The 57,671-nt window shown below is 40.1% G+C and carries 59 protein-coding genes, 1 other RNA gene and 2 pseudogenes (2 of these 62 running past the window's edge); 40 read left to right on the top strand and 22 right to left on the bottom strand.

What is annotated here, in order from left to right; translation table 11 throughout:
- Nucleotides 1–787, bottom strand: the 5' portion of a protein-coding gene (locus B9T24_RS03325; protein WP_086164470.1) for an NAD(P)/FAD-dependent oxidoreductase. The gene continues 413 nt to the left of window position 1, outside the view; the window shows 787 of its 1,200 coding nt (coding positions 1–787); it begins with the start codon at nt 785–787; the stop codon falls past the left edge of the window.
- A gap of 66 nt (nt 788–853) precedes the next feature.
- Complete coding sequence (locus B9T24_RS03320) at nt 854–1,723, bottom strand: 1-aminocyclopropane-1-carboxylate deaminase/D-cysteine desulfhydrase (RefSeq protein WP_086164469.1); 870 nt, start codon at nt 1,721–1,723, stop codon at nt 854–856.
- 247 nt (nt 1,724–1,970) lie between these two features.
- Between B9T24_RS03320 and B9T24_RS03315 the strand changes: the two genes are divergently transcribed.
- Entirely contained in the window at nt 1,971–2,162 is a 192-nt protein-coding gene (locus B9T24_RS03315; RefSeq protein WP_086164468.1) for an NF038215 family lipoprotein, read from the top strand.
- A 33-nt stretch (nt 2,163–2,195) separates the two neighbouring features.
- On the opposite strand, the gene B9T24_RS17015 is transcribed toward B9T24_RS03315, so the two are convergent.
- The gene (locus B9T24_RS17015; RefSeq protein ID WP_086164467.1) at nt 2,196–2,378 is read right to left on the bottom strand and encodes a hypothetical protein; all 183 of its coding nucleotides are present in this window, start codon (nt 2,376–2,378) and stop codon (nt 2,196–2,198) included.
- A gap of 28 nt (nt 2,379–2,406) precedes the next feature.
- On the opposite strand from B9T24_RS17015, the gene B9T24_RS03305 reads away from it, so the two are divergent.
- The 3 genes from B9T24_RS03305 to B9T24_RS03295 all read left to right on the top strand — a co-directional run bounded on the left by B9T24_RS03305 (nt 2,407) and on the right by B9T24_RS03295 (nt 4,848).
- Nucleotides 2,407–3,030: a LysE family translocator gene (locus B9T24_RS03305; RefSeq protein ID WP_086164466.1), complete on the top strand. Its 624-nt coding sequence runs from the start codon at nt 2,407–2,409 to the stop codon at nt 3,028–3,030.
- A gap of 394 nt (nt 3,031–3,424) precedes the next feature.
- Nucleotides 3,425–3,871, top strand: a complete 447-nt coding sequence (locus B9T24_RS03300; protein WP_086164465.1) for an ABZJ_00895 family protein — start codon at nt 3,425–3,427, stop codon at nt 3,869–3,871.
- 68 nt (nt 3,872–3,939) lie between these two features.
- Complete coding sequence (locus B9T24_RS03295; RefSeq protein ID WP_086164464.1) at nt 3,940–4,848, top strand: TIGR01777 family oxidoreductase; 909 nt, start codon at nt 3,940–3,942, stop codon at nt 4,846–4,848.
- On the opposite strand, the gene thiO is transcribed toward B9T24_RS03295, so the two are convergent.
- Nucleotides 4,834–5,955: a glycine oxidase ThiO gene (gene thiO, locus B9T24_RS03290; RefSeq protein WP_086164589.1), complete on the bottom strand. Its 1,122-nt coding sequence runs from the start codon at nt 5,953–5,955 to the stop codon at nt 4,834–4,836. The two genes, B9T24_RS03295 and thiO, sit on opposite strands and share 15 nt — an antisense overlap.
- A gap of 18 nt (nt 5,956–5,973) precedes the next feature.
- Nucleotides 5,974–6,987 (bottom strand): porphobilinogen synthase, encoded by a 1,014-nt coding sequence (gene hemB, locus B9T24_RS03285; RefSeq protein WP_086164463.1) that lies wholly within the window; start codon nt 6,985–6,987, stop codon nt 5,974–5,976.
- Nucleotides 6,988–7,093: 106 nt separating this feature from the next.
- Between hemB and B9T24_RS03280 the strand changes: the two genes are divergently transcribed.
- From B9T24_RS03280 to B9T24_RS03270, 3 genes are all read left to right on the top strand, one after another.
- A complete protein-coding gene (locus B9T24_RS03280; protein ID WP_086164588.1) occupies nt 7,094–7,591 on the top strand; it encodes a thioesterase family protein in 498 nt (165 codons plus the stop codon).
- A 283-nt stretch (nt 7,592–7,874) separates the two neighbouring features.
- Nucleotides 7,875–9,026: an HlyD family efflux transporter periplasmic adaptor subunit gene (locus B9T24_RS03275; protein WP_086164462.1), complete on the top strand. Its 1,152-nt coding sequence runs from the start codon at nt 7,875–7,877 to the stop codon at nt 9,024–9,026.
- Between the two features lie 6 nt (nt 9,027–9,032).
- Nucleotides 9,033–10,562 carry a DHA2 family efflux MFS transporter permease subunit gene (locus B9T24_RS03270; protein WP_086164461.1) on the top strand — a complete coding sequence of 510 codons (1,530 nt, stop codon included), beginning with the start codon at nt 9,033–9,035 and terminating at the stop codon, nt 10,560–10,562.
- A 53-nt stretch (nt 10,563–10,615) separates the two neighbouring features.
- Here B9T24_RS03270 and glpK read toward each other — a convergent pair whose 3' ends face one another.
- A complete protein-coding gene (gene glpK, locus B9T24_RS03265; RefSeq protein WP_086164460.1) occupies nt 10,616–12,100 on the bottom strand; it encodes a glycerol kinase GlpK in 1,485 nt (494 codons plus the stop codon).
- A gap of 131 nt (nt 12,101–12,231) precedes the next feature.
- Between glpK and ssrA the strand changes: the two genes are divergently transcribed.
- The 9 genes from ssrA to B9T24_RS03220 all read left to right on the top strand — a co-directional run bounded on the left by ssrA (nt 12,232) and on the right by B9T24_RS03220 (nt 19,646).
- Nucleotides 12,232–12,590: a transfer-messenger RNA gene (gene ssrA, locus B9T24_RS03260) on the top strand.
- Nucleotides 12,591–12,770: 180 nt separating this feature from the next.
- The gene (locus tag B9T24_RS03255) at nt 12,771–14,000 is read left to right on the top strand and encodes a tyrosine-type recombinase/integrase (protein WP_086164459.1); all 1,230 of its coding nucleotides are present in this window, start codon (nt 12,771–12,773) and stop codon (nt 13,998–14,000) included.
- Between the two features lie 148 nt (nt 14,001–14,148).
- Nucleotides 14,149–15,114: a hypothetical protein gene (locus tag B9T24_RS03250; protein WP_086164458.1), complete on the top strand. Its 966-nt coding sequence runs from the start codon at nt 14,149–14,151 to the stop codon at nt 15,112–15,114.
- 107 nt (nt 15,115–15,221) lie between these two features.
- Entirely contained in the window at nt 15,222–15,437 is a 216-nt protein-coding gene (locus B9T24_RS03245; RefSeq protein ID WP_086164457.1) for a transcriptional regulator, read from the top strand.
- A gap of 2 nt (nt 15,438–15,439) precedes the next feature.
- The gene (locus tag B9T24_RS03240; RefSeq protein ID WP_086164456.1) at nt 15,440–16,141 is read left to right on the top strand and encodes a phage antirepressor KilAC domain-containing protein; all 702 of its coding nucleotides are present in this window, start codon (nt 15,440–15,442) and stop codon (nt 16,139–16,141) included.
- A 3-nt stretch (nt 16,142–16,144) separates the two neighbouring features.
- On the top strand, nt 16,145–16,492 hold the full coding sequence (locus B9T24_RS16860; protein WP_171264826.1) for a hypothetical protein: 348 nt from the start codon (nt 16,145–16,147) through the stop codon (nt 16,490–16,492).
- 108 nt (nt 16,493–16,600) lie between these two features.
- Nucleotides 16,601–16,879, top strand: a complete 279-nt coding sequence (locus B9T24_RS03230) for a hypothetical protein (protein WP_086164455.1) — start codon at nt 16,601–16,603, stop codon at nt 16,877–16,879.
- 2 nt (nt 16,880–16,881) lie between these two features.
- Nucleotides 16,882–17,190, top strand: a complete 309-nt coding sequence (locus tag B9T24_RS03225; RefSeq protein ID WP_004651079.1) for a hypothetical protein — start codon at nt 16,882–16,884, stop codon at nt 17,188–17,190.
- Nucleotides 17,187–19,646, top strand: coding sequence for a DUF927 domain-containing protein (locus B9T24_RS03220; RefSeq protein WP_086164454.1), 2,460 nt, complete (start codon nt 17,187–17,189; stop codon nt 19,644–19,646). Before B9T24_RS03225 ends, B9T24_RS03220 begins: the two co-directional genes overlap by 4 nt.
- Before the next feature lie 695 nt (nt 19,647–20,341).
- Here the strand turns inward: B9T24_RS03220 and B9T24_RS03215 are convergent.
- Complete coding sequence (locus B9T24_RS03215; protein WP_086164453.1) at nt 20,342–21,721, bottom strand: hypothetical protein; 1,380 nt, start codon at nt 21,719–21,721, stop codon at nt 20,342–20,344.
- A gap of 613 nt (nt 21,722–22,334) precedes the next feature.
- Between B9T24_RS03215 and B9T24_RS03205 the strand changes: the two genes are divergently transcribed.
- Nucleotides 22,335–22,559, top strand: a complete 225-nt coding sequence (locus B9T24_RS03205; protein WP_086164452.1) for a hypothetical protein — start codon at nt 22,335–22,337, stop codon at nt 22,557–22,559.
- 239 nt (nt 22,560–22,798) lie between these two features.
- Here B9T24_RS03205 and B9T24_RS03200 read toward each other — a convergent pair whose 3' ends face one another.
- The 6 genes from B9T24_RS03200 to B9T24_RS03175 form a co-directional block, all read right to left on the bottom strand.
- A complete protein-coding gene (locus B9T24_RS03200) occupies nt 22,799–23,269 on the bottom strand; it encodes a hypothetical protein (RefSeq protein ID WP_086164451.1) in 471 nt (156 codons plus the stop codon).
- A gap of 8 nt (nt 23,270–23,277) precedes the next feature.
- Nucleotides 23,278–23,460 carry a hypothetical protein gene (locus tag B9T24_RS03195; protein ID WP_086164450.1) on the bottom strand — a complete coding sequence of 61 codons (183 nt, stop codon included), beginning with the start codon at nt 23,458–23,460 and terminating at the stop codon, nt 23,278–23,280.
- 233 nt (nt 23,461–23,693) lie between these two features.
- Nucleotides 23,694–23,957, bottom strand: coding sequence for a hypothetical protein (locus tag B9T24_RS03190; protein ID WP_086164449.1), 264 nt, complete (start codon nt 23,955–23,957; stop codon nt 23,694–23,696).
- 78 nt (nt 23,958–24,035) lie between these two features.
- Nucleotides 24,036–24,593: a hypothetical protein gene (locus B9T24_RS03185; protein WP_086164448.1), complete on the bottom strand. Its 558-nt coding sequence runs from the start codon at nt 24,591–24,593 to the stop codon at nt 24,036–24,038.
- Nucleotides 24,594–24,625: 32 nt separating this feature from the next.
- Nucleotides 24,626–24,961: a hypothetical protein gene (locus B9T24_RS03180; RefSeq protein ID WP_086164447.1), complete on the bottom strand. Its 336-nt coding sequence runs from the start codon at nt 24,959–24,961 to the stop codon at nt 24,626–24,628.
- A gap of 186 nt (nt 24,962–25,147) precedes the next feature.
- On the bottom strand, nt 25,148–25,837 hold the full coding sequence (locus tag B9T24_RS03175; RefSeq protein ID WP_086164446.1) for a hypothetical protein: 690 nt from the start codon (nt 25,835–25,837) through the stop codon (nt 25,148–25,150).
- A 540-nt stretch (nt 25,838–26,377) separates the two neighbouring features.
- On the opposite strand from B9T24_RS03175, the pseudogene B9T24_RS03170 reads away from it, so the two are divergent.
- Both B9T24_RS03170 and B9T24_RS03165 read left to right on the top strand, forming a co-directional pair.
- Nucleotides 26,378–27,058: pseudogene (locus B9T24_RS03170) on the top strand (tyrosine-type recombinase/integrase); the annotation flags it as partial.
- A gap of 66 nt (nt 27,059–27,124) precedes the next feature.
- Nucleotides 27,125–28,290, top strand: a protein-coding gene (locus B9T24_RS03165; RefSeq protein WP_143223728.1) for an IS3 family transposase whose coding sequence is annotated in 2 segments (ribosomal slippage) — nt 27,125–27,392 and nt 27,392–28,290 — 1,167 coding nt in all. Because the reading frame shifts where the segments join, the coding sequence is not laid out codon by codon here.
- Between the two features lie 85 nt (nt 28,291–28,375).
- On the opposite strand, the gene B9T24_RS03160 is transcribed toward B9T24_RS03165, so the two are convergent.
- A complete protein-coding gene (locus B9T24_RS03160) occupies nt 28,376–28,969 on the bottom strand; it encodes a DUF805 domain-containing protein (protein ID WP_086164445.1) in 594 nt (197 codons plus the stop codon).
- A gap of 48 nt (nt 28,970–29,017) precedes the next feature.
- On the bottom strand, nt 29,018–29,521 hold the full coding sequence (locus B9T24_RS03155) for a hypothetical protein (protein ID WP_086164444.1): 504 nt from the start codon (nt 29,519–29,521) through the stop codon (nt 29,018–29,020).
- A gap of 707 nt (nt 29,522–30,228) precedes the next feature.
- Here B9T24_RS03155 and B9T24_RS03150 point away from each other — a divergent pair.
- From B9T24_RS03150 to B9T24_RS03125, 6 genes are all read left to right on the top strand, one after another.
- Nucleotides 30,229–30,519: a helix-turn-helix transcriptional regulator gene (locus B9T24_RS03150; RefSeq protein ID WP_086164443.1), complete on the top strand. Its 291-nt coding sequence runs from the start codon at nt 30,229–30,231 to the stop codon at nt 30,517–30,519.
- Between the two features lie 470 nt (nt 30,520–30,989).
- The gene (locus B9T24_RS03145; RefSeq protein ID WP_228145681.1) at nt 30,990–32,096 is read left to right on the top strand and encodes a YagK/YfjJ domain-containing protein; all 1,107 of its coding nucleotides are present in this window, start codon (nt 30,990–30,992) and stop codon (nt 32,094–32,096) included.
- Between the two features lie 122 nt (nt 32,097–32,218).
- A complete protein-coding gene (locus B9T24_RS03140; RefSeq protein WP_086164442.1) occupies nt 32,219–33,259 on the top strand; it encodes a DUF932 domain-containing protein in 1,041 nt (346 codons plus the stop codon).
- A 164-nt stretch (nt 33,260–33,423) separates the two neighbouring features.
- Nucleotides 33,424–34,476 (top strand): YqaJ viral recombinase family protein, encoded by a 1,053-nt coding sequence (locus B9T24_RS03135; protein WP_086164441.1) that lies wholly within the window; start codon nt 33,424–33,426, stop codon nt 34,474–34,476.
- Between the two features lie 136 nt (nt 34,477–34,612).
- Nucleotides 34,613–35,506, top strand: coding sequence for a hydrolase or metal-binding protein (locus B9T24_RS03130; RefSeq protein ID WP_086164440.1), 894 nt, complete (start codon nt 34,613–34,615; stop codon nt 35,504–35,506).
- Nucleotides 35,507–35,578: 72 nt separating this feature from the next.
- Complete coding sequence (locus B9T24_RS03125; RefSeq protein ID WP_086164439.1) at nt 35,579–35,806, top strand: helix-turn-helix transcriptional regulator; 228 nt, start codon at nt 35,579–35,581, stop codon at nt 35,804–35,806.
- A 29-nt stretch (nt 35,807–35,835) separates the two neighbouring features.
- Here B9T24_RS03125 and B9T24_RS03120 read toward each other — a convergent pair whose 3' ends face one another.
- Together B9T24_RS03120 and B9T24_RS03115 are read right to left on the bottom strand one after the other, a co-directional pair.
- Nucleotides 35,836–36,432, bottom strand: a complete 597-nt coding sequence (locus B9T24_RS03120) for a putative adenosine monophosphate-protein transferase Fic (RefSeq protein ID WP_086164438.1) — start codon at nt 36,430–36,432, stop codon at nt 35,836–35,838.
- A 12-nt stretch (nt 36,433–36,444) separates the two neighbouring features.
- Nucleotides 36,445–36,606: a YhfG family protein gene (locus tag B9T24_RS03115; RefSeq protein ID WP_086164437.1), complete on the bottom strand. Its 162-nt coding sequence runs from the start codon at nt 36,604–36,606 to the stop codon at nt 36,445–36,447.
- Nucleotides 36,607–36,837: 231 nt separating this feature from the next.
- Here B9T24_RS03115 and B9T24_RS03110 point away from each other — a divergent pair.
- A pseudogene (locus B9T24_RS03110) lies at nt 36,838–37,122 on the top strand (type I restriction endonuclease subunit R, EcoR124 family); the annotation flags it as partial.
- A gap of 63 nt (nt 37,123–37,185) precedes the next feature.
- Here B9T24_RS03110 and B9T24_RS03105 read toward each other — a convergent pair.
- Entirely contained in the window at nt 37,186–38,070 is an 885-nt protein-coding gene (locus B9T24_RS03105; RefSeq protein ID WP_228145686.1) for a competence protein CoiA family protein, read from the bottom strand.
- Nucleotides 38,071–38,179: 109 nt separating this feature from the next.
- Between B9T24_RS03105 and B9T24_RS03100 the strand changes: the two genes are divergently transcribed.
- Nucleotides 38,180–39,193, top strand: a complete 1,014-nt coding sequence (locus tag B9T24_RS03100; protein ID WP_086164435.1) for a hypothetical protein — start codon at nt 38,180–38,182, stop codon at nt 39,191–39,193.
- Nucleotides 39,194–39,387: 194 nt separating this feature from the next.
- Here the strand turns inward: B9T24_RS03100 and B9T24_RS03095 are convergent, their stop codons facing one another.
- The 3 genes from B9T24_RS03095 to B9T24_RS03085 form a co-directional block, all read right to left on the bottom strand.
- Nucleotides 39,388–40,035 (bottom strand): 3-oxoacid CoA-transferase subunit B, encoded by a 648-nt coding sequence (locus B9T24_RS03095; RefSeq protein WP_086164434.1) that lies wholly within the window; start codon nt 40,033–40,035, stop codon nt 39,388–39,390.
- Between the two features lie 3 nt (nt 40,036–40,038).
- Entirely contained in the window at nt 40,039–40,743 is a 705-nt protein-coding gene (locus tag B9T24_RS03090) for a CoA transferase subunit A (protein WP_086164433.1), read from the bottom strand.
- Nucleotides 40,744–40,921: 178 nt separating this feature from the next.
- Entirely contained in the window at nt 40,922–41,815 is an 894-nt protein-coding gene (locus B9T24_RS03085; RefSeq protein ID WP_086164432.1) for a LysR family transcriptional regulator, read from the bottom strand.
- A gap of 285 nt (nt 41,816–42,100) precedes the next feature.
- On the opposite strand from B9T24_RS03085, the gene B9T24_RS03080 reads away from it, so the two are divergent.
- The 7 genes from B9T24_RS03080 to B9T24_RS03050 all read left to right on the top strand — a co-directional run bounded on the left by B9T24_RS03080 (nt 42,101) and on the right by B9T24_RS03050 (nt 48,614).
- Nucleotides 42,101–43,087, top strand: coding sequence for a quinone oxidoreductase family protein (locus tag B9T24_RS03080; protein WP_086164431.1), 987 nt, complete (start codon nt 42,101–42,103; stop codon nt 43,085–43,087).
- Nucleotides 43,088–43,111: 24 nt separating this feature from the next.
- Nucleotides 43,112–43,960, top strand: coding sequence for a TauD/TfdA dioxygenase family protein (locus B9T24_RS03075; protein WP_086164430.1), 849 nt, complete (start codon nt 43,112–43,114; stop codon nt 43,958–43,960).
- Between the two features lie 60 nt (nt 43,961–44,020).
- Nucleotides 44,021–45,124, top strand: a complete 1,104-nt coding sequence (locus tag B9T24_RS03070) for a 3-keto-5-aminohexanoate cleavage protein (RefSeq protein WP_086164429.1) — start codon at nt 44,021–44,023, stop codon at nt 45,122–45,124.
- A gap of 149 nt (nt 45,125–45,273) precedes the next feature.
- A complete protein-coding gene (locus B9T24_RS03065) occupies nt 45,274–46,614 on the top strand; it encodes an MFS transporter (RefSeq protein WP_086164428.1) in 1,341 nt (446 codons plus the stop codon).
- Nucleotides 46,614–47,270 (top strand): DsbA family oxidoreductase, encoded by a 657-nt coding sequence (locus B9T24_RS03060; protein WP_086164427.1) that lies wholly within the window; start codon nt 46,614–46,616, stop codon nt 47,268–47,270. The genes B9T24_RS03065 and B9T24_RS03060 overlap by 1 nt, the downstream gene beginning before the upstream one ends.
- Nucleotides 47,267–47,593 carry a Rieske (2Fe-2S) protein gene (locus B9T24_RS03055; RefSeq protein WP_086164426.1) on the top strand — a complete coding sequence of 109 codons (327 nt, stop codon included), beginning with the start codon at nt 47,267–47,269 and terminating at the stop codon, nt 47,591–47,593. Before B9T24_RS03060 ends, B9T24_RS03055 begins: the two co-directional genes overlap by 4 nt.
- Nucleotides 47,586–48,614 carry a YeiH family protein gene (locus B9T24_RS03050; protein ID WP_086164425.1) on the top strand — a complete coding sequence of 343 codons (1,029 nt, stop codon included), beginning with the start codon at nt 47,586–47,588 and terminating at the stop codon, nt 48,612–48,614. Before B9T24_RS03055 ends, B9T24_RS03050 begins: the two co-directional genes overlap by 8 nt.
- A 152-nt stretch (nt 48,615–48,766) precedes the next feature.
- On the opposite strand, the gene B9T24_RS03045 is transcribed toward B9T24_RS03050, so the two are convergent.
- On the bottom strand, nt 48,767–49,783 hold the full coding sequence (locus B9T24_RS03045) for an AraC family transcriptional regulator (RefSeq protein WP_086164424.1): 1,017 nt from the start codon (nt 49,781–49,783) through the stop codon (nt 48,767–48,769).
- Between the two features lie 299 nt (nt 49,784–50,082).
- Between B9T24_RS03045 and B9T24_RS03040 the strand changes: the two genes are divergently transcribed.
- The 6 genes from B9T24_RS03040 to prpC form a co-directional block, all read left to right on the top strand.
- Nucleotides 50,083–50,673 (top strand): RBBP9/YdeN family alpha/beta hydrolase, encoded by a 591-nt coding sequence (locus B9T24_RS03040; protein WP_086164423.1) that lies wholly within the window; start codon nt 50,083–50,085, stop codon nt 50,671–50,673.
- A gap of 221 nt (nt 50,674–50,894) precedes the next feature.
- On the top strand, nt 50,895–52,730 hold the full coding sequence (locus B9T24_RS03035) for a DUF1302 domain-containing protein (RefSeq protein WP_086164422.1): 1,836 nt from the start codon (nt 50,895–50,897) through the stop codon (nt 52,728–52,730).
- Nucleotides 52,731–52,934: 204 nt separating this feature from the next.
- On the top strand, nt 52,935–53,960 hold the full coding sequence (locus tag B9T24_RS03030; protein WP_086164421.1) for an AraC family transcriptional regulator: 1,026 nt from the start codon (nt 52,935–52,937) through the stop codon (nt 53,958–53,960).
- Between the two features lie 472 nt (nt 53,961–54,432).
- Nucleotides 54,433–56,064 carry a long-chain-fatty-acid--CoA ligase gene (locus B9T24_RS03025; protein ID WP_086164420.1) on the top strand — a complete coding sequence of 544 codons (1,632 nt, stop codon included), beginning with the start codon at nt 54,433–54,435 and terminating at the stop codon, nt 56,062–56,064.
- 42 nt (nt 56,065–56,106) lie between these two features.
- Complete coding sequence (gene prpB, locus B9T24_RS03020) at nt 56,107–56,991, top strand: methylisocitrate lyase (RefSeq protein WP_086164419.1); 885 nt, start codon at nt 56,107–56,109, stop codon at nt 56,989–56,991.
- Between the two features lie 2 nt (nt 56,992–56,993).
- On the top strand, nt 56,994–57,671 hold the 5' portion of the coding sequence (gene prpC / locus B9T24_RS03015; protein ID WP_086164418.1) for a 2-methylcitrate synthase. It continues 459 nt past the right edge of the window; the window shows 678 of its 1,137 coding nt (coding positions 1–678); it begins with the start codon at nt 56,994–56,996; the stop codon falls past the right edge of the window.

The raw sequence follows: 57,671 nt of genomic DNA, 5'->3' as shown, positions 1-57,671 counted from the left end.
AAGGCAGGAAGTTAATTTTAAAGCTTTGACCGACATCCCAATAATTCGAAAGTTGCAAAGAACTTGGCCCACTTAACCCCCGATGGGTAAATAACAAGGCTTCGGTAAAGCTGTTTAAGTCATTAGATAAGGTTGCATCAACAGCATTACCACTTAAACGTGTGGTGACTTCTTTAAACTGATCGGAAAAGGTAAAAGGCACTAAGCCCGCACGGGTCTGGTGTATATGATGTCCAAACTGCTTGGCGATGTCATAACCAATGCCTGAACCGCCTAAAGTCGGAACAGATAAACCACCTGATGCAACCACCACTGATTCAGCTTGGAAATGACCGAGCGTGGTTGCGACTTGAAAACTTTGATCGGCAATGGAGGTCACCGCTTTGACTTCACAACTGGTTTTAATTTCGACCAAGCCTGTTTTATCGCATTCAGCTAACAGCATGGCTAAAATTTCTTTGGCACCATTGAGGGTAAAGAGCTGACCGTGTTTACGTTCTTCATATGCAATACCATGTTGGCAGACCAAAGCAATAAAGTCCCAATTGGTATAGCGCGTGAGGGCAGAAATCACAAAATGTGGATTATGTGAAATAAAATTTTCAGGTTCGACATACAGGTTGGTGAAGTTACATTTCCCCCCACCAGACATCAGAATTTTTTTACCCACTTTATTGGCTTTTTCAAGCACCAGAACTTTACGACCACGTTCGGCAGCCATATAAGCAGTCATCAAACCTGACGCACCTGCACCTAAAACAATGACATCATATTGATTTGAAGACATGAAAAACTCACGGGAGATAAAAGCAGGGCATTATAGACAATTTTGCGCTCAATTTCAGGTTTGATCTTATTTGAGCGTTTTGCCTTGTAAACCCCCACTATGAATGATCAGAATTCTTGTATTTGGGGGGAAATAGTTTTTTTGAATTAAATCAAAAATACCGTAGAGCATTTTTCCGATATAGACCTGTTCCAAAGGAATAGTAAAATCCTGTTCAAATTTTTTGATAAATTGCATAAGTTCCGTTGGTGCTTTGGCATAACCGCCAAAACAATAATCATCCATGATGTTCCAGTTTTTTTTGACCGTATATTGGGCAACATCAGAAGATAGAAAATCACCTTTTAACGCAGAAAATCCCAAAATAGTTTGATGGGCTGCACTTGCTTCAATTAGCCCTGAAATCGTACCACCTGTTCCAACCGCACAGCAAATCACATCATAATTTTGTCGATCATGTTCGCTTAATATTTCCCGACAGCCTTGGATTGCAAGCGCATTGCTTCCACCTTCAGGAATAATATAGTGCTCGGGGAACTGTTGTTTTAATGCTGACAAATATTCGGGCTGATCTTTTTGTCGATACTGCTGGCGCGAGACAAAATGCAGTTGCATGCCGAAGTGTTGCGCCGTACTTAATGTTGGATTAAGCACTTTATGACTCAGTTCTTCACCGCGAATGATCCCGACACTTTTTAGACCAAATAGATGTGCTGCATAGGCAGTGGCAGCAATATGATTGGAATAAGCACCACCAAAGGTCAGCACTTTATCAAAGCCTTGTTTTTGTGCTTCTAGAAAGTTGTATTTTAGTTTGAAAAATTTATTGCCCGAAATTTGCGGATGAATTTGATCCAGCCGTTTAATGCTCAGACTGACTGAGGCATCTAGCGGTAATTTTTGATAAGCAATCGTTTGGGCAATACTGTCGAACATGGCTGAATCTAAATCAATAAGTTCAGCAGTATTGTACCCGTAGTTTTAGCAGCTAATAAAATTAAAGCTGTAAAATTAGCAAGTTCAAAGTCTATCTTGTGCAGGTGAATACGGGGTAGATGTTTTAAATTATATTTATTTGTAAAAATATCTTAAATAATTGAATTTGAATTAGAAAAAAAAGATCACAAAATGTGCATTAGTGCTAAGCTAAACGATATAACAATGATGAAAAAGAGGATATGTAATGAAAAAGCTATCCATCGGTTTATCTATTTGCTTGTTGGTTTTATTGACGGCTTGTGATGCAAAAGATGATTATAACAAGCCAAAAACTGAGGTACGTACCATGATTATTGGTGGTATGCCTGTTTATGAGCATGATTATCGTCTTAGCCAATTGAATGCCCGCGAAATTAAACCTGTCGTTCAACAGTGAGACGATTCAGTACATACGATGTTGGTTAACCAATCAATCACGTGCATTAGAAACCTCAAGCAAAGCTTTTCCTGTGATGGTTTTTGCTTGAGCATTTGATGAGTGAATCGAGCAATTGTATTTTTTATCTGGATAAAATGTCATAGTTGAATTGATTTGAAATATAAAATTATTAGGGTAATAAGCATATAAAACACGTAGAATTGGCTTACCCATTTTCACTCATTATTTAAGGTCAAAAGCATTGGAATCATTATTGATATTAGGCTCAATTACTTTGGCGCTGGTGTTGGGTGCAATTAGCCCTGGACCAACGTTTATTTATGTAGCAAAAAATTCAATTGCGATTTCACGTAAACATGGATTATTTACCGCTTTAGGTACAGGTACGGGTGCAGCTTTATTTGGCTTTTTAGCGGTCATGGGGTTGCAAGCTGTTTTACTGGCCGTGCCATCGGCTTATTTGGCTTTGAAAATTTGTGGTGGTTTATATTTACTTTGGCTGGCGTATAAAATTATTAAACATGCCAAAGAACCGATGCAAACTACAGATGGTGATGTAAAGCCCATGACCCATGCGCAGGCCTATCGTTTAGGTTTCATTACGCAGTTAAGTAATCCTAAAATTGCCATTATTTTAGCCAGTGTTTTTACAGCACTTTTACCGAAAGAAATTCCTACTTATTTTTATCTGGTTTTACCGATTTTATGTTTTTTTATTGATGCAGGCTGGTATTCATTGGTGGCAGTGGCATTATCGGCTGAAGGTCCAAGAAAAGTTTATTTAAAGTCTAAAGCTATTTTTGACCGAATTGCAGGCGGAGTCATGACCTTACTGGGCTTAAAACTCATTTTTGGTATGAAGTAGTTTTTTGCGTCATTCGCATATCGCGTTACTTTATCATTTTTAGAGCGAAGAAATGCATTAGGTGTTGCTTTAAGTATTTGAAAATAAATGTGAAAATTAAAAAATAAGCTGTAGAAAACAAAAGACCGACGATTCGAGTGATGTGAAATCGTCGGTCAAAAAATCTGTTGCAAATTTTAGCTAGGGCTGCTGTTCCAGACTAAAACTTGAAACTTATTAAGTTTATTGCTTTAGGAAAAGTTCACCGCAAACATTGTGGATGCCGGTACAAATTAACGGGTTTATGAACTTCTTACCTTCTATAACGTAGGGGTTTACAGATTGGTTGACAATAAAATGAAAAAAAACTCATTTTTTTTTATAATGGTGATCTAAACGTTGTTTACGTAGGTACATAGTGTCACTAAATCGATATTTTTTATGGTTTTTTTTATTTTGCTTTATTTTTACCTGTATCTGCGGTGTTTTAGCCGCTTTATTGCCTACAGGCATGGGCGGTATTTTGACTGTAATACCGTATTTAACAGCAATGATTTTAGTGCTTTATAAGTTTTTAAAACAACAGCAACGTGCACCAAGTGATCAAGAGCGCAAAAAAATAACTTTAGGATTTAGCCTGATTTTCTGGGGCTATAACCTTGCCTTTTTGTTGGTTGGAATTTTAATTTTTTCTAAAGGCGATCCCGATATTTGGCAAAATTTCCTATTTTATCTAAAAAATCCACAATTTATGAGTGTGGTGATGGTGATGATTTTGCTGATTGCGATACCACTATATCTCTTAACCTATTGGTTTTATGGTAAACAAGCACAACGTATGGCGAAAAAAATGTTTGGTTGATCAATGCTTCATGCTTGAATTTTCACCGCTCTTGATCTATAGATAGAAGAAACAAGAGAGATCATGAAATGCAAAAGGCATGTGTATTGATCACAGGTGCAAGTGGTTTTATTGGTTCGCATCTCATTGCTTATTTATTGGCGCGTGATTATGCGGTGGTTGGACTCACGCGACAAAAAGATAAGCTGTTTCGTCATCCGAGTCTGATTTGGATTCAGCAGCTAGATGAACTGAAAACCGATCGTATCGACTACGTGATTAATCTTGCGGGTGAAAATATTGGCAAGGCACGTTGGACAGCCAAAAGAAAACAACAGTTAATCCAGAGTCGCGTTGAAACCACACAAAAACTCTATCGTTACTTAGAAAAAAGACAGATTTTTCCCAAGCGTATTATTTCAGGCTCTGCTGTGGGCTATTACGGCATTGATCCGACTGAGCAATGGACAGAAGTCTGTACTGAACAGTTTGCGCCACAATCTATTTTTATGTCGGAACTGTGTCAGTTATGGGAACATGCTGCATTAAGTTTTCAGTCTCAGCAGACTAAAATTGTACGTTTTGGGATTGTCTTTGCAAACAACGGTGGCATTCTTCCGCAAATGTTATTGCCAATTAAACTGAATTTAGTTGGGCGTATTGGGCAGGGGCGGCAACCTGTGGTTTGGGTACATATTCAAGATGTGCTACGCGCAATTGAATTTTTAATGACCAAAGAAACTGCGGCTCAGATTTTTAATGTGGTTTGTCCAGAAAAAATGACCCAAGCGCAATTTGCTTATATTGCTGCACAGCAACTCAAACGTAAACCTTGCCTCTCTTTACCAGCTTTTGTTTTGAAAGGAATATTGGGTGAGCAATCGCAATTGGTTTTAAATGGTCAATATGTGCAACCCAAAGCATTGCAAGATGTAGGGTTTGAGTTTAAATATCCGACCTTAAAACAGGCTTTGGAAGATATTTTAGGGGCTAGTTAAGGTGTTGGCGGTCAGCCTTGTTGGACAAAAAGCTGTTGGGTCGAGCAAGGTCGGTTGTTTCAGTATGAGCTGTCTTAATAGGCGTGCAGATGCAGGTCCCATACATAAACCATTACGGAAATGCCCAAAGTTTGCCCATACATTATCAAGCTCTGGCATTTTCCCAATATAAGGCACACCTGTCGGTGAACTCGGTCTTAAGCCGGCCCATTGTTTGACGATTGGAAACGCTGCCAGTTCAGGCACCATCTCGAAACATGCCTCTAAAATGGTCTGTTGGGTCGCAGCAGTAGGCGTGGTGTCGAAACCACAATTCGCCATGCTTGAACCGCACACCACATGCCCATCTAAACGTGGAATTAAATACATCACGTTATTCATGCACATGGTGGGCAACCAGTTTTGTGGGGTTTTAAACAGCACCATTTGTCCTTGTACAGGCTGTACAGGAATATCTAAATCGAGTTGTTCAGACCAATGTTTAGACCAAGCGCCCGTCGTGATTACAAACTGGTCTGCGAAATAGGTTTGCTGATTTTGACTACGAATGGATTGAACTTTACCATTCATAATATTGAACTGTTCAATTGGACAATGTTCAATAAATTCAACTTTAGGATGCTGCTTTAAGTAGCCAATCATAGATTGTAACAATCTTGGATTACGCACATTGGCAATCTGTGGGAAATACATGGCATGTTGAAATTGCGGATGAATGAAGGGATTCACTTGTGCCAATTGTTCTGCTTGTAAATATTCAGCGTGCTGCATCGGTTGTTGAAATTTCTGGGCGTAATTTAGCCCTGTTTCAAAATCAGCTTCATCAAAAATCAGTAGACCTGTTTCATGAATTTCAAAATCAATGCCTGAAATGGGCTTTAATTTTTCATTCCAGTTTAAATACAGTGACTTTCCGTGTTGTGCCAATTGATTCACAGCATGCGGATAGCGCCACGGATACATTGGGGAGAGAATTCCGCCACCAGCCCATGATGCGGCTTGACCTGCATGTTGCTGATCGAAAATAATGACGGAACATCCTTGTTCCACAAGCTCTAAAGCAGACATTAGACCGCTAATACCTGCTCCAATAATGGCAATTTTCATCGCTTGCGTCACTTGTCCTTAGTTCATGTCTTTGAGTTTAAGTGCAGCTTGTTCTGCAAAATAAGTCCAGATCCCGTCTGCACCTGCGCGGCGACAGCTCATCAGTGATTCAATAATCACGTCATCGGATAACCAGCCATTTTGAATTGCACCCGCCAGCATCGCGTATTCACCGCTGACTTGATAGACAAAGGTCGGAATAGCAAAATTGTCTTTCACTTCACGCACGATATCCAGATAAGGCATCCCCGGTTTCACAATCACCATGTCTGCACCTTCTTGAATATCCAGTGCAATTTCATGTAAGGCTTCAGCGCGGTTGCCGATGTCCATTTGGTAATTATATTTGTTGCCACCTTTGAGGTTACTGGATGAACCGACGGCATCTCGGAAAGGACCATAAAAGCTCGAGGCATATTTGGCTGAATAGGCCATAATATTGGTATAGATATGACCATTGGCTTCAAGCGCAGTACGAATTGCACCAATACGACCATCCATCATGTCACTGGGTGCAAGCACATCGGCACCTGCTTCAGCATGACTTAAGGCTTGTTTAATTAAACATTCAATGGTTTCATCATTCAGCACATAACCCGTGTCATCAATAATTCCGTCTTGACCATGTGTGGTGTAAGGATCAAGCGCACCGTCAGTGATGAGGACCATTTCGGGTAATTCTTTTTTCAGTAAACGAATGGTGTTTTGCACTAAACCATTTTCATGCCAAGCCGCTTCAGCGGTTAGGCTTTTATCTTCTTGTGGTGTGACTGGGAATAAAGCCAGTTTAGACACCCCGAGTTTCAGTAAGCGTTCTGATTTTTTTAACAGCAGATCAGCAGACAGACGCTGAACATTGGGCATACTTGGAATATCTTGGGTTTGGTTTTGCCCCGGAAGTACGAATACTGGATAGATGAGATGATCGGTCGTCAATTGGGTTTCACGTACCATAGAACGCAATTTATCATTTTTACGAATTCGACGCATGCGAGTGGCAGGAAATGCAGGACGATTGAACGTATAAGTCATAACAATCTCATTGATCAGTATTAAACTAGCGCTATTGTAGCCCTAGAATTGGCTTTTAGGGCATAAGTTAATGGCTATTTCTCAAATTAAGGTATTCGAGCAGACTATGACGCAAGCAGATAAAAATTGGACTGGTAACATACATTTAGGCGCGAAGGTCGATATTGATGTTGTCCTCAAACAGTTGTGTCATGCATTTAATAGCTCTCCTTACTTTAAACACAATGAGATGCTGATGCGTGTGGTGGATGGGCAAATTGAAGCTTACATTGAAATGCAGCCTTTTATGATTGGTAATGTGGCTTTTCAAATTTTGCATGGCGGGGTCGCTGCGACGATTCTCGATAGCATTGGTGGTATTGCGGCTATGGGCGAGTTATATAAAAAGGCGGAAGCCGATGAACTGCCTGATACCATTAAAAAAGTGACGCGTTTGGCGACAGTCGATATGCGCGTTGATTATTTGGCACCGGGTCGTGGCAAATATTTTATTGCGCGTGCTGAAACTTTACGTTTGGGTCGTAAGGGTTGCACCATGCGGATGACCTTGGTCAATGATGAAGATAAGCCGATTGCAACCGCGATTGCCTCTTATGCCTATTAAGCGTGTTTTTAACGTATTTGGTTAACAGATAAAATAGACTGATTTTTTGGCATTGAATGAAAATTGAATGCCAAAATCATTTTAAAGACTGATCAGTTACATTTTTATTCTCGCATCATGATTTTTTGTTATTAAAATGCGCCATCAATATTAAATAAAAAAATGACTTTCTCATCGCCACCATCTCATGACATGGATGGTCTTGCATATGTGTTCGTTTTATATTTATCAAAATGACATCTATGATGTGTGGTGACCAAGTCTGTTGGATGTAGGAATAATCATGACAGATGCTCAAAATACCTTAGCAGAAACACCATCAAATGAAGATATTTCGGATGTTGCTTTAAAAGCAAAACGAAAGAAAGCCTTAAGCATAGTCGCATTGATACTTATTGTTGCTGCTGTTGCATATGTAGTGTGGACTGTGTTTTTTAATCACTCCGTCAGTACCGAAAATGCTTATGTGGGTGCAGAAACCGCATCTATTACCTCTATGGTTAGCGGGCAGGTTTTAGATGTGATGGTCAGTGACACTCAAGCAGTCAAAAAAGGCGATGTGTTGGTGCGTGTCAATCAGCGTGATGCTGAAATTGCACTGGCTCAGGCACAGGCTGAATTGATGAAAGCACAGCGTCAATACAAACAAACACAAGCCAATAGCAGTGCTTTAAATTCTCAAGTTTTTGTCAGCGATGACGGCATTCATAGTGCAGAAGCACAGGTGGCGAAAGCACAAGCAGAGCTAAATAAAACACAAAATGACTTGGCACGCCGTAGTCAACTCAGTGCATCTGGGGCAATTTCCAAAGAAGAACTGAGTACTGCCCAAAGTGCGGTAAATAATGCACAAGCAGGTTTGGATTTGGCGAAAGCAGGCTTGGCGCAAGCGCAATCGGGTCAAAAAGCGGCACAAAGTACCTTGGCTGCCAATGAAGCATTGATTCGTGGTAGTAATGAAACTTCGGCTCCCGATGTATTGATTGCACAAGCACATTTAAAACAAGCCATCCTTGATTTGGAACGTACCGAAATTCAAGCGCCGTTTGATGGAGTGATTGCACGTCGTAATATTCAAGTTGGACAACGTGTCGCACCGGGTACAGTGTTAATGATGTTGGTACCTATTTCGAAACTGTATGTCGATGCTAACTTTAAAGAAAGCCAGTTGGCTAAAGTTAAAGCAGGGCAGAAAGCGGTACTGACCTCTGACTTATACGGTGATGAGGTTGAGTTTCATGGCACAGTGATTGGATTTTCAGGCGGAACAGGTTCAGCATTTGCTTTAATCCCTGCACAAAATGCCACAGGTAACTGGATTAAAGTGGTGCAGCGTTTACCTGTACGGATTGCGCTTGACCCGAAAGAATTAGCTGAACATCCTTTACGTGTAGGCTTATCTATGGAAGCGAAAATTAACCTCGCTTCGAAGTAGTGGCTTATGAATAATAACTACGTACCATTTGGCGACCTTAAAGGAGGGCGCCTCATCCTTGCGGCTTTTGTGTTGGCATTGGCGAACTTTATGGTCGTATTGGATATGACCATTGCCAATGTTTCTGTGCCGCATATTACCGGCAGTTTAGCCGTTTCAAGTTCACAAGGCACATGGGTGATTACCTCCTATGCCGTTGCCGAAGCGATTTGTGTTCCACTGACTGGATGGTTGGCGGGACGTTTTGGTGCAGTCAGGCTATTTATCATCAGTTTGATTGGCTTTACTGTATTTTCAATTTTATGTGGCTTATCGACCAGTTTAGAAATGCTGGTGATGTGTCGTATTGGACAAGGGCTATTTGGTGGGCCAATTATGCCGCTCAGCCAGACCTTGCTGATGCGTATTTTCCCTCCAGAAAAGCAATCCCAAGCCATGGGTATGTGGGCGATGACCACCGTCGTAGGGCCGATTCTTGGCCCTATTTTAGGCGGTTCAATCAGTGACAATTTATCTTGGCACTGGATTTTCTTTATTAATATTCCAGTCGGAATTTTTTGTGCGGTTGCCGCATTACGCTTATTAAAACCTGCTGAAACGGCTATTTCAAAAATTAAAATAGATAGTATTGGCTTATTTTTACTGATTATCTGGATTGGTGCATTGCAGTTGATGCTAGATTTAGGGCATGAAAATGATTGGTTTAATAGTACTTTTATTTGCGCTTTAGCGGTGATTACTGTCGTTGGACTGATTGTTTTTATTATTTGGGAACTCACCGAACGGCACCCTGTAGTGAATATTCAGATCTTTCGCTATCGTAGTTTTACCATTTCAGTGTTGTCACTGGCCTTTGCGTTTGGGGCATTCTTTGCCAGTATTGTACTTATACCACAGTGGGTGCAGATTAACTTGGGCTATACCGCAACATGGGCCGGTTACCTCACTGCAACCATGGGCTTTGGTAGCTTAATGATGTCACCGATTGTGGCGAAAATGGCAACCAAATATGATCAACGTGCTTTGGCCTGTTTTGGTCTGATGTTATTGGGTGTTGTGACCCTGATGCGGTCATTCTGGACCACTGATGCAGATTTTATGGCATTGGCATTGCCGCAAATTTTACAGGGTTTTGCCGTCCCATTTTTCTTTATTCCGTTGTCGAATATGGCACTGGCTTCGGTCAAGCCACATGAAATGGCATCTGCCGCAGGACTGATGAATTTTTTAAGAACTATGGCTGGGGCAATAGGTGCATCCATTGCGGTGACCATGTGGGATGATCAAGCAAAAGTTGCACGCAGTGAAATAGTGAGCAATTTACATCCTGAAAGTACGCAAAGTACTTTGATCCAAAGTGGAATGAGCTCAGATAGTGCTTTGGGTTACATTTCCAGTTTGGTCGATAAAGAGGCCTTAACTTTGTCAGCAAACCATGTGTTTTTAATCTTATCGATGGTCTTTGTTTTTGCAGGATTAATCATTTGGTTGTGCCCAAAACCTAAAGTTGGTGGTGCGAGTCAACCTATGCATTAATCTGCCGTGTTTATAAAACTGTCTCTGCGTCTCCGATACAGAGACAGTTTTGATTAGATGTCCGATTTTGACCGTTTTAACGCAGTTTTCCATTGATTCAAATGGAATTGGCGCTGATCAATACCCATATTGGGTTCAAAGGCACGATCCAGTTGCCAAGATTCTGAAATTTCAGACATATTGGAAAAAATCCCAGATTTTAAACCTGCCATAGCCGCAGCACCCCATGCGGTCGATTCCAACATTTTGGGGCGAAGTACGGGAACATTCAGAATATCGGCTTGGAATTGCATCAACATATCATTTTGACTGGCACCACCATCGACACGCAATTCTTTCAATGGGTGTGCAATATCAGATTGCATTGCAGTTAAAACATCGGAAACTTGAAAAGCAATCGATTCCAAGGCTGCTCGTGCTATATGGGCTTTATTGGTGCCACGTGACATACCACAAAGTAAGGCACGTGCATCGCTATCCCAGTGGGGTGCACCCAGTCCTGTAAAGGCGGGAACCAAGACCACACCATCGGTATCTTTGACTTGGCAAGCCAGCTTTTCGACTTCATTACTATGCTGAATAATGCCTAAACCATCGCGTAACCATTGCACAATGGCACCTGCCATAAATACACTGCCTTCAAGGGCATAGGTGGTTTGATTTTGGCATTTCCAAGCCAGTGTACTGAGTAATTTATTCTGACTAAATTGAACTTCATGCCCTGTGTTAAACAGCATGAAACAACCTGTACCATAGGTATTTTTTGCTGTACCAATTTCAAAGCAAGATTGACCAAATAAAGCAGATTGTTGATCCCCTAAAATACCCGTAATCGGAATATTGGCACCCAGTAGACCTGTTGCTGTATCTGCGACATAAGTGTCGGATGAAATAATTTTAGGTAAAACAGAGTGGGGGATATTAAAGAGTTCAAGTAATTCCTCATCCCACTGTTGGGTCTGTAGATTCATCAGCATGGTGCGTGAAGCATTACTGGCTTCAATGACGTGTTCAGCACCTTGAGTCAGATTCCACATTAACCAGCTATCAACCGTGCCAAAAGCAACATGCCCTTGTTCAGCAAGATCACGTAAACCTGCTACATTTTCCAGTAGCCAAACCAATTTCCCTGCACTGAAATAGGGGTCGATGCGTAAACCTGTTTTATGGTGAATTTTATCGTGTAAATTTTGCAGTGTGAGTTGGTTACACCACTCGGTTGCACGGCGGTCTTGCCAAATAATTGCAGGGGATAAAGGTTTACTGTTTCGTTTATCCCAAACGATGGTGGTTTCCCGCTGGTTGGTCAGTCCAATCGCTTTAATGTCTTTGGCCAGAATGCGAGCCGATGCTAGAGCTTGTTGTACCACTGCAATTTGTGTTGTCCATATTTCTTGAGCATCTTGTTCCACCCAACCCGAATGCGGTGTTTTGATGTGGGTTTCACGTTGGGCTGTTGCTTGAACTTTTCCATGTTCATTGAAAATAATCGCACGACTAGATGTCGTCCCCTGATCGAGTGCAAGTAAATAACTCATAATTTTTTCTATTATTAGACTTGAAAAGTAAAATATTAGCTCAATTATGTAATTAAACGCATCTAGTTATGTAAAAGTTTAGAAAATATATCGTAATTTTTGACATTCATGCTATGATTGCGCAGTACTTTGGGGGTGTTTCTGGCTTCGACGCTGGTGATGAAACTCATAGATGCATGCCGAGAGCGCATTTTCTCTCGTAAATCAAATTTGCATTTTTTAGTCGCAAACGACGAATCATACGCTCTAGCTGCCTAAGGGCAGCTTGTCCGCCTCTCCGAATACTTGTGGTTAGAGAGTCCGACTGAAGCGCACGCACACAAGGCCGTATAAAACCAAGCCTCGGGGTTTTGTACTAAATTAAGAGGATCGCGATTTGTACCCTGTTCGTCGGGTCACAAAGAGTTAAAACAATAGACGATATCTAAGCATGTAGTATTCTCGAGCGTAATGCTGGCGGACGCGGGTTCAACTCCCGCCACCTCCACCAAATACCTTCCCAAACATGGCAAAATATGCCAAGTTTTGGAACTGAAAGGCTTAATCCTAAAGGGGTTAAGCCTTTTTTTATGCCTAAACATACCTAGACATAAAAGCATATAGTGTTGCTTTCTATGTATCCCCACGTGTATCCTTTAATAAAAATTGAACTCAAGGGATACACGGTTAAATGAAAAGATCAGAAATAAAACGCCGTCCTTTGTCTGATACTGTGATTGCCAATCTTGAAGCAGAACTAAAAGAATATCGTGAGCTTGACGGCAATGGCCTGTATATCAGAGTAAAACCCGATGGTAATAAGTCATGGCAACTTAGGTATAAAAAGCCCGATGGTAAGTGGTCGTGGTTAGGACTAGGGGGTTATCCTGAAATCAGTGGGCAATTAGCACGTAAGAAAGCCAAAGAACTTTTAGATGATGTATCTAGGGGTGAAAACCCAATTATTTCAAAACAGGAACGCAAACGGCAAGAAGTGGAACAGAATAATGCCACTTTTGAACTACTGGCTCGTGAGTGGTTGGATACCAAATTAACTTCATGGGTAGCAGACACAATGACCCGAAATAAGGGAGCATTAGAAAAGCATGTATTTCCTGTTTTTGGCAAACGCTTGTACACCACAATCAAGCCAATTGAGTGGATGAATCATTTAAAAGGTATACAGCAGTCACAGGGTATATATGAACAGGTGAACCGTGTCCGTGCGATGTGTCGTGATATTTATGACTTTGCAAAGGTTACAGGTCGAATTGATTACAATCCATTAGAGGGTATTCAAAAATACTTACAGCAAGGTAAAAAAGAAAACATGGCTCATGTGAGTGAGGCAGAGTTACCAACATTAATCCGAGCAATTAATAATTACCCCACTATGGACGTAAGAATGGGATTACAGCTTTTAGCTATGCTGTTTTGTCGCCCTAGTGAGCTAAGAGGGGCTAAATGGGATGAGTTCGATTTAGAACAAGGCTTGTGGAATATCCCTGAAGAACGAATGAAAAAACGCCGCGAGCATGTTGTACCTTTGCCTAAGCAAGCTATTGCCATACTTACTGAATTAAAAACTTATGAAACCAATTCAGAGTATCTATTCCCCAGTAGATCGGACAAGAGCAAACCAAAATCGGATACAGTTTTTATCATGGCTTTACGGCGCATGGGCTTTGAGGGTAGACAGACACCACATGGCTTTAGACATATTGCCAGTACCTTGTTAAATAATCGTGGTTTTGATGAACGTCATATTGAGGCTGCTTTAGCTCACGTTAAGGACGGCGTAGCAGGGGTCTATAACAAAGCCCAATACTTACAGGATAGGGAAAACATGATGCAATGGTATGCAGATCATTTAGAAGAAATAGCAGATCAGAGCATTATTCAGTTTAAAAAAGTTAAGTGACAAGACTTGTCGTAGTAATACCAATACATACACAAATATAGCTTAATATCATTTATATTCAGTTTGCTAAGCCTAGCCCGACGGGGCGAAAGTCGAATACCCAATTTGATTGGCTTAGCTATTTCTTGGGGTGCTGTGGGAGGTATATATGGCTAATAAGCTTTTTTTAGATGCATCATTTGTTAGAATATTTGATGTTTATGATAATTACATAAGGAAACATACTGACTACAGTATTTCTTTTGAACAGTTTTATATGTCACTGTACCAGAAAAAAATAAAATTATATTTTCATACTTACAACATAGGAATAAAAGCAGATATAGCAATTTTCCCAATAAGCTTAGATGGTGTGGATAGATATGGTACAGGTGATATAGATTTATATTTTGATAAATATAGAGATTGGAGAGAGAAAAATAATGCTGTAATTACATCAATAAATACTACATTAGATAATAAAGTGAATAAATTCAGTGTTGATGGTGGAATTTTTTTCGAACTTAATCATAAAAACTATATGGATATTAAAGTGGGGAATTCAATATATATGGAGTTTTTACCTTTAGATTTATATTCTATGGATGGCGATGTAATCTTTAGTGAGGATGAGGTTTTTTCAGTATGTGAACAGCATTTTCAAGATGAAGAAATGCCAAGTATTCATATAGCATATACTGAGTTTTTATCTGTAATAGATAAATGTATGACTATTCCAGAATTGAATAAAAATGAAGAGATAGGTGTACACACTTTTAAGGTTAATGAAAAAGATATTTTTATAAAAAATGATGATGTTATGGCTATATTAAATAACAATTTCTATGATGATATGGAGCCCGAACCTCAAAAAATAAAAAATGAGGCAAAGCCTATCGGCATAAGTCAGGAAAAGATTGAGGCTAAGAGATATGCAAAAAATATTGCTGATTATTTATGGAAAAAGGATAAAACAAAAGAAATTAAAATTGGTCAAATGTGTGAAAATGTTTACTCTGCCTTATTTGAGACAAATCATAAAGATCAATTGCCAGATAGAGTTATTTCAATTAGATCATGGATTAAGGATGTAGCTCCAGCTTATGCCAGTGAGGCTGGGAGAAATAAAGAATAATTTATAGCAACATCCGCTTAATATAGATTAAGTAGACCTTGCTTACTATTACAATATAAAAATGATAAACATACTAAGCCTATACTCTTTCATGTATGGGCTTTTTTATGTCGATCAAACCTATCCGCGTTCAATTTAAAACAGCTTGTGAGTTATTGGACATAAGCCGTGAAGCACTGCGCCATAAAGTGCGTACCGATGCCTCTTTCCCACGCCCGATCAAAGAGGGTGATACCAAACAAGCACCAGTCTATTTCGACTATGCTGAGCTTGTAGACTGGCATAACAGCCAAAAGCAAAGTCTTGCAGTATTGGAGGCTTAAGCATGAATCCAATAGCCTCTTTCTCAGGTATCAAAATGGATCATTTAGAAATTGCTAATTTAGTCCATAAACGTCCCGATAATGTTAAGCGAACTATTGAAAGCCTTGTAGATGCTAGCATTATTTCCCACCCTCAAATTGAGGATGGGATTAAATCGGCAAATGGGGTAATACCTAAGGTTTATGTCTTCTCTGGTGAACAAGGTAAGCGCGATAGTATTATTGTGGTAGCGCAGTTATGCCCTGAATTTACGGCACGACTGGTAGACCGCTGGCAAGAATTAGAACGGCAATCAAAGCAACAGACAGTTGATTTAAATAATCCTCATGCACTACGCAAAGCTCTACTTGAATATACAGAACAGGTCATCGAGCTTGAGCATAAAAATATTGGTCTAGAGCGTTCTATCCAGACCATTACTCAAACGCCTACAGGTGTGAAATTTCAGCAAGCTTGTAAAATTCTCAATATTAAGCGTCAAGTTTTAGCAGATTGGTTGCGCTCTCATGGATGGGATAGACGACTTCAAAATGTTCGTGCATCCACTTACTACAGCCAAGAACGTGGTTACTGCGAAACTAAGTATGAAGAGCGAACAAAAATCAAGGCCAATGGCGAACTAGGAAGCTATAGCCAAATTGAATTTTTTATCCTACCGAAGGGTATGGACGTTTTGGTTAAACATTTCGGCATGACGGCTTGAAGCATGAAGAACCTCTTTCACAACCTCCTAAAACTGTTCTCAGTTTGGGCAATAACTATTTTTCCTGTTGCAAGCTGTGGACGTTTTGCTTATGCTAACGGCGTTCACCCTCATGGTGAATTAGCTTTGGTCGGCTACACATACACAAGCGCATACAGTCCGCTCAGGGCTTTTTTTATGCGTAAAATCTCTATGCGTTCGCATTTTATGGTGAAGCTGGAGAGGGACACTTTCGAGTGTGCAGGTTTCTTGTGTTGCCTGTCGACCAACCCTTTTCAGCTTTGCCACCCTCATTTGGTCGTGAATGGCAAAGCTCCTAAACAAGCACAGGAGCGCATTAATCATGCCTAATATCCATCAAATTACACGCCAGCGTATCCAATCTGCTGATTTTGCCCATAAGCAAAGTTTCGTTAAGCGCATTTCCTCAATGCTTAAAACAGCATGGGGAGTGTAATCATGTCCAATTCTAAAAAACCGTATAACCTTACTTTAGGCTGTATTGAAAGTTTTTATATCCCACACCCAGAAGCCGATTATGCAAATGCTCAGGATGTTGTATATAGCATGGTATCCAGTGCTAAAAATATCTCAATTGCGACGTGGAGCTGTTTTAAAGATGGTAGAGAGTTAGCCGTTAAGGGCGAGGTTGTTGCGGACCTAATCTATGAGCTACAAACAAAATTAGAAATGATCGAAAGAATCCTGCCTTTGGCTTTTCAAGCTGAGGAGGTCTAATCATGTCTAAAATCAATTCTAATAACACGCCTAAAACTTATGATGCTGGCGACATGGTTGAAGCCTATTTACTTGCCTATGAACAAATGGCTGACACAAGTGTAATGCTAGGGGTTATTGCTAATGAACTTGAACGCACCAAAGAATATCTAAGCAATGTCTACAATGTCCCTGAATTATGCTTTAACAACCTAAAACGCATTATTGCGATTACCAATACGATAGTTCAAGAATCGGCTGAATTTAATCAAGTGCAAGAACAACAATACAAAACAGAATGGGAAGCAAATAAAAAGGCGGTGTCACTATGAATAACACCGCCCAAAACTTTCAGCAAGACTTTGATAAGCCTGTAACTATATTAGCGCAAAGCACTACTCTAAATCCACTGGATGCAACATATCTAAGCCATTCAATCATTGAGCGTTTTGGTAATCCATTACAGCCGATCTATATTGACCCAAGTAAGGTAGAGATAAACGGCGTTAAGTATGAAAGCCCAGTGATCTTGCCTATTGTGAATGGGCAGCTGGAGCTTGTTCAATGTGCCGTATTGCAGGATGGCCAACGAGTATCTGTCATCCCCGATGGATTGGCCAAAGGTTTTGCAAGGTATGGTGATTTTGACCATGCCAAGCCTGTCATAATCACCTACAACCTAGAAGCATTTTTTAAGATTTCTCAAACCTGTTACGCCGTGGTATTGGTGATATTGCCGACTCTATGTAATACCCAGCCAACAGCACTCAAGCCTTTTGATTTTGAGCAGATTCAGTTTGTGATTCATCAATTATCAAAGGCGGGTTATACACAATTATATCTACCAGTACGCCCTGAACATATTCAGCTTGAAGCCTTTCAAAGCCTAGAGAAAAATATGACAGTTCGATTGCTGAATCAGTATCAAACCATTTTAGAAGGTGAGTTTTTTACAGAATTATCAAAGGACGAAAGCAAAGAGGAAGTTATCGCTTTTATTGATGAAGCTATAGAGCAACTGCCTAAATTTAGTCTGTTACCTAAAGGCCACTTGGCCAAGCCTTTTAGGATGGATGACGGCGCATTCCTGCATATTTTGGACAATGGCCTCTATCTGATTAAAGAAAAAAGAGATGAAGATGGGGAGCTTAAACAGACTCGTACTTTTATCTGTCATTCAGCCATTATCTTAGGTGAGGCGCGAAGCCTGAATAATGACAACTGGAAGCGTGTTATCCAGTTTCATGACAAGGACAATACTTTGCACCGGCTATTGATCCCTTATGAACATTTCATGGGGGAGGCACAGGAAGCCTTAAAGATTATTGCCAATCATGGCCTGATGCCCCCACGCCAAGCCTATAAGAAAAATGTATTCATCAACTACATTCAGGATTACCCAATAGAGCAACGCTTTAGGTGTGTAGATCGTGCCGGATGGCATGGCTATTGTTTTGCCACACCGAATAAAACCTATGGCAACAGTGAAGATGAGGAACTACTTTTTCACAGTGACAGTAAAAGCCCTTACACCTTATCGGGGAGCTTTAAAGAGTGGCAGGAACTGAGCCAATTAATTGAACCTCATGCTTTAGCAGTATTAGCATTCTCAAGTGCTTTTTCGGGACAGTTGGTTTTGCCCTTAGGTGCTGAAAGTGGTGGTTTTCATATCTATGGTTCATCAACGGATGGCAAAAGTACCGTTACCAAAGCATCATGCAGTATCTGGGGTAATCCTAAGCATATTTCTAAGTCATGGCGAACCACAGACAACGCTTTAGAAAATGAAGCAGAACTCAGAAATGATAGTTTTTTAAATCTGGATGAACTGCGCCAAGCAGTACCCAAAGCCGTGTCTGATATTGTCTATATGCTTACAGGTGGCCAAGGTAAAGCCCGAAGCACTAAGGCCGGTAAAAACCGCGATGCCAAGCAATTTAGCCTCATGTATACCTCTACTGGTGAAGTCACCCTTGAGGAGCATTTGCGCCGTGGCAATATCGAACTGGATGCAGGGCTATTACTTCGCTTTGCACATATCCCCAGTGATGCAGGGAAAGGCTACGGCGTATTTGACTGTATTAACTACGGCACAGCACCACAGGACATAGGCAACCGCATAAATGAACTGGCATCAAAGCATTATGGCCATGCAGGTATTAAATGGCTGGAGTATCTGACTCAGGATAAAGATACAGTCATGCAGAAAGCCCAAGCGCTACTGGATAGTTTTGTTGAGCAGCACAGTCAAATCAAGAATGGCCAAGCCAGCCGTGTTTTACGCCGTTTTGCACTTGTGGCCACTGCTGGAGAACTGGCAACACAAGCAGGCATTACAGGATGGACACAGGGCCGTGCATTTGAGGCTGTAGCACACTGCTTTAATACGTGGCTAGGTAATCTAGGCAACGGCGAGAATATGGAAGAAACTAAAACCCTTGAGCATATCAAGGCATTCTTTGAGGCCAATGGTACAAGCCGTTTTGAGGATCTAACCGTAATCAGGCAGGCGGATGGGGAAGTGTTACGGCAAAGGATTCATAACCGTGTTGGCTATTATGATCCTGATTCGGGCCATTACCTTGTATCAACAATCATGTTCAAAAAGGAAATGTGCATCGGCATGAATGAAGCCAGTGCTAAAAAGATTCTAAAGGTGAGTGGATGGCTTGATTGTGAAGATGGCCGTTACACCAAGCGAGTGGGCGGTAAGCTGCCTGATGGTTCACGTCCAACCATGATGCATTTTAAGGTCGATGCTATACAGAACTTTAATAATGAAATCTAGAAATGATGATTATTCATTGTGACGAGTGTGACGTAATGCTTTATTTTGATAATAAGACACTGTTATATATAGTATTTACCATGTCACACTTTTTATTTATAGCAATATTTAACAGTGTGACGTGACTGTGACGAGTGTGACACATATTCTATCTCAAGAAAAAACGTCACACTTGCATGTCACAGTGTCACAATTTAAATCAGTTAGATTACTTAATGAATGTGACGTATTTTTATTAGATAAATATATATAAAACATGATCTTAATTAGATGCGTCACAAACGTCACACTTGTCACAGTGAAAAAGACATATATGGGGTTGGAGAAAGAGAAGCCATGCAGAATCTAGATAGTGAAATCTGAAAACATTATTTATTAGGTGGGCGTAGTGGACAAGGTGGACATAGGAATAATATTAATAGCTAATATACTGTTATATATAAATATTAGTATGTCCACTTTATATCAATAGATCTATTTTAATGGGTGGATATAAGGTGGACACGATTCAACACAATCTATTCTGTCCACCTCATCTATTTTTTATGTCCACCTTTTTATGATGTAAATTGATACATAGGTGGACTAAATTAATTATTTAAAAACATATATATAGTGACCTACGTCCACTTTGTCCACCATGTCCACTTAAAAAGATACATACATATTCACCAATAGAAAAGCAGATGTTAGAATTAAATATTGTGAATTTGTTCATTAAGATTTTTAGAGTTAAATAAGTAGATTTCTGTTTCTTTAATAGGACTAAAGTAATTTCGTGGTCCCTTGTAATTCAGGGTCTGAAAGATAAGTGAGTTGAATAAATTAAGGCAAGATATGAAATTTTCTTTTTCTTCATATTTACTTGATAAATTATTACTTTTAGCTTTTGGATGAGCTACTTCATTTCTAAGATTTTTCCATGCCTCTGTTTCCTTTCTACTTAAAATTCCAGAGTCGACTAATAAAGCTAATGCTTTATTGGCTGTAATAGTTTTTAAGTACGAAATTGAATTTTGTAGCCTTTCTTTATATACGCCATCAATTTCTAAGTTTTTAATAATTTTTTTAATTTCTTTAATATCATGTTCTAAGACTTCATCTTTTATTGATTGTTTATAAATAGGAATGAATATGTCGTTTAATAAACCCTCAATTGCGGTTGTTAATGCTAGGTTAGTAATATCTTGTTCTGATTTGAACGATATCCAGACTCTACGCCATTGTGCATATATACTAAGAAAATGTTTTGGGTTTTCTTTATATAGTCGAATAGAGTTTCTCAAAATATTAAAATGATACTCTCCATCGTGAAACTCTGGATTAGAAAGATTACTTGCAATCGCAGAAACATAATTTTTCTGGAGATAAAGTTTATTTGTACTATAAAAAGTATTAACTTTTTGATTGGAGGAAATATGGTTAGAATAATATGGTTGCAATAGAATGCCTGAACAGAATCCTAAATAAAATGTTACGCAATCCAACATTAATTCAGGATTTGTACATTCTTCAATAGAAATAAAACCTGTCTTTCCATGATCATCTACGATACGAATTTTTAAATTTTCTTGATCAAAGTCAATTATGGATTCATTCCATGCAAAAGATTTACTTCCCAAGGAGGACACTACACTATTAGTTTTGTTTCTAGGAATATTGATGGTTTGATTAAATTCAATATAAAAATAATCTTTAGTATTTTTAGTAATCTCAGTTGTTCTAATTTTTTCTAATAAAATATGATGTACAGAGGATCTATGCATAGACAAAGTATGTAGTTCAATCTTAAAATCCTCTGCTTGGAATTCAATTCCATCTATAGATACTGCCTCCAAATAAATTTTCTGAGATTCATCAAAATGATCATCAGGAAGTCTTATTGACCAATTAAATTTTGGAATATTATTTTTTTCTAAGCAAATAAACTCTATGTAAAAAACACCATAATCATTAATTTTTATGATGCCGTATCCTTTTAGCACTATTCCATTTTTTTGATAAATTCTAATTTTTGGACAATGAGCTTCAAAAGAGTAATCACGTATACTTTTAAGTATTTTATCGGTAATCATATTTCACACACTTTACACAATATTATTTTCAAACAAAAATATAAGGTATTAATAGTACTTAGCAAGTTATGGTTGCAAGTTTATTTAAGATCGTCAGACAAGTACCTTTAAGAAAGGCGGTAAGGGTCTACGTATAGGCTTATTGCGTAGATGTAAATGGAAAGACCAAAGTGGCAATAAAAAAGAAGTGACAGAGATTAGAGCGGATGTACTGCAATTACTATGATGCTTATAAGCCCCTTTGATGGGCTTATGGCTATTTTTCAATGTTATTGATTTTTTTCGGATACAGGAATTCCTGTAGCGGTCAATTCACGTACTAATTTTTGTGTGGTTCTCTCCTTGAAGTTCATCTTTAATTTTTTCATTTAATTTATGCCATGAATGTATCCGCCGTATCTCGTCCACTTAAATGCAAGGCGTTGTTTGAAGGTAACAATAAATACCTAACTTAAAAGTAATACAGTTTGAACTGCATATCTGTTGATGTTGAGAGAGATAAGCGGTTTTTTATTGCATTAAAAACAATCAATTGAGGCGATAAGCCCACCAAAATAATTTTACTGTAACAATTAGAAGATATACATAGATTTAAAGTTAGCTGGGGTTAAAAATGGATAAAAGTTTAAAGAATATAAATAAGCAGATTAATAGTTTCATTGATGCTGGGAAGCAACCTGAGTTATTAATTGTAGGCTATAAGACTTATACGTCTTTAATGAGTGAAGATAGATTTGCAGAAAAAATTACTAAGGATGAAACAGATCCAATCATTCGATATTACAAGGGTATCAAAATTCAAATGGTCGCAGAAAAACATTATTTTAAAATCAAATAACTTTCAGTCTGCACAAAATTTTGCTGATACTACAGCAAGGCTCTAGCTTATTAGCAGGGCTTTTTTTATTTTAAATGCATATTTTTTGTCAGTGAAAATGTCAAAATAATTAAGATTATTATCAGTAATTTATGGCTGTATAAGTGCAGTAAAATGTCAAAGGTTTTGTCGAATTAGGAAGTAATTCTTCTGTATTGAATCAGCTAATAAAAAGCCCCCAGTGAAGGAGGCTGTTTATATTAATTTGCTGTTTGTTGTATTTGATCTGTAGCTTGTTTTTTAAACTCAGGATTGTCTTTTACCTGATACAACCATATCCCAAGTTGAAAAAGGGTCACTATGGCAGCACCAATAATACCCGCTAAAACATTTTCCCCGATTCCTTGCCAAAAGCCTTTTTTAGCAGCCTTAACAATAGCATCGTCTCTAACAGCCAATTGATACTGGGTTAGCTCATCAACTATTGTTGCACTAACAAAGTTATTAACGCTTGTTTCAGCCATTTGGCGATATTGTTGTATACGCAGATCTGAATCAGTGGTTAAGTTGAATTGTTTTAACTCATCCTCTGTTGGCTCTCGATTTGAATTTTGTGTCTTAAATTGAGCAATCCAGTCTAATTTTTCATTTTTATATATTGTGTAAGCAACCATTCCGACAAAGTCTGTGTCGGAGGTTACTAATTTTGTGAAAGTTTGATGCCTGCTCATATGAATGCTTAATCTCGGCTAAGAGTGCGAGCATAAGCACGGTTAATCTCATTTGCGGAGTAACGGCGTTTTAAAATATCTTGTTGAACACTTGCTGGCAGGCTTGAAGTATCAGCTTTTTTTCCATCAATCATGTTCTGATTAGCTTTACGAATAGATGAAAGGCTTACATTTGAAAAATGTATTTTCATAGTCGTTCTCCATATAAGCAGAGTAAAACAGCACTCTACTTTTCTTTAGAGTCTAAAAAAGCCCATTAATTTGGGCTAGATAAAAAGGGTTATTGCACTGTTACACCCTTACTAGCTCATTTTATTCTTTTAAGAATAATTTGCAATTAGTAGATACAAAAATATGCACAGATACTGACAGATATAGATTGCATTGGATTGCGAACAAGCCCCATCAAAGGGACTTATAAGCACTAAAGAAATTGCAATCCATCGGCTCTAATCTCGGTCACTTCATTTTCATTGCTACTTTGACCTTTCTTCCGTAAATCACTAATAAGCAGCGCTGAAGCAACAAACTTGCTCAATGCTGTATCTTTATCAGCTATCCATTCTCTAGGGATTAAATCGGCTATTTCCAACAATTTATCGATTGTCCGAGGATGAGCCTCTCCAAATTTGTTTTTGTAATAACGATAATTTGAGAGTTCAGTTTTAATTTTTTCAGCAGGAGTCACTTTGATAACCTTTTATGAGCCACATGCAAAAAATCATTGCATGTGGGTGTGGGAACTATTCAATACAGTGGAGTGTCACTACTGGGTATAGATAACTGTTTCTTTGACAGAACGTGCTTCTGTATAAATCTCATCAGTACGTTCATTCAGTAGAATTTTGATTTCATTCTTATATTTAATTTCTTCTAAAATTTTACCTTCATCTAAGGATTCACCCATGCCCAATATGGTCTTAATCTGATCTAGGGTAAGGCCTTCTGCCTTTAATCTTTTTTCTTGCTGGCCATGAATTTCTTTCTTGCGCTGTAAGTCTTTCTCTAAAGAGGAAACTTCCGTTGTTAGTCTTTCAATATCCTGTTTAATTTGCTTCAACTCTCCTTGATTCTTAGCAATATGATGATCATAAGCTTTGACAGCTTCATCATTGCGCCGTTTTTGCTGTTCTTCTAATTGTTTATATTCTTCACATAGAATGCTATATGCGTTGTCTACAGTGGTTTGATGATCGTGGGCGGTAGACAGCAGTAACTTTGCTGTATCAGTGATAATGCCTTGATGCGCTAAGCTGGCTTGTTTTAGGGCAAGATCTGCACTTAGGATTACAGCAGTAGCTTTGGATTGATTGCTAAAAGTCATCTTTAAATACTCATGGATAAATGATGCAGTCATTATTTATTAGTTTGTTTTAGTGATTTACGAGCAGTTCCAGATCCTAAAATTGTTTTGATTCCCGTAATTTCATTTTCAATGTCCTGTAGATCCTGTTCAAAATCTAGATTTGAAAGTTTCCTTAACAGCTTGACCTGTTTTTTCATTAATTGATCCAGCTCTGCACATGCGAGATTTGCAAAGTTAGATCGGGCGTTCTGGCTTGAGGCCTTTTTTCCATCTTCTGTTGTTGGTCCGGTGGATTTAAGCCACGGCTTATTTTGCATAATCCGTTCACGTTGCTTTCTCCTACGTTCAGGTGTCCAGCTGTTTTTATAATTGGGAGAGGTGGTCATTCTGTGTCAATTCCATAGCCAAACGAACTAAATAATAGGTCTAAAATCTGACGTTAAAAATGACTAGTTCCATTGCCTTTAAGTTAATGAATTATATATAAATATTTTTTAGTGGTTAAACGTCAAAAATAATGTCATTTTGATCAAAAAAAAGGGATTTTGTTTTTAGTGTTAAGTCAAAAATGACTACCTACATGGGAACGCTAGTTTTAGTACATCCATTTCCAAATAAACAATTCTATTTGTATTCATCCATTCATTAAAACTGATGCGGTAATCTTCTTTTAAATTCAGTTTTTCACCGTTTTTTTCCATTGAGCTGGTTAAGCACTTTGTACCTCTTTTCCAGCAATAAAGTAATTTACCGCTATCAATTAAATACTTTTCTATCCTATCTAGGTGCACAGAATCTAAAGCAACTACTTCTGATACACAATTACGCCATTCAGTTAAAGTGACCTTTGCATATTTTGTTGGACTGTTGAGAATTATATGTTTTTGGTATTGCATTTCTAACAGGTACAGATAGGCATTAAAAGCACGTGCTTGGCAATCAGCTTCATACAAAATAGAGAAGTATTTTTCCAGTTTTCCTAATCCATACTTGAATTGAGTTTGTATTGGCTCAGGCATTTTTTCATAGCTAATCTTATCTATACTGATGCCTTTATCTGGTGTGTATCTGATGATACCGCCGTGTTCTTTAATCAGATCGGCTAAGCGTTTTGTGTTCTGGAGTGAGTAAAGAAATGACTTTTCACTTGCAACTTTATAACGCTTGAGCTTTTTAAGTTCTTTCTCAATTTGTTCAGGTGTTTTTAGCTTCTTATTTTTATCTGAATCTTTTATATCAACGGCGTTATTTACATCACTCATCGTATCTACTTCCTATCTAATAACTTGGCAACATTGTAACGAAGCTGCTAGTTATCATTTTTAGGGAAGACCAATCTATTATATTGTTTAGAGGGCTTAGGCAGAAAATGTAAGAGTGTGGTAGGTGTAAAACCTCACTTTCTAGACTAAGTGGAGGGTAAGGGGGCTAAATAATAATAGGGATAAGTGTTGAGTAATATACTTTGAGTTGTACTCCCGATATAGCAACCAAACCCGAAGAAATGGCCCAGCAGCAAGTAATTTGTATCCCCACGTGTATCCCTTGTTTTTAATTTAAAATTTTATAATTAAATAACAGTTACTTATGAGTCGAGTTCAATTGTCGCCACCCCACCAAAATTCAATTCAGAGCTGTTCGACTGAATGTAAAAAAGCCCTTAAACTCAATGTTTAAGGGCTTTTTTATTGGCTGTATTGTCCGATACTGTCCTAAGCGATTTGACCCTATTTTTGCTTTGTGTGGGTCAATATTGGGACAATTTGACCCACTAAATAAGTTTAATTAAGTGGGACAAAAATATGTCACTAACTGATGTGATGTGTAAAAAAGCACAGCCTCAAGAAAAACAGTATCGCCTTTCTGATATTAATGGTCTCTCTTTGCGAATCGATCCGAATGGGAAAAAATATTGGTCTATTCGATATACGGAAAATGGGCAAAGGAAGTCAAAAGCATTAGGTGTATATCCCGAGCTGAGCCTAAAACGTGCAAGAGAGATGGCTCTTGATCTAAGGTATAAACTCAAAAATACGGTTGAGGCCGAAGTGATGCAGCCTTTTTTTCAAGAGGTTGCAGAAGATTGGTTCAATAATCAAAAAGAAACATGGTCATCTAAACACATTAGCAATGTTCGAGCTTCTTTAGATGAGCTTTATATTATTCTTGCTAATAAACCTATTAACCAAATTCAAGCACCTGAAATTTTGCAGATCATAAAAAAGATTGAGGCACGAGGCTCACTTGAAGTGGCTAAACGTACTTTGTCTCGTTGTGGGATGGTCATGAAATATGCCATAGCTCATGGATATCGTTACGATAATCCTGCGGGTGATTTGGTTTATGCGCTGAAAAATAAGCGTGTAAAAAATTTGGCATCGTTACCTGCTTCAGAGATGCCTGAATTTTTAAGAAAAGTCAGAGATTACCCAAGTGATGCACAGACCCATCATGCCATTATCTTAATTATGCTGACAGGCGTGTGATGTGTGCTGAAAAAAACGTAGGCTTTAACTTGGTAAACTATAGATACTCATTAGGAGTTTACCATGAGCAAAAAGCAAAAAAATTATACAGCTGAATTTAAGGCTGAAGCGATCAAAACTATTGAGTCCAATAATGGTAATGTCTCAGAAACAGCAAGACAACTTGGCATTTCAATGCAAACCCTTTCAAATTGGTACAATAAAGCCAAAGCAGGAACATTGGTGGGTACAAAACAATATTCGCCTGATCTAGTTGCTCTGCTTGAAGAAAATAAAAAACTAAAACAACAGCTCAAAATTACTGAAATGGAAAGAGAATTCCTAAAAAAAGCAGCGGCGTACTTTGCCAAAGAAAGCCAGTAAGGTACGCATATATGAAACAACACAGAAATACATATCCAGTTGTCATGATGGCTCACTTGCTCGACGTTTCAGTATCACGCTTTTATGACTGGTTGAAGCAAGGTTTAAGCAAAAGAGTTATACAAAGGAATCAACAGACGATATTGGTCAAAATAGCGCATCAGGAAACCAATGAAAGTTATGGCTATATTCGTTTAACTAAACATTTACAATCACAAGGGATAAAAGTCAGTGAGTATGCAGTCCGTTGTATTAAAAAGCTAAATCAATTGTATTGTAAGCGTCATAAGCGCTTTAAAAGAACGACGAATAGTGATCACAATCGTAGTATTTACAATAATTTATTAGAGCAAAACTTTAAAATAAATCACCCAAACCAAGCATGGGTAAGTGACATTACCTATATTTGGACTGCTGAAGGATGGCTGTATCTGGCTGCTTTAAAAGATCTCTGTACCAAACAAGTAGTTGGCTATAGTTTAAGTGATCGGATGACGACACAGCTTGTTTGCAATGCACTCAGTATGGCTATTCGCAATCACAAACCACCTCAAAACTTAATTGTTCACTCTGACAGAGGCAGTCAATATTGCAGTCATGAATATCGCAATATACTTGAAAAATATGAATTTCAGGGTTCGATGAGTAAAAAAGGAGACTGTTATGATAATGCACCGATTGAGAGTTTTTGGGGCATACTCAAAAATGAATTGATTCATCATCGTAGTTATAAAACTAGGGAGGAAGCAAAAGCAGATATTACAAAATACGTAGAGCTATTTTATAATCAAAGTAGAATTCAGAAAGGTCTGGATTTTAAGACACCGAATCAAATGGCAGAGAGTTTTTATAAGTCGGCTGCCTAGAATCTCCCAAGTGGAAGTCTCCTGCAATTTCAGCACACATCAAACCAGCCAAAGCAGAATAATCGGCATATTTTAGTTTCCTTTATTATTTGACGGGCTGACCATATAGGTTGTTGTGAGAGTCGCCTTCTTTTACAAACCAGATGATTAATAGAATGATGCCTATAATCGGAACGAGACTGATTAAATACCACCAACCAGATTTCCCCGTGTCATGCAGTCGTCTGACGGATACTCCCGTTTGAGGCAAGGCCATCCCGATTAAGTACAGGGCATAAAACAGTACCTCTGTGCCAAAGATATAATCTAAGCCCATCGTGGTTATGGCACCAATTAAGTAGAATAAAATGAAATACCAGTATTCTTGTCGTCTTGCTCGGCCATTAAAATTGACATAGTTTTTCATGCACTTTAAAAACCAGTCAAAAGGGCTGTCCTGCGCTGCATTTTTTTCATGCAGTTGCTGAATGATGTTATTTGAACTTGAAGCGTGGGGTAGGGCTGTATAGATGCCGATCGCATTCGCCTCAGCATCAATATCAAAATCGACCGCCATTCCGCGTTGAGGTGGGCGCTGTTCTTTCCATTCACTGCCTATGAATGCATAGCGTTTCTGGTCGTTGCCAGAAATAATCCCCGAATTAGTTTGAATTGAAAAATCTAGAATCTTGCCTTGCATAAGTTCACCCTGTTGTGTGATTTATCTGTTGTTGAGTAGGCGCAGAAGTTAAAAGTTAAAGGTGTAGACTCCTGTGTCTGTTTCTACATTGATTTCTTTAACGGCATGGAAATCACAGGTGATATGGGCACGCACAGCTTGCCCGAATTGCAATGAACCATGTCCAGGCCAGCTCCGATACCAGAAGCGCGGTGCACAGGTGTTGCCCCGATTAACGGTCACATTGAGAATAGTGACTTGGTCAGCAATTGCGCTAACATCTAGCTGTAGGTAATTGCCGTTTCCCATTTTTGCGGCATGTTCATTGAATTGCTCACTCAGATGAAGTTCGACAGGCGGCTCATCAGTGCTTTGTATGAACTCGTCGCTAGCCGTCTCTGGTTCAGCAGGGATATCTTCAGTCGTGACTTCAGAAATATCCTGACTTGCAATATCTTGAACAGGGGCCGTCTGCTCACTGTCTTGAGATGGCTGCTTGGCAGTGGATTGAGGATCTTGATGGCAGGCCGAGAGCAATACGGCCATAAATAAAGTCACTGTTATTTTTTTCATGATTTCCCCCGATAACTTTTTTAGAGCCGTCAAAGATCGAGACGAGTAAAGTCGCTTCGTCTTCTGATGGCTTTGGTTGAGTTATTAAATTGATTTCAGTTGATTAGAATGAGACTGAAAGCAAGGTTAAGCAGGGCGAAGCTGTATTGGGTTTACAAACACGGCTATGGTGGGAATGTAGTAAATACTTTGAATCAGAAATGAATTTAGTCATGGTTATGACTCCTTTGGCTATGAAAGAAGTTTCACCACATTACTGCTAAATAATGGTGGCGAAACGAAAAGGGGTTAGCAGACTGATAGCCAAAGGATCAGCACACCCGAAGGTGTCCCCCTCCCGTTCCGCCGCAGAGGGGGCACGCAGGGATACCCACCAAAAAGATAAACTTTTTAGTGTATGGCTAAACGGTCTGCTAAAACCGACTGACCATGAGGGTCAGCCTGCACAGGATAAGGTTTGATATACATCAGTGTCAAGCGTATCAAAAGATTGAAATTACTGATCCTGCAAAATATAGACAATGAGGAAATTCAATCCATTTACAGTCAGTTGGCGTGAGTCAATTTCTGTTTTGAATAGAAAAAATGATGCGGCGCCTAGCTGTTATGTAAGAGCATGCTTCACAGAAAATCACGGTCATCATCCAGTGAATTTCTATTGGTGTTCTTGCTCCTTAACAACAATCCCATTTCATTGGAGAAGTGACATGAACAGTCTAGTTACCGCACATAATATAGAGCCTACAGCAACAGAATTGGCTGTACAGCCAAATGAGAGAATTATCCGTCTTAAACACGTTATAGAGCTAACAGGTTTATCACGTTCGACGATTTACGACCGATTGAATCCAAAGTCGAAACGTTACGATGCCAGCTTTCCAAAATCAATCAAGTTAGGTGCAATGCTTAAGATCGGTGCGGTTGGATGGGTTGAATCAGAAATTCAAGCGTGGATTAAACAGCGAATCGAGGAAAGAAGTCGCCCACTGTTAAGTTGAGTGCAGACGCATAATTCAACGCTTGATTTCCCCCCTGATTTTAAAACCAAACAACCCTGAGCAAAGCCTTATCATCTCTATCATTGAGCAAAATTCTTAAAAGATTTATGGGTTGAATAAAATACCTAAAACATTCTGGTACTTATATAATTTATATATGAACCTATCCTACACATGATCTAGATCAGAATGCTGATTGAATCAAGGTGTACCTTGAACAGGTTATGCATGATCAAAGATAAAACCATGTCAAGGAATCTAGAGATTCAATTCTCATACTTCTTTCCTTATCGCCTGAGCGATGAATACAAGATATCTGTACTTGTTCAATCCATGACTGAATCCCTTTGAATATTTAATCAACAGATGCCTAGGTGCATCTGAAGGCACAGTCATGTCTGCGATTTGGCGGTAGTGGATAGATAGAACAATAGAGGTGACAGGGCGCTCAATCTTTAACGAGAGTTCCTATGATTAATTTAAATAAACAAGATTTACTCAAACAGCTGTCACAACAGGACTATGAACAATGGTCTCATGACCTGATGATCATCAAACGAGTGGTTACAGAGATTGCAAGCTTTAAAAAATTTAGAGATATATTTGATAGCCGTGAGTACTATTATTTCCCATGCTATCAACAAGGCAGATCAAGATTCCGTTATAGTGAGGTAGGGAGGCTTTACGATAACCTGCGTGATTTGGCCAATGATTTTTTCTATGCGATCTCAGTGGTGAGAAAGATAGATCGTTATTATCCGCTTGAATACTATCCTTTGCATTTACGAATATTTATGGATTGCGTAGAAGCGGAACGATTAACACGTACAGCTTATGATCCTGCCGATATCTCTCCTTATTTTGCTAATCGGTTGAATGATTGCGCCTTTGATATATATGAGCAAATAAGACTGCCTGAAAATAAGATTGCGTTAAAACGAGCCAAAGAACGGGCTTCACGTCAGAAATGCAGCGCGGAAGAATACATCGATCAGCTGATCTTGCATTATTCCCGTTTGATTGCAGTGCGTGTTGATTTTGGCTACAGCGAAAATGCAGATACGAGCTATGAGCTGATCTGCGAGCATCTGGATGTACTGCTGCGTTATTTACGCGAGAAACATGATGGGGATGCGCAAGTCGGTTATATCTGGAAACTCGAATATGGGCTAAAGAAAGGCTATCACTTACACATGATGATCTTTCTAGATGGTTCGCGGGTACAGGAAAGTATTAGCCATGGCAAGATCATTGCGAATCATTGGGTAGATGTGATTACTGAGGGAGAAGGCGTTGCATTTAATTGTAATGCGGTCATGCAGAACTATCAGCGCAATGGGATTGGGCGAGTGGATTACCATAATGCAGCTAAGATCAGAGATCTCAAATTCGCCTGCCAATATTTGACCAAATATGATGAATACATCAAGTTGGTACATTATGGCTATCAAGTCAATCAATGCTGTGATGATCCAAACCAAAAGCGGGCCTTCCCAAAGTTTAATCGGTTTTTTGGCAGAGGCAAACTGCCAACCTATATTCCTCACTTAGGACGGCCAAGACGTAAGGGGATATAACGCATTGTATTGATCTTCTCATTCCATCATTAAATCTGCAATGTGCCTATGATGGGCACATTGCAGATTATTTCAGATACATATTATTGCCATGAATACATTTACTCATTTGGAGAACACTCATGGCACATCAACTTGAACAAATGGCTTATGTCGGTGAAACCCCTTGGCATGGCTTAGGTAACCCACTCACCCAAAATCAACCGATTGAAGTCTGGGAACAACAGGCCGGTATGGACTGGCGTATTGAATCGTCCGATGTCAGTTATATGGCTAAAAATGATCGTGGGCAAAACATCATTATGCCATTTGAGGAACAACGGGTGTTATATCGCTCTGATAGCCATGCACCTTTATCCGTGGTCAGTCAGCGTTATCAAGAAGTTCAACCACTTGAGATTTTAGAGTTTTACCGTGATCTGACTGAACAATCAGGCTTTGAACTGGAAACCGCAGGCGTGCTGAAAGGTGGTAAGAAGTTCTGGGCTTTAGCCAAAACTGGGCAGACCTCTGCTTTAAAAGGTAAGGATGTCAGTAATGGCTATATTCTCTTAGCGACTGCCTGTGATGGAACCCTTGCGACCACGGCACAATTTACTTCCATTCGCGTGGTATGTAATAACACTTTAGCCATTGCCTTACGTGGACAGGCATCAAGTGCAGGTGTGGTAAAAGTTCCACACAGTACCAAGTTTGATGCAGAAAAAGTAAAACAACAATTGGGTGTTTCAGTCCGTGCATGGGATGAACACATGTATGAAATGAAACAGCTCAGTCAACGTAAAGTTAGCCAACAAGAAGCAGCAGCTTATTTTGATGCGGTGTTTAACAACACCAGCTTAAGCACTACAGAACAGGATGAAGGGATTATTCAGTTTTACCGTAATGTCGCACAAGCACAGAGTAATAGCGCAGCCAATAAAACTGAACCGAATGGCCGTGCGATGTCGAAAGTCATGACCATGTTTAATGGGCATGGCCGCGGAGCGGAACTCAGTTCAGTCAAAGATACCGCCTATGGCTTACTCTGTTCGATTACGGAATTTGCTGATCATGAACGTCGTGCCATGAGTCAGGATCACCGGCTTGATTCAGCATGGTTTGGTGCAGGGGCAGGACTGAAGCAACGTGGCTTAGAGCAGGTGTTAAGAATGCTTACTTAAGCTTGAGCGCTCTCTACCGTACAAGCCACCGATCAAGTTAGCGTACAAGCTGATATATCCATCATTCATACTCACAAAATTATCTTCGTTATTCCATCAAAAGCTGTGTCTTCGGACACAGCTTTTTTATGCCCAAATTTTAATAAAATACAGGAATATACAAAATGAATACTGCCATTTCAAATTCAGTCATAGCAAAGATTCAAACACATATTCAACCCTTTACAGCCCCAAAACTGTTTAGCGCGAAACGCTTTGTCGATACCCGAAAACTCAGTCAAGCCGAATGGCTGGAAATCCGTAGACAAGGTATTGGTAGCAGTGATTGTGCCGCTGCGTGTGGACTCAATCCGTATATGTCGATGTTGGAACTGTGGATGATTAAAACAGGCCGGGTTAAACAAAGCATCGAAGATGAAAGTGAAGGCCATGCACCATTGTATTGGGGCAAGCAGCTGGAACCATTGGTAGCACAGTACTACAGCATGCACACCAAGCATAAAGTCAGACGGGTCAATGCCGTACTGCAACATAGAGATGCGGATAAACACTTTATGCTCGCCAACTTAGATTATTCCGTGGTGGGAAATGCTGAAGTACAAATTCTGGAATGTAAAACAGCAGGGGAATATGGCACTAAGCTGTGGCGCGATGGCGTGCCTTTATACGTGCTCTGCCAAGTTCAACATCAATTGGCAGTGACAGGCAAGCAAGCTGTGCATATCTGTGTCTTACTCTGTGGACATGAAACGCGGATCTTCAAAGTCACACGTTCAGAATCGGTGATTCAACATATCGTCAATGCCGAGCGTTACTTCTGGGAATGTGTAGAAAAGGATATTCCACCCGATGCAGATGCAAGTCGTTCAGCAGCGAAAGCCTTACAACAACTGTATCCAGAACATGTACCCCTCAGTACCACGGATTTATCGGAAGATGAAACTGCCAATCAACAGTTTGCACAACTGATTCAAGCGCGTAACCAGATTGAAAAGCAGCAACAGCAATTCGATCAACTCAAGCATCAGCTGCAAGCCAAGATGCAACAGGCCGAACGTGCGGTATTTCAAGCAGGGTCAGTGACGTGGAAAAAGTCTAAGGACTCAATCAGCCTAGACAGTAAAGCTTTACTCAAATTACATCCTGAAATGTTGACGCAATTCCCACAAAGCAAACCGGGCACACGGCGTTTTAACATCTATACAGATGATGACTAAAGTGAACTTAGCTCAAGTCATTTAACTGCAAAGCGATTTAACGTCATAACGATCCTATGCCAAACAGCATGGGATTTTTTATGTATTCGATTTTTTAATTTCAAACCAAACATCAATCAACATGAGAGGAAACCCCATGATTAAAGGTCTCGCAATTACCCCACCCATATTGGGCAGAATCAGTATCGGCAAGATGGTGGAGAAGAACGGCAAGCGTCTGCCTGAAAAAGATGATCAATTTACCATTACCAGTCAAATCCAAAGTAAGGATGGCTGGATCAAACATCCTTTAGATGAACAGCTTCGTGCCAAAGCACCGAATCAAAAACTCAGAACCATCCCCGTGCGGATGATCTTTAATGATCCTGAACTGAATTTACGAGCTGAGTACAGTTTGTTTGATCGACAGACAGGTCGACCAGTCTGTGTAGGCAATGGTGAAACTTGCCAGCGCTTAACCCAACAAGGGGTAGAGCAACATCCATGCCCATCGCCTGATTTATGTCCACTGGCTCAGGGCGGAAACTGTAAACATTATGGGCGATTGCATGTCAATTTAGATGAATCAGATGAATTGGGGACGTTTATTTTTAGAACCACAGGTTTTAACAGTATCCGAACTTTAGCTGCACGCTTGGCTTATTACCATGCGGCTTCGAATGGGCTGCTTTCATGTTTGCCATTACAACTAACGCTTCGAGGAAAGAGCACCACTCAAAGCTATCGAACCCCAGTCTATTACGTGGATCTCACTTTACGAGAAGGTATTAGCTTGAATGATGCGATTGTTCAAGCTAAGCAGATAGATGAAGAGAGTAAGGTCGCAGGGTTTTATCAAGAAGCTTTAGATCATGTTGCAAGACAGGGATATGGTAATGCGAAGTTTGAGATGAATTCTGAGGAGGGTGTAGATGTCGTTGATGAGTTTTATGATAAAGAGGGAAATCAACAAGATCACGTTCATGATTTACCGAATGTTCAGAATATTCAACATGAATTGAAGCGGAGTGTCAGGGCTGTGAAATCCTAAATGTAAAATTTTATGTCGAAGCCCTATCATCTGAGCGAATACCGCTCGCATCAATGATCAGGAGTAAACATCATGAATGCGTTTGTTGGTGAAACTTTTCAAATGAATCAGCTGATTAGTATCAAAGAAGTTATTAAGTTTGTTGGTGTTGGTAGATCAACCATTTATGAAATGATGGACGAGTTTTCACCGTACTATGATCCAACTTTTCCAAAGAGAGTTAAAATTACTCAAAACAGGATTGGTTGGTCAGCTTGGGAAATCAATCAATGGATTGAGGCTAAGTTGGCTACTCGCTAACAAGATGGGAGTTTCGGCTCCCTTATTTTTTATTGGGGAATGACTATACATTCGTTAAAGATTTGGACTAATCCATCTAAGTGCCCGTAAAATCCTTCAATATTTGCTTGAATCCAGCGCTCTTGAGATTCGATTTGAGACCAATCAACACCATAACCACAAGAGGCGAGAAGGTGTTCAAAGAAAATACGTTGTGTACGTCCATTACCTTCACGGAATGGATGTATGACATTTAGTTCGCAATAGAGGTCAGCAAGCTGAATAATGAGCTGTTGCTGTTCAAGATATTGAAAATAATTTTGAGATTGAAGTTGTTTAAAAAGCTTATTGGCTTCAACTTCAATACGGCTAAAGGTACAAAAGCGTGTTTCACCTTTGGAGATGTCAACCTGTCGAAGCTTACCAGCCCATTCATAAAGGTCTGAAAATAATGAGAAGTGTATATTTTTGAGGTATTGGAGATCGTATGGTGGCTCAGCATATTCAATGAGTAAGCTGGCATATTCAGTTAGCTCTAATTCGGCTTGCTCCAAAATTTTTTCATCTTGGATATGCAGTTTGTTTTTGAGAGTATTTGAGTTTGGATAACAGTACAGGCTGTCTCCCATTTCACCATATTTATCCATCAAATCACCGAATTATGATTCTGAAAGCTTTTTATATTTTTGTATAATTTGGTCTTTGCTTAAATTTGAAGGGGGTGTTGCAGGAGAAAGTCCTTCAAGTTTTAGGCTAGCCCGATAATTCTGTAGCCGTGTTGCTTGAATATATATTTTTTTCTGTTCAATTGTCTTAAGCACGTTTAGGCTCCTTAAGTCAGAAAATTTTAATCAGTATATCAGATTTGATTTATACCAAATGATAGCAATGGAAATTTAATGAATGAAAACGTTGTTGCGTTTAAAGTGTGACTGCGACAAGTCATGTCTTTAACCACATATTTTTAGATGAAAAATCTTTAATTTTCGGTAAACTAGTCACGCTTTATCTTTAATTTTCGGATTTCAAAATAATGACGCAAGTGCAGCTGCATGCCTAAGATGATTAATGGGCAGAATGTTCAAGATGCTTTTGCTGAATTTTGGGATGCAGAAAAAGAACAGGCATATCAATAGCTCTGTGAAGAGGAAAACCTTAAATCTGAGCAAATGAAAGTTGTTTTGGATAATTACGAGTTTACGAAGCGATTACCTCGAAAAGAAGAGTTGAAAGAGTTGCCTAATTACAAAGTGAGGTTATTTGAACGGGATAATGTATTTACCAATTTGTTGGTGAAGACACGACAGTTGATTGAGAAGTTTTATGTGGGGTTGTAGCTCGTTTATTAAGCCTAACCCTCTTCTAAATGAACATATTAAAAATTAAGAGCCAAATGGCTCCTAATTTTTATTAATAAAATGCATTTGTTGTAATCGTGCTAATACCGTTTCAGAAAATGGCTGCCAATAATTCCAAGACTTGTATTTTGTATTGTAGCGACCGCCACCTTCATTACGCCATTGTTTAAATACTGCAATCAGTTCGGGGTTGTAGGTGCAATTGACTGACAGCATTCCGCCAGAAAACTTACGTGCATGTACCCATATTCCATTAATTGTAAATTGGTAGTCTTCCCATACAGTTGCTGTGGAATTTTCAGTGAGTTTGAGTAATGGAGTAGATTTTAGCTCCACAAGCGAATGTTGATCTGATATTGAGTCAATAATTTGGGCTTTTGGTACTTCAGGATATAACCATGTTTTATGCTCCAAACCTTCAAGAATGAGTTTTTTCGCCTCATTGCTTGGAATAAGCATATCTGATTTAAGTAATCCTGATAAATCGATTTCAATTGTTTTAACATTCATTGTTTTAATAATTTTTAATTTTTCTGCATCAAGAAAATGTGTAACAGCAATTTCTATAAAAATGGGTTCACCATCAATGTAGCAAGCCAAATCAGGACGAATTAAGCCAAGGTGAAACTCAGGAATAATCTGCTCAAAAGCCCACCAAGTTGCATCGACATCTGACATCGGTACTTTGGGCAATGTTATACCCATAGCGTCAATAACCACTTGCTTGGCATATTTATGCAGCACGCTTTCAGGGTGAATTGTACAACTATCTTGATTGTTGGCATGGGCAAAGTGATGTTCTTTGATGTTACCTTTGCGGGCTAAAACAGTTTCACCACATTCAAAACAGATACAGTTACAAGCAAGTCCGCGAACTGCATCCGTAATATGAATCAAATTTTTATTTTCGTTTAAAGCAATAAACATAGTCACTTTATTATTCCTTAAGAAAGTTAATTTACTCCCTCATGATGCTTGTGGTTTAATCGCTCTAACACCGTATTTAGGGGTGGGATACGGCTATGTGGGGGTATAAGTGACTGATAATAAATTACAAGTTTTTAAAAAACTAGAACATGAACTGGCTGATTTTCTACGCACAGGTAAGGCATATGAGTGTTTGAAGGTCATGTGTGCTGACTCAATCGAAGCACTTCAGAATGGTAATTGGGAAAAAGTGACCTTTACCCGTTGGAAGCTTAAAGCTCGCTATGAGGGGAGTGCTCAAGCTGCCGATGAAATTGATCCAAAGGAATTACAAAAGTGGATTGATGATAAAAAGCTGAGTATTGTGCTGAATAATATTATTCAGGCGGAGCATAAACCATTTCAGGATTTAGATTATTGTCCTGTGATTCGGAGCAATGAAACCAGAGGGGGAAAAGGTAATGAAAAACTTTATTGGCTTGATATCGAAGAAAAACAGGAAGATGCTTCAGGCTTCTCAGTAGACCAAAATTTAGATGGACTTAATGAGATCAACTATACGGATCAAGTGGAATATCATCGTAAAGATCCCTCGACAATTAAAATTTCTTTATTTTACAAACTATTTTTTAAGCATGGGGAAATGAAGAATAAAAGTTGGAAAGGATTGGTACTCATTACGTTGATCTTTGCATCGGTGATTTTTTGGTTATTATATTTGATTGCAGTAGGTCTAATACTTGTTCGAGAAGGACAAAGCTTTACATCATTTAATTTGTTGCTTTTATTCGGTGTTGTCGGTTTTACATGGCTATTATGGAGATATCAGTTTATTCCTATTTGGAATTTACCAGAACATCGAGTAATTAAAGCTCCGACCGTATTTTTAGCTTTATCTGAATTAGATGCTGAAATAGAGATGTATCGAGATAAAGATCGAAACCAGATTACACGCTTTACCAAATTTACCGCGACTTGCCCAATTTGTACGGCCGATATTGTTTTAAGGGAAGGCAAACCATATCAAGATGCACCTTTAGTTGGACGTTGTGTTGAAAGCCCATTTGCTCATGTATATAGCTTTGATCGAGTAACGATGAAGGGCAGACAAATTTCTATATAAACTGTTGGAATACGTTAATTGGGTCTAGCTTGGGTCATATTGTTTTGATTAAATTGGTAAAATTGATATAATTCAAGTAATTATGGTGTTGGTTCAACTGACACCATCTCCAAGAAATTATACTCTCCAAAGATATTTATATCGGATAATTCTAAGAAAGTATTTATATCTACTTTCTTAGAATTAGTGTTTTTTTAAGCAACTTGCAGATCTGCTGTAATTAAGTCCACGCCAGTAGCTTTTTTAATTTGTTCTAGACTGACATCTGTGGCGAGTTCGAGCAGTTTAATACCATCAGCTGTAACATCTAAAACCCCTAAATCTGTAATGATTCGGCTGACAACGCCTTTACCTGTTAAAGGCAATGAACAGTGTTTTAAAATTTTCGGACTGCCATCTTTGGCAGTATGCTCCATTAATACAACAATATTCTGTACGCCTGCAACCAAGTCCATTGCACCACCCATACCTTTGACTTTCTTCCTCGGAATCATCCAGTTGGCTAAGTCGCCACTTTCGGAAACTTCCATTGCCCCTAAAATTGCGATGTTGACATGACCGCCACGAATCATGGCAAAAGATTCTGAACTGGAAAAAAATGCTGCACCTTTGCGTGCGGTTATGGTTTGTTTACCTGCATTAATTAAGTCTGCATCTACAGTTTGTTTAGTGGGAAATTCACCAATCCCCAATAAACCATTTTCAGATTGTAGCCAGATGTTCATATTGTCTGGAATATAATTGGCAACTTGTGTCGGCAGGCCAATGCCTAAATTAACATAAAAACCATCTTTCAGTTCAAGTGCTGCGCGCTGCGCCATTTCTGTACGTGTCCATGCCATGGTTTATGCCTCCACTGTTTTAAGTGTTTTCTGTTCAATATGCTTTACAGGTGCTTCATTTAAGACAATACGGTTGACATAAATGCCTGATAAATGAATGTCGTCTGGGTCAAGCTCACCAATTTCAACAATATATTCGACTTCCGCCACCGTTATTTTTCCAGCCATTGCACATTCGGGATTAAAGTTTCGAGCCGTTTTTCTAAAGACTAAATTACCGGCTTTGTCAGCTTTATAAGCTTTAATTAATGCAATGTCTGCCGTTAAAGTCGGCTCTAAAATAAATTCTTTACCGTTAAAATGACGTACTTCTTTACCTTCTGCAATCAGCGTTCCTACGCCAGTTTGGGTATAAAATGCAGGAATACCTGCACCACCAGAACGTAATTTTTCTGCTAAAGTGCCTTGCGGTGTAAGTTCGACCTCTAATTCGCCACTCAGAAATTGGCGTTCAAATTCTTTATTTTCTCCCACGTAAGAGGCAATCATTTTTTTAATTTGCTTGGTTTGTAATAATTTACCTAAGCCAATTCCATCTGTTCCCGCATTATTTGAAATACAGGTTAAGCCTGTTACGCCTGTGTCTTTTAAGGCATCAATTAATTTTTCGGGTATACCACATAGGCCAAATCCCCCGACAGCGATACTTTGGTTGTTGCTGGCAATATCTGCTAAAGCCTCATGTGCACTGGCTACGACTTTATTCATCCGATGAACCTTTATTTTCCTAGATATTTTTATTATTAGCATTTGGCAACATTTTTTAGAAATTGATTATTTTTAATGAACAATGAAAAAAAATCATTAATTGTGGAATAGGAAATTACCAATGAAATTATTTTTATATTCACCTAAGTCACATCAATCTACTTATAGATGATGCGTACTATTGATGAGGAAAAAATGGATGGGTTAATATCATGTCGATAAATTCAGAGGAGATATGCGAAAGCTGAAAGTCCTTTTTATAAATAATCCCCAACTGTAATTGCACGTTGACATCTAAAATTTCAAGGACAGCAATTTTTTTCAAGTCTATACATTTTTGAAATTGCCGCGGAATGACACTGACCCCCATGCCATTCGCCACAAAATGAGACAGCGAGCTGATTTGGTGGCATTCCACTTTTAAATCTAGAATAGTGTTATTTTCAAAGCATTTTTTTTCTACAATATGTCTGATGATGGATGGATTTTGCAGGGTAATAAAGGGTGAAGCACATAATTCATGCCAAGTGACGTGTTGCAAATTGGCGAAGGGATGATTTTTCGGAACAATGGCTATAAAGTTTTCTTGAAACAAGGGCTGAAAATTGAGTTGTTCACAAAATTCGGGCTGAAAGCAAATGCCAATTTCAAAAATCCCGTCTTGAACATTTTCAATGATTTTTTCATTGGGCACATCATGAATTGAAAAACTGATATTAGGATGGTGCTTTGCAAATTCATGTATTACCGCAGGTAGTACAGCATGCGTTGCAAAAGGCATAGAGGCAATATTTAAGGTTCCGCGGTTTAATTTAAAGCGCTGTTTGACATCTTTTTCCATATCTTCCCAATTGGCCAAGAGCTTTTTAGCATAAGGAATTAAAGACTGTCCTTCAGCGGTCATTTCTACACGTCGTGTATTACGTTTAAACAGTTTACCACCCAACTCTTCTTCTAAAGTTTTGATGGTGATGCTAAGTGCGGACTGACTGAGATAAAGTTCTGCTGCTGCATTGACATAATTGAGGGTGCGGGCAAGCGCTAAAAAAGCTTTTAATTGTTTGAGTGTCATATTTTGGCTTTACCTACGTTATGAAATCCTATTTCTATCCCATAAATTAAAGGCTATAGAGAAAATGTCTACACAACTAAAGATACCTGAAGGGTTAACTTATTAATTCGAAATATAAAATAGCTCTAAATGAGTGTTGATGAATAGTTAATTTGAAATTCTTAAATAAATTTGTCGCAAAATGCTAAGTGTGTGTCGTCTTATGTAAAGTGGTGCGTATCTTGAGTGTTGTAGTTTGGGTAAATGCTTTTGAGCACCGAATAAAAATACAACATGGATAGGAAAATGACATTGAATAAAGCAATACGGTTTTATGAAACGGGAACACCGGAAGTCATGCGTTACGAAGATATAGACGTTGGTGAGCCTGCTGCTGGACAAGTACGACTGCGTCATGTGGCTGCTGGTTTAAATTATGCCGATACATATTTCCGTGATGGTACTTATCAAATTCCATTGTCAAATGGCATGGGGGTTGAGGCTTCTGGTGTGATAGAGGCTGTAGGTGAGGGGGTGACTGACTTTAAGATCGGTGATCGAGTTACTTATACTGGCTTTTTAAATACCTTAGGCGCCTACAGTACTGCACGACTAATTTCAGCGGATGTACTGATCAAACTTCCCGAAGGCATCTCGTGTGAAACCGCTGCGGCTATGACTATGCGCGGTTTAACATCTGCCTATCTCATGCGTCGTATTTACGATTTTAAAAAAGGTGACACGATTTTATTGCATGCTGCGGCAGGTGGTGTGGGCTTAATTGTTTCACAGTGGGCAAAGCTACTGGGCTTAACCGTCATTGGTACAACCTCCTCTGAGGAAAAAGCAGCGATTGCAAAAGCGCATGGCTGTGATCATGTCATTAACTATAGCCATGAAAATGTAGCTGAGCGCGTGCGTGAATTAACCCATGGCGTAGGCGTCAATGTGGTCTTTGACAGCGTGGGTAAAGATACCTTTATGTCATCATTAGACTCGTTAAAACGCCGTGGTTTACTGGTATGTGTGGGCACAGCGTCTGGGCCGATTCCAGACTTTAATCCAGTCCTGCTTGCGATCAAAGGTTCGCTTTATATTACCCGTCCAGCCCTAGCAGATTACATTGCTGACCCTGCTGAAAAGCAAGCTTTGGCCAATGAACTGTTTGATCATGTGCTGAGTGGCCGAATCAAAATCGAAATTAATCAACGTTATGAGCTCAAAGATGCTGTGCAAGCACACCGTGATTTAGAGGCACGTAAAACAACGGGTTCATCTATTTTCGTTATTTAAGTTTGTTATTAGAAAGGATTTCTTATGCAAATTGAACAGTTAAGCTGCAATATCGGTGCAGAACTCAGCGGTGTTCGTTTGGCGGATGCGATTCATGATGATGATTTATTCTCTGAAATCCGCACACATTTGCTCAAAAATCGTGTTTTATTTTTAAGAGATCAGGATTTGACGCGGGCAGAGCACGTGGCATTTGCTGAACGTTTTGGGCAATTGGAAGATCATCCTGCTGTCGGTAGTCATCCCGATCATCCGGGCTTAGTACAAATTTATAAAAGCCCAGACAGCCCAATTGACCGCTATGAAAATGCGTGGCACAGCGATGCGAGTTGGCGTGAAATTCCTCCAATGGGTTGCGTATTGCGTTGTGTAGAAGCGCCACAGGTAGGTGGCGATACCATGTGGACCAATATGATTTTGGCTTATGAAAACTTACCTGAAGAAATTAAAGCTAAAATTGATGGTTTACGGGCACGTCATAGTATCGAAGCCAGTTTTGGTGCAGCAATGCCAATTGAAAAACGGTTAGCATTGAAAGCGCAGTTCCCAGATGCCGAGCATCCTGTGGTGCGCACTCATCCAGAAACAGGCGAAAAAATCCTGTATGTGAATGCATTTACCACACATTTTACCAACTACCACACCAAAGAGCGCGTTCGTTTTGGGCAAGATGCAAATCCGGGATCAGCAGATTTACTACGCTATTTAATTTCACAAGCCTCAATTCCAGAGTATCAAGTTCGCTGGCGTTGGAAGCCAAACAGTATCGCTATTTGGGATAACCGCAGCACACAGCATTATGCAGTGATGGATTACCCAGCTTGCCATCGAAAAATGGAACGGGCGGGCATTATTGGCGACCAGACTTACTAAGTTTGAAAATTAAAACATTTAACTAAATTCACAATTTGAACACTATAAAGGGAGATGCACATGCAATTCTTTGATGATTCTTTGCACCCAGAAAACATGGATAAAGTGGTTATTACCGTTGCACCTTATGGCCCTGAATGGATGCCAGAAGATTTTCCAGAAGACATTCCTGTCACTATGGACGAACAGATTCAAAAAGCGGTGGAGTGCTATGAAGCAGGGGCAACTGTGCTGCACTTACATGTGCGTGAACTGGATGGTAAAGGCTCAAAGCGTTTGTCTAAGTTCAATGAACTGATTGCAGGGGTGCGTGAAGCTGTGCCTGACATGATTATTCAAGTTGGTGGTTCAATTTCATTTGCGCCCGAAAGCGATGGGGAAGCTGCGCTGTGGCTGAGTGATGACACACGTCATATGTTGGCAGAACTGACCCCAAAACCAGATCAGGTAACAGTTGCTGTCAACACCACACAAATGAATATTATGGAGCTGTTGTACCCAGAGTATTTAAAAGGTACATCACTTGAACATCCTTCAATTCAAGAAGCCTATGCAGAAATGACTGTCCCTGCGGGGCCAGCATGGTTGACCGAACACTTAAAGCGTTTAAGTCAAAATGGCATTCAGCCACACTTTCAGTTAACGGGTATGCACGGACTAGAAACTCTAGAACGTATGGTGCGTAAAGGTCTATACATGGGACCGCTGAACCTGACATGGATTGGGATTGGTGGTGGTTTTGATGGCCCGAATCCATTTAACTTCTTCAACTTCATTCATCGTGTCCCAGACGGCTGCACCTTAACTTCAGAGTCATTACTGAAAAATGTTCTACCGTTCAACACCATGTCTATGGCCATGGGGATGCATGCACGTGTGGGCAATGAAGATACGATTATTGATCACCGCGGTGAGCGTTTTGGCTCTGTGCAACAAATTCAACAAACTGTTCGTATCGCGCATGAATTGGGTCGTGAAGTGGCTTCAGGAAAAGAAGCACGTGAGATTTACCGTATTGGTGTTCAGTACAACAGTATTGAAGAAACCTTACTTGCTAATGGTATGGCACCGAACCGTAAAGCGGGTCAAAAGGGTGTTCCACAGCGTAGTGGTGAAGTTAGGTTTGACCACGAGTCGTATGAAATGAATCGTAAAGTCGGTTAACAATTCACGATTAAAAAAGTAAATGAATATAAGCCGAGTCAAATGGAATGTTGACTCAGGCTTAGTCACAAAGATGATTGTGCTGCGGATCAAGTGCAATTTTTATGAAAAATGAGAATTAGAACGTATAAGAAACACACGGAGGTCGTATGGGTGCGCATCAATATACCAGTTCTACAGATGGTTTAGATACATCGATTGACGTACCACGTAAGTATGCGTGGTTGGTTTTTGCTTTAACATTTGGCTTGCTCATTTCAGACTATATGTCGCGTCAAGTGCTCAATGCGGTCTTTCCTTTGATCAAAAGTGAGTGGGCACTCAGCGACAGTCAGCTCGGTTTACTTAGCGGCATTGTGGCCTTAATGGTGGGCTTACTCACTTTGCCTTTATCCATTTTGGCAGACCGATTTGGTAAGGTGAAAAGCTTAACCCTCATGGCTGTGCTTTGGAGTTTGGCGACTTTAGGCTGTGCCGTTGCGGAAAACTATGAACAAATGTTCATGGCACGTTTTATGGTCGGCGTGGGTGAAGCAGCGTATGGCAGTGTCGGTATTGCTGTCGTGGTTGCGGTTTTCCCTCGCGATATGCGTGCCACTTTAGCCAGTGCTTTTATGGCTGGTGGCGTGTTTGGTTCATTTCTAGGCATGGCGCTTGGCGGTGTGATGGCTGAGTATTTCGGCTGGCGTTGGGCATTTGCAGGCATGGCAGTATTTGGGCTGATTCTGGCCTTTTTATATCCAGTAATTGTGAAAGAAACAAAAATAGGCAGTACCTATCGAAAAATCCGTGCAGAACAAAAAACAGATAAGACCACCAGTCCATTACGTTCTATTTATTCCAGCCGTTCGGTCATTGCGACTTATATTGGCAGTGGTTTACAGCTGTTTGTCGGTGGTACGGTCATTGTTTGGTTCCCCAGTTATCTCAACCGTTACTATGGCATGAGTACCGATAAAGCTGGCTTAGTTGCAGCCATGATCGTATTGAGTAGTGCGTTTGGAACCATTCTTTGCGGCATGTTGTGTGACCGCTTAGGCCGAGATCGACCCGTTCGTAAAGTAACTTTAGCCATCACATTTTGCTTGATTGGCTGTGTGTTGTTATCCATTGCATTTGCAATGCCTGCGGGCAATTCACAGTTACTCATGATCTGTCTTGGGATGTTCATTGCACTTGGCACCAATGGTCCATCGAGCGCCATGGTCGCAAACCTCACACATAACTCTATTCATAGTACCGCTTTTGCGACATTAACCTTAGCCAACAATTTCCTAGGTCTAGCTTTGGGGCCTTTAGTGGTTGGTAAAGTTTCAGATCTAATCGGATTACATAGTGCGTTTCAACTGATGCCACTGATGAGCATTGCAGCTGCGGCGGTATTTTTCTACGCAAAACAACACTATGTCCGCGATATTACCCGTTTTAATGCGCAGGCAATACCGATGAATATTCAACACAACCCAGCATTAGATACGGATGATAAGTGATGACTCGTGAAATCAATATTGAAGTTTTTTTTGATTTTATTTGCCCGTGGTGCATGATCGGGAAACGTCAGTTACAGGTCGCAATTCAAAAATTACGACACAGCCATCCTGACGTCATCGTGAAACTTCAATGGAAAGGTGTGCAGCTTTTGCCACACATCCCTGTGGATGGCATTCCTTTTCATGCGTTTTATTTACAAAGATTGGGCAGTATGACCGCTGTCCGCATGCGCCAAGCCCAAGTTCGTCAGGCAGCTAAAGCGGTTTCAATTCATCTCGATTTTGACCGTATTCCGCGTATGCCCAATACGGCCAAAGCACATAGTTTTTATGCAAATGCGCGAAAAATAAGTGACGCAGCTCAGAGTGATCGGCTACTCGAAGGGCTCTATTCAGCCTATTTTCACCATTCTGAAAATATTAGTGACACTGAGGTGTTACGTAAAATTGCCACGTATTGTGGTTTATCAGAAGAAGTGATTGATGAAATTATAGAGAAACCACATACACCCTTTTTTAATACCGATACGGGTGGTAAAGGCGTGCCGTATTTTGTTTTTGATCGCAGCTTTGCCATGGTCGGTGCTCAACCGGCGGATGAACTTTATCAAGCCATGCTCGATGCTCTACTAGTAGAACGGAGAGAAATAGCATGACAACACATTTTGAAGTCCCTCAAGCCAAAGTCCCAGCTTTAGGTGAGCGTTGTTTCTTGCAAGTTGGTGATAAAACACTGGCCTTATTCAATGTTGCGCATCAGTTGTACGCCATTGATGACAGTTGCCCACACCAAGGGGCTTCCCTATGTGGAGGGAAGTTGGAAGGAAAAGTCATTCAATGTTGTGCCCATGGTTTGCGCTTTGACTTAGCCAGTGGCTACTTACTCAACTCCACTAAACTCCGTGTTGTGTCTTATCCTGTACAGAAGGTTGGAGCGCAGGTGTTGATTGTGCTAGATCACGGAGAAAAGCATGAATAGTTCAAGTCAATTTGGCCTAAGCTATGCAGATAACATTCGTCAAAAAGTACAAAATTTAGCACCGGGTTTTAGCATCAGTTTGGTGGCAGCGGCAGCAGCAAGTTTTTTATCGGAACACTATGGTGCTCCTGTGATGCTGTTTGCTTTATTACTTGGTATGGGGTTGAGCTTCTTATCGGTTGAAGGAAATTGCAAGGCAGGCATCGAATTTACCGCACGAACGGTGATGCGAATAGGTATTGCACTGCTTGGGATGCGGATTACTTTAGAGCAAATGACTGCGTTGGGTTGGCAGCCGATTGCACTAGTAATCACCTTAATTATTGTCACGATTTCAGTATCTATCATTGTTGCGAAGTTAATAGGTTTTCAGAAACTATTTGGCATGCTGACAGGTGGTGCAACCGCGATCTGTGGTGCTTCAGCCGCATTGGCTTTATCGGTTGCTTTACCGAACCATCCACAAAAAGAAAAAGCGACTTTATTTACCGTGATTGGTGTCTCGGCACTGTCAACCATTGCCATGATTGTTTATCCGATGATTGCAGAATGGTTAAATTTATCACCACAAGAAGCGGGTATATTCTTGGGTGCAACCATTCATGATGTCGCTCAGGTGGTCGGTGCGGGCTATAGCATGTCAACTGAAACGGGTGATACCGCAACGGTTGTAAAACTGATGCGGGTAGCAATGCTTTTACCTGTGATTGTTTGTGCAGCCATGATTACACGCATGCAAGGTGTGGAGTCTACAGGCCCGCGTCCACCGCTTTTACCATGGTTTGCTGTTGGTTTTTTAGTTTTGGCCTGTGTAAACAGTACAGGCTGGGTGCCTACGGTTATTCAAGGCGGTATGAATGATCTATCTCGTTGGTGTTTGGTTATTTCCATTAGTGCGCTGGGTATGAAAACACAGTTTAAAGAACTCGCTACAGTTGGGATCAAACCGATTTTATTGATGGTGGGTGAAAGTATTTTCCTTGTGGTCTTAGTACTTTTACTGATGCATTGGCTGTTTTAATTTAAGTTTCAATATCATAAAAGTTTTGCGGTCATTAGCTGAAATTTACTGTTGATTGACAAAACTTTTATGTGTGTTTGTAATAAACTATTTTTAATATTATTGGATAAAATAAGTTACTGTTAATATTTTTTTGATTAGTAGTTATCTGATTAATAGATAATTTTTTTATTACTATCTCTCCAAGTTGTGGGTGTCATTGCAAATTGACCAATAAACCATCGGGTAAAAGAACTGGGTGTTGAATAACCTAAAATATCTGAGACTTGCCCCAGTGAGTAATTCAGATTTTGTAGATAGCGGAAGACCAAAGCACGACGAACTTCGTTCATTAAAACACTAAAACTGGTTTGAGCGGCTTCTAATCTGCGCTGTAAAGTACGTACATTGATTCCATGTGTATGAGCGACTTGGTCAATGGTGGCACGGCCCATCGGTAAAAGCAGATAGATACTTTTTCGAATATCAAAAATGATGGAGGATTCGTTTTTATTTTGCAAAAGATCAATATCAAGATGGCGCTGCGCATGATTCGCCATAGCGGTGTTGGCTTGGGGGTTGGCTTTATCAAGCTCTGCCGCTGTACAGACAATACCATTAAATTCGCTACCAAACTCTAATGAACAGCCAAAGATTCGCTGATGAACCACTAGGTTTTGTGGTGCGCTATGGGTGAAATGCACGCTCAAAGGACGCCATTTTTGCGAAAGTAACATGGCACAAAAACGATGAGTAATGCCCAAAGCAAGTTCAATCGCTTGGCGGCTGTATATAGAGGAAGCGCCGATGACTCCTAGATGGATAACTACCGTATTTCCTACTTCTTCAATATACATCTCAAGCGCATTGTTAATAATATTTCGATATCTAACAATGATTTGCAGAGCATCGCGTAAAGTATGCTGATAACTCAATAGCAGACTCAATTCACCAAAGTCCGCAATTTGACGCTGTTCAGCCATATGCAGTCCGAAAGTTTCACAGCCGCTTATTTCAGCAGATTGTTCTAATAAATCAATAGCTTTGTCAACAGGTATACGCTGTTTCGGGTCATTCAGATGTGCAGGATAAATCCCTGCATTTGAAAGTAAATAGTAAGGATTTAGGTTGAATTGTTCGCTAACATTCAAATAATTTTTGAGTGCAGCCGTATGGGCAAGTGGAATCACTTTGAACTCCCTATTTTTAAAATTAACCATCCTGGTTCGTGTTTATTTATAACGAATATAAGCTGATTCTCAAAGCATTTACTGGTGTTTAAAAGTAATCAGTCATCCTAGGTGCACTTTAATCTTTATCTCCATTTTACATCAATGGCGATTGAATCCTATATATGTATTTTTATAGGTTTGTCGTCAAATGAAAAGACAATGTCGTCCTATGTACATCGAACTATGTGCCATCAATCTATTTTGGATAAGAACAATACGTCGCGAAGACGTAAAAAATAGACTTCTGAGGTGTATCGATGGAAAAAATATTTACACAGGCAACGGTTCTCATTATTCCGGGTTTGCGCGATCACGTTGCTGCACATTGGCAAACATTGCTTGAGTCGAAACTAATAAAAGTTCGCGCCGTCCCGCCAGCAGAAACAGACAAATTGAATTGCGCGAACCGCGTTGCACGCATTGAAGTAGAACTGAAAAAAATCGAAGGGCCAGTCATATTGGTGGCGCATAGTGCAGGTGTACTGATGACTGTACATTGGGCTGCTTTGCATGCGCATGATATCCAAGGGGCATTGCTGGTTACACCACCTGATTTGGCGGAAAGCTGGCCTGAGCATTATCCAAGTCCTGAGATTCTTAAAAACAAAGGTTGGAGTCCATTACCGACTCAAAAATTGCCATTTCCAAGCATTGTGGTGGCGAGTACCAATGACCATTTAGCGCAATATCAAGCCGTTGAAGCAATGGCAGAGACATGGGGCAGTCAGTTGGTCAATGCGGGTGCTGTAGGGCATTTGAACCCAGCAGCGGGTTTTGGCGATTGGCCTCAGGCTGAAGAATTTATTCAACAGCTCGATATAATTAATGATTGTGTGATGCCCGCATAGTGCAAGCGTGCACGTTTATTTTAAGACCTAGGTGGTCATCATTATATATTTTTTTAACCCTAATTTTTTCATCCCTAAATCGGTTTGATAGCTTTTGCTCATTCGTTAGCGATTTAAGTTGTGTACATACTTTAAAAAACAATAATTCCTGCTTTTGCTCATCAACTCAATGATGGTTATAGAAAGCTAATCAAAATAAATCATATCGATATGGAGATGGTATGGTCGGTCAATTTGTGTCTTTCAAAAGACAAAATCATCATATTTCATTGATGAATAAAACGGTTCTTTGTCTAAGCTTGGCTTTGGTAATCTCGGAAGTTTCAGCAGCGAGCCTCGATCTAAATGATCAATGGAAGCTTGAAACCAAAACAGCACTGAGCTTCGGGACAAATTGGAGTACCCAAGAGGCCTCCAGTTCACTGGTCTATAAACCCGATGCAAATCATATTGGTAAAGAGGGTTCCAGTATCGATGTCAATGGTGATGATGGTCGCGTGAACTTTGATAAAGGCGATGTGATTTCACAAGTGGTGAAAGGCTTTACTGAGCTGAACTTAAAAGGAAAACAGCAGGGTGCAGTGGTCAGCGCAAAGTATTGGTATGACCATGCCTATGAAACAGGTGAAGGTGATTTAAAAGCTTTTGATGATTCAGCATGGCCCCGACTGGCGAAATTTAAGGGCATCGATCTGTGGGATGCTTATGTTTGGAAAAACTTTGCTTTAGATAATGGGCAAAGTGCCAATATTAAACTGGGCAAACATACCTTACAGTGGGGCAAATCACAGTTCTTTCAAAATGGACTTAATAGTGTCAGTGCTCTGGATTATGCGGCGATAAATCGTCCCGGTGGCGATGCAAGAGAACGTGTGATTCCAACAGAAATGTTTTCCTTTGAAGCTGGGATCAATGAACATTTAAAATTTGAGGGTTTCTATCAGTTTAAGTTTAGACCAGCTGTGGTTGATGGTTGTGGGACATTTTTTGCAATTTCGGACTTCGTGCCAGAAAACTGTGGGCCGATCATCATTACTGTGATGCCGGGCGATAAACTTTCCGATACGGCTTTAGGTGCCAAATCTTATATCCCGCGTAGTGAAAGTCGTTATGCCAAAGACAGCGGACAGTATGGCTTTTCCTTAAAGCAAACTTTGCCCAAGTTAAACAATGCTGAGCTCGGGCTGTATTTTGCAAATTATCATAATCGAACCGCGAATTTTGATGGGACAGCCGTCACTGCGGCAGGGCCTGCAAACTTTAGTACAGCACAGTTTTTCTCGATTTATCCCGAAGACATCAAAATGTATGGACTCAGTTTGGCAGGCAAAATCGGTACGACATCAGTGTTTAGTGAGTTAACTCATAAACCCAATCAGCCTTTGCAGTTTAATGGGACAGATATTGTCTATGCTCAAGTCTTAGACAAAAATACGCCACTAACAGATGCAGGAACATCGGCACAATTTGGGCAATACTTACAAGGTTATGCACGTGCGCCTGTGACACAGTTTTCACTCGGTGCCAGTGATAGCTTAACCAATGTCCTCGGCGCAAATAGCTTTAACTGGGCTGCCGAATTGGCAGTGAATCATATTGGTGATATTGGCAATCACCGTTTTGGTCGCGTGGGTGTATTTGGTCGTAGCGAGTTGTCATCAGGTGCTTATAACCCTGAAACAAAAGAAAATCAATGTACACCTTATGGAACGGCACATCTGTCCAATGATGAAATTGACCGTTTAAATGAACGCTTTTGTAATACAGGCGGCTTTTTTACGGAATGGTCCTACGGATATCGTTTGCGTGGCGCTTTAGTCTATAAAGATTTGCTGCCTGCAACCGTTATTACGCCGATTATTTTGTTCCGTCATGATGTTGAGGGCTTTAGTCAAAACTTTCAGGAAGGACAAATGAGTATTGCCGCAGCAGTGTCTGCGACATACCGCCAACGATATACCGCAGAAATGGCCTATACCAGTTTTTTTGGTTCAAATGACTTCAGTACCATTGATGACCGAGATTTTACCTCGCTCGCATTCAAAGTGAATTTTTAAAAAGATCTAGGATGTTTGTCTGCAAGTGAATATTTGGCTCATCTGAATCATGGTCTAAACAGACCATGATTTGTTGCATGTGTACTGGACTGCAGTGCAATCCAAATTTTGAAAGCATGTTTGAATTATTAAATATTCAAAATGAATAGGCATATCATATCAGGCAGTCATGTGCTGAACATATCGACATATATAGAGGGAACTATGCACAGCATTGATTTAACACGACAACCACAGTCCAATCCCATTGGAATTTTGAACTTGATTGCCAACTATTTAGAAGAAAACAGTTTCGATGCACATACCATATTTGAACATTTTGACATTCAGCGTGAAGACTTAAAGAACAATTTATTGCCGATTTCTTTACAAACACAGGGCAGTATTTTTCAAGCCGTTGAAGCATTAACGGGCTGTGATCATTTGGGTTTAGTTATTGGGAAAAAAGCACAATTTTCAAATATTGGACCATTACGTTTTCTGGTGCTGAATGCCGCGACCATGCGGGATGCCATGCAGAGTTTATTTCAATACGGCAGTATGTGGTACAGAGGGCAAAAGCTAGATTTGAAAGAAGATGATGGCTATGCACGGATTTGCATGCATATCGATGGAGACATTCCCGGAAAAGAACAATATCAAACCGCTTATTTGGTTGCGATGGTGTCTATTATCGAGCTTATTTTAGGGAAATCTTGGCGTCCAGCACTGGTACGCATCTCTTACTCGAAGCCGAAATGTGCGCATCTGTACGAAAAAGCATTTGGCTGTCCTGTATGGTTTAGTCAGTCACAGCACGAAATTTTATTTCCACAGGAACAACTCGATCAAAAAAGAGCAGGGCATGATCGTCAGTTAGATCAATTTTTGCGTCAGCATTTGTCTGAACTGCAAAGCCATGATCGTGTCGATATGATTGGTCAGATTTGTAAAATTATTGAGGAATTATTGCCACACCGAAGTTGTAATGTCGAACGTGTGGCTACATATTTTTCTATGCATCGTTTTACCTTATACCGTTATCTAAATATGAATCAAACAACTTTTGAAAAATTATTAGAAACTACACGTAAAAAAATTGTACTTAATCTACTCAAAAATAAAAAACTCATGATTATTGAAGTAGCAAATCAAGTGGGATATGACGACCAAGCCAATTTCACCCGTGCATTTAAGCGTTGGTATGGCATCACGCCTGGGCGTTGGAGACGTATGAATCTGCATGCTTAAAGTGTGTAGATTCAGTTTTTACCCTTTATATACCAAATCATACCTTTGGTATTTAGTGGGTGCTTAAAATCATTCCATCTATCCACATTTGCACTATCTCTCTAAATTCCTCATACACAGCGTCTTTTCTTGAACTCTCTCGAGTGTACTTCTATTCCAGTCTGGCCTTACGTAGCGTGTTTTTAATTTAACTTTTAAAAAATTATATGAAATCAGGTGCATGGCCCACAGATTCGTTTTGAGTTAATTATCACTTTTTATAATATTGAATATTTGTATAAATAATGATTTAAAACAATAAATTAGATGATTTAAAAATTTTGTGCATAAGTGACCAAATGACCAAATAACACAACCAAATGACAAAATGAAGATGGAAAAAGCCAGTATTTTAAAAAACAAATGGCCAAGACCGATCGTATGCGGATCTTAAACAATAAGCCTAAAAAGATTTTAAATAAGGAAGTTTCTGATGATTGGAAATATGATGTTTCAACCTTTGTTAATTAGCAGCCTGATTGAACATGCCGCTCGTTATCATGCAGATACAGCCATTATCTCCAAAAATACTGATGGGTCGATGGTACATACGCATTGGGGACAAATTGCCAAAAACTCCAAGCGTTTTGCCAATGTGTTGCAGTCATTCGGTTTTGCGGTCAGCGACCGTGTGGCCACCATTGCATGGAATAATCATCGTCACTTAGAAACATGGTATGGCATCTCGGGCAGTGGGCTGGTTTGTCATACCATTAACCCACGCCTTTTTCCTGAGCAGCTCAATTATATTATCAATGATGCCAACGATAAGGCTTTGATTTTTGATAAAACTTTTCTAAATTTAGTGTTGTCGATTAAAGAATCCATTCCCTATGTAGAGCATTTTATCTGTCTCGATGCTTATGATGAAGACATTCAAAATGCCTTACCTGAAGTGTTGTTTTACGATGAGTTAATCGCACAGCAAAGTGAACGTTTTGAGTGGCCTGAACTGGATGAAAGCAAAGCGAGTTCATTGTGTTATACCTCAGGTACAACAGGGAATCCTAAGGGCGTTTTATACAGCCATCGTTCAAGCATTTTGCATAGCTACACAACCTGCTTGCCCGATTCATTTAACTTTTCCGCGCAAGATTGCATTTTGCCTGTTGTTCCTATGTTCCATGTCAACGCATGGGGCACGCCCTATGCAGCGGCTATGGTCGGTTGCAGCATGGTGCTGCCGGGGCCGATGTTAGATGGCGCAAGCTTGGTTCAGTTGATTGATCAATACAAAGTGACGACGGCTTTAGGTGTACCGACCATTTGGCAAGGTTTGCTTACAGCAGCGAAGCAATCAGGCAGCAAACTCGACAGCTTAAAACGTAATGTGGTCGGCGGTGCTGCTTGTCCACCGTCAATGCTTAAAACGTTTAAAGATGATTTTCAGTGTGAAACCATTCACGCATGGGGCATGACTGAAACCAGTCCTTTGGGTGTGGTGAATCAACTTAAGGCCAAACATTTGCAGTTGGATAACTCGGCCCAATCGAGCTTGCGTTTCGCACAAGGCCGCCCACCATTTGGGGTCAGCATTCGAATTTGTGATGCTGAAAAGGGCAGTACTGAATTGGCTACAGATGGACAAACCACAGGACATTTGCAAATTAAAGGGCACTGGATCGTAGAGTCTTATTTCGATCAATTTAGCAATGCACTCACCGCAGATGGCTGGTTCGACACGGGTGATATGGCAACCATTAATCCAGATGGTTATATGGTCATCAGTGACCGTTCTAAAGATTTAATCAAATCAGGCGGAGAGTGGATTTCCTCTGTTGAGCTTGAAAATATTGCCATCGCGCATCCAGAAATTGACATGGTGGCAGTTATTGCTGCGACACATCCAAAATGGGATGAAAGACCTATTCTCATTGCTAAAAAGGCCGAAGTCAGTCAGGTATCAGAAGCTGAACTTTTGGATTATTACACGGGCAAAATTGCGAAATGGCAAATTCCCGATCGCGTGATTTTCGTCGATAGCATTCCTGTCGGCGGCACAGGCAAAGTCCTGAAAAAAGATTTACGAGCAAGCTATGGCTCAATTTTACTCGCAGTGGAATAAACAACACTTCACATTCATTCATAACGCTTCAAGGAAAGGAAGATGACAGAACAAAAATCTGCAGGCTTAAGATTTAGACAAGCACTGGAAGTAGAAAAACCATTACAAATTATCGGTACAGTCAATGCTTATGCAGCAATGATGGCGAAACAGGTGGGCTACAAGGCCATCTACCTTTCGGGTGCTGGTGTAGCCAACTACTCTTATGGATTGCCTGACTTAGGCATGACCAGTCTGGATAATGTTTTGGAAGATGTACGCCGCATTACCGAACGCGTAGACACCCCGTTACTGGTCGATATCGATACCGGTTGGGGTGGGGCATTTAACATTGCCCGTAGCGTTAAACAAATGATTGCTGCAGGTGCAGCCGCAGTCCACATCGAAGACCAAGTGGCACAAAAGCGCTGTGGCCATCGCCCAAACAAAGAAATCGTCACCCAACAAGAAATGGTTGACCGCGTCAAAGCTGCAGTCGATGCCAAAACCGATGCAAACTTTGTGGTGATGGCACGTACCGATGCCCTACAAAAAGAAGGCCTACAAGCAGTGATTGACCGTGCTTGTGCCTGTGTAGAAGCCGGTGCCGATGCGATCTTTGCCGAAGCAATGACTGACATTACCATGTACAAAACCGTCTGTGATGCAGTCGGTGTCCCAGTACTGGCCAACATCACCGAATTTGGCGATACCCCGTACTACACCAAAGAACAACTGGCAGAACAAGGCATCTCGATGGTGCTGTACCCACTGTCACCCACTCGCGCTATGCAAAAGGCAGCACTGGAAGTCATGCAAGCTATCCGCAATGACGGTACCCAAGTCAACGTCCTCGACAAAATGCAACAGCGCAAAGAACTCTACGAATTTCTCGATTACCACACCTTTGAAAACACCTTAGACAAACTATTCACGGAAGGAAAATAAAAATGGCTGAAGGAAAAGTCCTCACAGGCGCAGGATTGCGCGGACAAGTCGCAGGAAAAACAGCACTATCAACCGTAGGCAAAAGCGGAGCAGGTCTAACCTATCGTGGTTATGACGTACAAGACTTGGCTGAAAACTGCCAGTTTGAAGAAGTGGCCTACCTGATCTTCTTTGGTGAACTACCAACAGCAGAACAACTCACAGCTTACAAGGCTAAACTTAAATCACTGCGCCAACTGCCACAAGCACTCAAAGAAGTATTAGAGCGTATTCCTGCGGACTCACACCCAATGGATGTGATGCGCACGGGCGTATCGATGCTGGGTAACCTAGAAACAGAACAATCCTTTGCCGAACAGCAAGATGTTGCAGATCGCATTCTTGCAACGCTTCCAGCGATCATTTGCTACTGGTACCGCTTTAGTCATGATGGTGTACGTATTGAAGAAAATACCGATGACGATTCAATCGGTGCTCAATTCCTACACCTGCTGCGCGGCGAAAAACCAAATGAACTGCATGAACAAGTGATGAACGTATCACTGATCCTCTATGCAGAGCATGAATTCAATGCATCAACCTTCACAGCACGCGTATGCGCATCAACCTTATCCGATATGCACTCATGCATTACGGGTGCAATTGGTTCACTGCGTGGCCCATTACACGGTGGAGCAAAT

Origin of the sequence: Acinetobacter sp. ANC 4654 (genome assembly GCF_002135425.1) — a bacterium.
Classification (GTDB): Bacteria; Pseudomonadota; Gammaproteobacteria; order Pseudomonadales; family Moraxellaceae; genus Acinetobacter; species Acinetobacter kyonggiensis.
Note: the sequence above shows the minus strand (reverse complement) of the source record. Positions and strands in the feature narration are given on the sequence as shown.

Excerpts from the sequence above, each read along its gene's own strand:
- B9T24_RS03320 (WP_086164469.1), bottom strand. The coding sequence starts at position 1,723 with ATGTTCGACAGTATTGCCCAAACGATTGCTTATCAAAAATTACCGCTA.
- B9T24_RS03315 (WP_086164468.1), top strand. The coding sequence starts at position 1,971 with ATGAAAAAGCTATCCATCGGTTTATCTATTTGCTTGTTGGTTTTATTG.
- B9T24_RS17015 (WP_086164467.1), bottom strand. The coding sequence starts at position 2,378 with ATGGGTAAGCCAATTCTACGTGTTTTATATGCTTATTACCCTAATAAT.
- B9T24_RS03295 (WP_086164464.1), top strand. The coding sequence starts at position 3,940 with ATGCAAAAGGCATGTGTATTGATCACAGGTGCAAGTGGTTTTATTGGT.
- thiO (WP_086164589.1), bottom strand. The coding sequence starts at position 5,955 with ATGAAAATTGCCATTATTGGAGCAGGTATTAGCGGTCTAATGTCTGCT.
- hemB (WP_086164463.1), bottom strand. The coding sequence starts at position 6,987 with ATGACTTATACGTTCAATCGTCCTGCATTTCCTGCCACTCGCATGCGT.
- B9T24_RS03280 (WP_086164588.1), top strand. The coding sequence starts at position 7,094 with ATGACGCAAGCAGATAAAAATTGGACTGGTAACATACATTTAGGCGCG.
- B9T24_RS03275 (WP_086164462.1), top strand. The coding sequence starts at position 7,875 with ATGACAGATGCTCAAAATACCTTAGCAGAAACACCATCAAATGAAGAT.
- B9T24_RS03270 (WP_086164461.1), top strand. The coding sequence starts at position 9,033 with ATGAATAATAACTACGTACCATTTGGCGACCTTAAAGGAGGGCGCCTC.
- glpK (WP_086164460.1), bottom strand. The coding sequence starts at position 12,100 with ATGAGTTATTTACTTGCACTCGATCAGGGGACGACATCTAGTCGTGCG.
- B9T24_RS03255 (WP_086164459.1), top strand. The coding sequence starts at position 12,771 with ATGAAAAGATCAGAAATAAAACGCCGTCCTTTGTCTGATACTGTGATT.
- B9T24_RS03250 (WP_086164458.1), top strand. The coding sequence starts at position 14,149 with ATGGCTAATAAGCTTTTTTTAGATGCATCATTTGTTAGAATATTTGAT.
- B9T24_RS03245 (WP_086164457.1), top strand. The coding sequence starts at position 15,222 with ATGTCGATCAAACCTATCCGCGTTCAATTTAAAACAGCTTGTGAGTTA.
- B9T24_RS03240 (WP_086164456.1), top strand. The coding sequence starts at position 15,440 with ATGAATCCAATAGCCTCTTTCTCAGGTATCAAAATGGATCATTTAGAA.
- B9T24_RS16860 (WP_171264826.1), top strand. The coding sequence starts at position 16,145 with ATGAAGAACCTCTTTCACAACCTCCTAAAACTGTTCTCAGTTTGGGCA.
- B9T24_RS03230 (WP_086164455.1), top strand. The coding sequence starts at position 16,601 with ATGTCCAATTCTAAAAAACCGTATAACCTTACTTTAGGCTGTATTGAA.
- B9T24_RS03225 (WP_004651079.1), top strand. The coding sequence starts at position 16,882 with ATGTCTAAAATCAATTCTAATAACACGCCTAAAACTTATGATGCTGGC.
- B9T24_RS03220 (WP_086164454.1), top strand. The coding sequence starts at position 17,187 with ATGAATAACACCGCCCAAAACTTTCAGCAAGACTTTGATAAGCCTGTA.
- B9T24_RS03215 (WP_086164453.1), bottom strand. The coding sequence starts at position 21,721 with ATGATTACCGATAAAATACTTAAAAGTATACGTGATTACTCTTTTGAA.
- B9T24_RS03205 (WP_086164452.1), top strand. The coding sequence starts at position 22,335 with ATGGATAAAAGTTTAAAGAATATAAATAAGCAGATTAATAGTTTCATT.
- B9T24_RS03200 (WP_086164451.1), bottom strand. The coding sequence starts at position 23,269 with ATGAGCAGGCATCAAACTTTCACAAAATTAGTAACCTCCGACACAGAC.
- B9T24_RS03195 (WP_086164450.1), bottom strand. The coding sequence starts at position 23,460 with ATGAAAATACATTTTTCAAATGTAAGCCTTTCATCTATTCGTAAAGCT.
- B9T24_RS03185 (WP_086164448.1), bottom strand. The coding sequence starts at position 24,593 with ATGACTTTTAGCAATCAATCCAAAGCTACTGCTGTAATCCTAAGTGCA.
- B9T24_RS03180 (WP_086164447.1), bottom strand. The coding sequence starts at position 24,961 with ATGACCACCTCTCCCAATTATAAAAACAGCTGGACACCTGAACGTAGG.
- B9T24_RS03175 (WP_086164446.1), bottom strand. The coding sequence starts at position 25,837 with ATGAGTGATGTAAATAACGCCGTTGATATAAAAGATTCAGATAAAAAT.
- B9T24_RS03160 (WP_086164445.1), bottom strand. The coding sequence starts at position 28,969 with ATGCAAGGCAAGATTCTAGATTTTTCAATTCAAACTAATTCGGGGATT.
- B9T24_RS03155 (WP_086164444.1), bottom strand. The coding sequence starts at position 29,521 with ATGAAAAAAATAACAGTGACTTTATTTATGGCCGTATTGCTCTCGGCC.
- B9T24_RS03150 (WP_086164443.1), top strand. The coding sequence starts at position 30,229 with ATGAACAGTCTAGTTACCGCACATAATATAGAGCCTACAGCAACAGAA.
- B9T24_RS03145 (WP_228145681.1), top strand. The coding sequence starts at position 30,990 with ATGATTAATTTAAATAAACAAGATTTACTCAAACAGCTGTCACAACAG.
- B9T24_RS03140 (WP_086164442.1), top strand. The coding sequence starts at position 32,219 with ATGGCACATCAACTTGAACAAATGGCTTATGTCGGTGAAACCCCTTGG.
- B9T24_RS03135 (WP_086164441.1), top strand. The coding sequence starts at position 33,424 with ATGAATACTGCCATTTCAAATTCAGTCATAGCAAAGATTCAAACACAT.
- B9T24_RS03130 (WP_086164440.1), top strand. The coding sequence starts at position 34,613 with ATGATTAAAGGTCTCGCAATTACCCCACCCATATTGGGCAGAATCAGT.
- B9T24_RS03125 (WP_086164439.1), top strand. The coding sequence starts at position 35,579 with ATGAATGCGTTTGTTGGTGAAACTTTTCAAATGAATCAGCTGATTAGT.
- B9T24_RS03120 (WP_086164438.1), bottom strand. The coding sequence starts at position 36,432 with ATGGATAAATATGGTGAAATGGGAGACAGCCTGTACTGTTATCCAAAC.
- B9T24_RS03105 (WP_228145686.1), bottom strand. The coding sequence starts at position 38,070 with ATGTTTATTGCTTTAAACGAAAATAAAAATTTGATTCATATTACGGAT.
- B9T24_RS03095 (WP_086164434.1), bottom strand. The coding sequence starts at position 40,035 with ATGGCATGGACACGTACAGAAATGGCGCAGCGCGCAGCACTTGAACTG.
- B9T24_RS03090 (WP_086164433.1), bottom strand. The coding sequence starts at position 40,743 with ATGAATAAAGTCGTAGCCAGTGCACATGAGGCTTTAGCAGATATTGCC.
- B9T24_RS03085 (WP_086164432.1), bottom strand. The coding sequence starts at position 41,815 with ATGACACTCAAACAATTAAAAGCTTTTTTAGCGCTTGCCCGCACCCTC.
- B9T24_RS03080 (WP_086164431.1), top strand. The coding sequence starts at position 42,101 with ATGACATTGAATAAAGCAATACGGTTTTATGAAACGGGAACACCGGAA.
- B9T24_RS03075 (WP_086164430.1), top strand. The coding sequence starts at position 43,112 with ATGCAAATTGAACAGTTAAGCTGCAATATCGGTGCAGAACTCAGCGGT.
- B9T24_RS03070 (WP_086164429.1), top strand. The coding sequence starts at position 44,021 with ATGCAATTCTTTGATGATTCTTTGCACCCAGAAAACATGGATAAAGTG.
- B9T24_RS03065 (WP_086164428.1), top strand. The coding sequence starts at position 45,274 with ATGGGTGCGCATCAATATACCAGTTCTACAGATGGTTTAGATACATCG.
- B9T24_RS03060 (WP_086164427.1), top strand. The coding sequence starts at position 46,614 with ATGACTCGTGAAATCAATATTGAAGTTTTTTTTGATTTTATTTGCCCG.
- B9T24_RS03055 (WP_086164426.1), top strand. The coding sequence starts at position 47,267 with ATGACAACACATTTTGAAGTCCCTCAAGCCAAAGTCCCAGCTTTAGGT.
- B9T24_RS03050 (WP_086164425.1), top strand. The coding sequence starts at position 47,586 with ATGAATAGTTCAAGTCAATTTGGCCTAAGCTATGCAGATAACATTCGT.
- B9T24_RS03040 (WP_086164423.1), top strand. The coding sequence starts at position 50,083 with ATGGAAAAAATATTTACACAGGCAACGGTTCTCATTATTCCGGGTTTG.
- B9T24_RS03035 (WP_086164422.1), top strand. The coding sequence starts at position 50,895 with ATGGTCGGTCAATTTGTGTCTTTCAAAAGACAAAATCATCATATTTCA.
- B9T24_RS03030 (WP_086164421.1), top strand. The coding sequence starts at position 52,935 with ATGCACAGCATTGATTTAACACGACAACCACAGTCCAATCCCATTGGA.
- B9T24_RS03025 (WP_086164420.1), top strand. The coding sequence starts at position 54,433 with ATGATTGGAAATATGATGTTTCAACCTTTGTTAATTAGCAGCCTGATT.
- prpB (WP_086164419.1), top strand. The coding sequence starts at position 56,107 with ATGACAGAACAAAAATCTGCAGGCTTAAGATTTAGACAAGCACTGGAA.